Annotated in this window: 54 protein-coding genes, 3 tRNA genes and 1 pseudogene (2 of these 58 only partly in view); 15 read left to right on the plus strand and 43 right to left on the minus strand. The window is 57.6% G+C overall.

Annotated elements, in window-relative coordinates; genetic code table 11:
* From sucC to sdhC, 8 genes are all read right to left on the minus strand, one after another.
* Positions 1–811 carry the 5' portion of an ADP-forming succinate--CoA ligase subunit beta gene (sucC, locus tag INT39_RS12680; RefSeq protein ID WP_193074290.1) on the minus strand. 356 nt of this gene lie to the left of the window's left edge, so only the first 811 of its 1,167 coding nucleotides appear in the window; its start codon is at positions 809–811; its stop codon lies beyond the left edge, outside the window.
* A gap of 207 nt (positions 812–1,018) precedes the next feature.
* Entirely contained in the window at positions 1,019–2,455 is a 1,437-nt protein-coding gene (lpdA, locus tag INT39_RS12685) for a dihydrolipoyl dehydrogenase (RefSeq protein ID WP_193074291.1), read from the minus strand.
* Between the two features lie 102 nt (positions 2,456–2,557).
* Entirely contained in the window at positions 2,558–3,799 is a 1,242-nt protein-coding gene (gene odhB / locus INT39_RS12690) for a 2-oxoglutarate dehydrogenase complex dihydrolipoyllysine-residue succinyltransferase (RefSeq protein WP_193074292.1), read from the minus strand.
* A 35-nt stretch (positions 3,800–3,834) separates the two neighbouring features.
* A complete protein-coding gene (locus INT39_RS12695; protein ID WP_193074293.1) occupies positions 3,835–6,672 on the minus strand; it encodes a 2-oxoglutarate dehydrogenase E1 component in 2,838 nt (945 codons plus the stop codon).
* Between the two features lie 300 nt (positions 6,673–6,972).
* Positions 6,973–7,677, minus strand: a complete 705-nt coding sequence (locus INT39_RS12700) for a succinate dehydrogenase iron-sulfur subunit (protein ID WP_193074294.1) — start codon at positions 7,675–7,677, stop codon at positions 6,973–6,975.
* Positions 7,678–7,688: 11 nt separating this feature from the next.
* On the minus strand, positions 7,689–9,461 hold the full coding sequence (sdhA, locus tag INT39_RS12705; protein WP_193074295.1) for a succinate dehydrogenase flavoprotein subunit: 1,773 nt from the start codon (positions 9,459–9,461) through the stop codon (positions 7,689–7,691).
* A gap of 3 nt (positions 9,462–9,464) precedes the next feature.
* Positions 9,465–9,833, minus strand: coding sequence for a succinate dehydrogenase, hydrophobic membrane anchor protein (gene sdhD, locus INT39_RS12710; RefSeq protein WP_193074296.1), 369 nt, complete (start codon positions 9,831–9,833; stop codon positions 9,465–9,467).
* Complete coding sequence (gene sdhC, locus INT39_RS12715; RefSeq protein ID WP_193074396.1) at positions 9,827–10,213, minus strand: succinate dehydrogenase, cytochrome b556 subunit; 387 nt, start codon at positions 10,211–10,213, stop codon at positions 9,827–9,829. The genes sdhD and sdhC overlap by 7 nt, the downstream gene beginning before the upstream one ends.
* Positions 10,214–10,564: 351 nt before the next feature.
* Here sdhC and gltA point away from each other — a divergent pair, with 351 nt between their 5' ends.
* Positions 10,565–11,839, plus strand: coding sequence for a citrate synthase (gltA, locus tag INT39_RS12720; protein WP_193074297.1), 1,275 nt, complete (start codon positions 10,565–10,567; stop codon positions 11,837–11,839).
* 54 nt (positions 11,840–11,893) lie between these two features.
* On the opposite strand, the gene INT39_RS12725 is transcribed toward gltA, so the two are convergent.
* Together INT39_RS12725 and INT39_RS12730 are read right to left on the minus strand one after the other, a co-directional pair.
* Positions 11,894–12,148, minus strand: coding sequence for a YkgJ family cysteine cluster protein (locus tag INT39_RS12725; RefSeq protein WP_193074298.1), 255 nt, complete (start codon positions 12,146–12,148; stop codon positions 11,894–11,896).
* Positions 12,149–12,208: 60 nt separating this feature from the next.
* A complete protein-coding gene (locus tag INT39_RS12730) occupies positions 12,209–13,081 on the minus strand; it encodes an NAD(P)-dependent oxidoreductase (protein ID WP_193074299.1) in 873 nt (290 codons plus the stop codon).
* A 158-nt stretch (positions 13,082–13,239) separates the two neighbouring features.
* Here INT39_RS12730 and INT39_RS12735 point away from each other — a divergent pair, with 158 nt between their 5' ends.
* Entirely contained in the window at positions 13,240–13,521 is a 282-nt protein-coding gene (locus tag INT39_RS12735) for a pyrimidine/purine nucleoside phosphorylase (RefSeq protein WP_193074300.1), read from the plus strand.
* Here the strand turns inward: INT39_RS12735 and INT39_RS12740 are convergent.
* The gene (locus INT39_RS12740) at positions 13,518–13,952 is read right to left on the minus strand and encodes an acyl-CoA thioesterase (protein WP_193074301.1); all 435 of its coding nucleotides are present in this window, start codon (positions 13,950–13,952) and stop codon (positions 13,518–13,520) included. The genes INT39_RS12735 and INT39_RS12740 overlap by 4 nt on opposite strands.
* Positions 13,953–14,064: 112 nt before the next feature.
* Between INT39_RS12740 and INT39_RS12745 the strand changes: the two genes are divergently transcribed.
* Positions 14,065–16,320: an Orn/Lys/Arg decarboxylase N-terminal domain-containing protein gene (locus tag INT39_RS12745; protein ID WP_193074302.1), complete on the plus strand. Its 2,256-nt coding sequence runs from the start codon at positions 14,065–14,067 to the stop codon at positions 16,318–16,320.
* Between the two features lie 38 nt (positions 16,321–16,358).
* On the opposite strand, the gene INT39_RS12750 is transcribed toward INT39_RS12745, so the two are convergent.
* Complete coding sequence (locus INT39_RS12750) at positions 16,359–17,246, minus strand: LysR family transcriptional regulator (protein WP_193074303.1); 888 nt, start codon at positions 17,244–17,246, stop codon at positions 16,359–16,361.
* A gap of 119 nt (positions 17,247–17,365) precedes the next feature.
* On the opposite strand from INT39_RS12750, the gene INT39_RS12755 reads away from it, so the two are divergent.
* The 4 genes from INT39_RS12755 (at position 17,366) to INT39_RS12770 (ending at position 19,778) form a co-directional block, all read left to right on the plus strand.
* Positions 17,366–17,980 carry a glutathione S-transferase family protein gene (locus tag INT39_RS12755; RefSeq protein ID WP_193074397.1) on the plus strand — a complete coding sequence of 205 codons (615 nt, stop codon included), beginning with the start codon at positions 17,366–17,368 and terminating at the stop codon, positions 17,978–17,980.
* A 29-nt stretch (positions 17,981–18,009) separates the two neighbouring features.
* The gene (locus tag INT39_RS12760; protein WP_193074304.1) at positions 18,010–18,414 is read left to right on the plus strand and encodes a VOC family protein; all 405 of its coding nucleotides are present in this window, start codon (positions 18,010–18,012) and stop codon (positions 18,412–18,414) included.
* A 253-nt stretch (positions 18,415–18,667) separates the two neighbouring features.
* The gene (gene ycaC, locus INT39_RS12765; protein ID WP_193074305.1) at positions 18,668–19,288 is read left to right on the plus strand and encodes an isochorismate family cysteine hydrolase YcaC; all 621 of its coding nucleotides are present in this window, start codon (positions 18,668–18,670) and stop codon (positions 19,286–19,288) included.
* Between the two features lie 82 nt (positions 19,289–19,370).
* Positions 19,371–19,778, plus strand: coding sequence for an OsmC family protein (locus INT39_RS12770; RefSeq protein ID WP_193074306.1), 408 nt, complete (start codon positions 19,371–19,373; stop codon positions 19,776–19,778).
* Here the strand turns inward: INT39_RS12770 and INT39_RS12775 are convergent.
* From INT39_RS12775 to INT39_RS12835, 13 genes are all read right to left on the minus strand, one after another.
* Positions 19,769–20,887, minus strand: a complete 1,119-nt coding sequence (locus INT39_RS12775) for an MFS transporter (protein WP_193074307.1) — start codon at positions 20,885–20,887, stop codon at positions 19,769–19,771. The two genes, INT39_RS12770 and INT39_RS12775, sit on opposite strands and share 10 nt — an antisense overlap.
* A complete protein-coding gene (locus INT39_RS12780) occupies positions 20,884–21,441 on the minus strand; it encodes a helix-turn-helix domain-containing protein (RefSeq protein WP_193074308.1) in 558 nt (185 codons plus the stop codon). Before INT39_RS12780 ends, INT39_RS12775 begins: the two co-directional genes overlap by 4 nt.
* Positions 21,442–21,588: 147 nt before the next feature.
* The gene (locus INT39_RS12785) at positions 21,589–22,227 is read right to left on the minus strand and encodes a response regulator (RefSeq protein WP_036992547.1); all 639 of its coding nucleotides are present in this window, start codon (positions 22,225–22,227) and stop codon (positions 21,589–21,591) included.
* A 4-nt stretch (positions 22,228–22,231) separates the two neighbouring features.
* The gene (locus INT39_RS12790; protein ID WP_193074309.1) at positions 22,232–25,255 is read right to left on the minus strand and encodes a two-component regulator propeller domain-containing protein; all 3,024 of its coding nucleotides are present in this window, start codon (positions 25,253–25,255) and stop codon (positions 22,232–22,234) included.
* A gap of 63 nt (positions 25,256–25,318) precedes the next feature.
* Positions 25,319–26,095 carry an alpha/beta hydrolase gene (locus INT39_RS12795; protein ID WP_193074310.1) on the minus strand — a complete coding sequence of 259 codons (777 nt, stop codon included), beginning with the start codon at positions 26,093–26,095 and terminating at the stop codon, positions 25,319–25,321.
* A 135-nt stretch (positions 26,096–26,230) separates the two neighbouring features.
* The gene (locus INT39_RS12800) at positions 26,231–27,817 is read right to left on the minus strand and encodes an MFS transporter (protein WP_193074311.1); all 1,587 of its coding nucleotides are present in this window, start codon (positions 27,815–27,817) and stop codon (positions 26,231–26,233) included.
* A gap of 50 nt (positions 27,818–27,867) precedes the next feature.
* Complete coding sequence (locus INT39_RS12805) at positions 27,868–28,290, minus strand: DoxX family protein (protein ID WP_193074312.1); 423 nt, start codon at positions 28,288–28,290, stop codon at positions 27,868–27,870.
* 104 nt (positions 28,291–28,394) lie between these two features.
* The gene (locus INT39_RS12810) at positions 28,395–30,233 is read right to left on the minus strand and encodes an amidohydrolase (protein ID WP_193074313.1); all 1,839 of its coding nucleotides are present in this window, start codon (positions 30,231–30,233) and stop codon (positions 28,395–28,397) included.
* 137 nt (positions 30,234–30,370) lie between these two features.
* The gene (locus INT39_RS12815; RefSeq protein WP_193074314.1) at positions 30,371–30,946 is read right to left on the minus strand and encodes an antibiotic biosynthesis monooxygenase; all 576 of its coding nucleotides are present in this window, start codon (positions 30,944–30,946) and stop codon (positions 30,371–30,373) included.
* 46 nt (positions 30,947–30,992) lie between these two features.
* Positions 30,993–31,679: a hydrolase gene (locus INT39_RS12820; protein WP_193074315.1), complete on the minus strand. Its 687-nt coding sequence runs from the start codon at positions 31,677–31,679 to the stop codon at positions 30,993–30,995.
* A 133-nt stretch (positions 31,680–31,812) separates the two neighbouring features.
* Positions 31,813–33,195 carry an alginate export family protein gene (locus INT39_RS12825; protein ID WP_193074316.1) on the minus strand — a complete coding sequence of 461 codons (1,383 nt, stop codon included), beginning with the start codon at positions 33,193–33,195 and terminating at the stop codon, positions 31,813–31,815.
* A gap of 72 nt (positions 33,196–33,267) precedes the next feature.
* Positions 33,268–34,290 (minus strand): NAD(P)-dependent oxidoreductase, encoded by a 1,023-nt coding sequence (locus tag INT39_RS12830; RefSeq protein WP_193074317.1) that lies wholly within the window; start codon positions 34,288–34,290, stop codon positions 33,268–33,270.
* 401 nt (positions 34,291–34,691) lie between these two features.
* On the minus strand, positions 34,692–35,093 hold the full coding sequence (locus INT39_RS12835) for a RidA family protein (RefSeq protein WP_193074318.1): 402 nt from the start codon (positions 35,091–35,093) through the stop codon (positions 34,692–34,694).
* Positions 35,094–35,285: 192 nt separating this feature from the next.
* Between INT39_RS12835 and INT39_RS12840 the strand changes: the two genes are divergently transcribed.
* Positions 35,286–36,230 (plus strand): LysR family transcriptional regulator, encoded by a 945-nt coding sequence (locus INT39_RS12840; protein ID WP_193074319.1) that lies wholly within the window; start codon positions 35,286–35,288, stop codon positions 36,228–36,230.
* A 6-nt stretch (positions 36,231–36,236) separates the two neighbouring features.
* On the opposite strand, the gene INT39_RS12845 is transcribed toward INT39_RS12840, so the two are convergent.
* From INT39_RS12845 to INT39_RS12855, 3 genes are all read right to left on the minus strand, one after another.
* Entirely contained in the window at positions 36,237–37,124 is an 888-nt protein-coding gene (locus INT39_RS12845) for a pirin family protein (RefSeq protein ID WP_193074320.1), read from the minus strand.
* Positions 37,125–37,217: 93 nt separating this feature from the next.
* Positions 37,218–37,871 (minus strand): hydrolase, encoded by a 654-nt coding sequence (locus tag INT39_RS12850; RefSeq protein ID WP_193074321.1) that lies wholly within the window; start codon positions 37,869–37,871, stop codon positions 37,218–37,220.
* Positions 37,872–38,042: 171 nt separating this feature from the next.
* Entirely contained in the window at positions 38,043–38,864 is an 822-nt protein-coding gene (locus INT39_RS12855) for an alpha/beta fold hydrolase (RefSeq protein WP_193074322.1), read from the minus strand.
* A 226-nt stretch (positions 38,865–39,090) separates the two neighbouring features.
* Here INT39_RS12855 and INT39_RS12860 point away from each other — a divergent pair, with 226 nt between their 5' ends.
* Both INT39_RS12860 and INT39_RS12865 read left to right on the plus strand, forming a co-directional pair.
* On the plus strand, positions 39,091–39,324 hold the full coding sequence (locus tag INT39_RS12860) for a transposase (protein WP_193074323.1): 234 nt from the start codon (positions 39,091–39,093) through the stop codon (positions 39,322–39,324).
* A pseudogene (locus INT39_RS12865) lies at positions 39,260–39,418 on the plus strand (transposase domain-containing protein); the annotation flags it as partial. The gene INT39_RS12860 and the pseudogene INT39_RS12865, both read left to right, overlap by 65 nt.
* Before the next feature lie 278 nt (positions 39,419–39,696).
* On the opposite strand, the gene INT39_RS22550 reads toward INT39_RS12865, so the two are convergent.
* The 7 genes from INT39_RS22550 to INT39_RS12895 all read right to left on the minus strand — a co-directional run bounded on the left by INT39_RS22550 (position 39,697) and on the right by INT39_RS12895 (position 46,648).
* Positions 39,697–39,966, minus strand: a complete 270-nt coding sequence (locus INT39_RS22550) for a hypothetical protein (RefSeq protein WP_319021358.1) — start codon at positions 39,964–39,966, stop codon at positions 39,697–39,699.
* Complete coding sequence (locus INT39_RS22555) at positions 39,954–40,157, minus strand: SDR family NAD(P)-dependent oxidoreductase (protein WP_319021359.1); 204 nt, start codon at positions 40,155–40,157, stop codon at positions 39,954–39,956. Before INT39_RS22555 ends, INT39_RS22550 begins: the two co-directional genes overlap by 13 nt.
* Positions 40,158–40,464: 307 nt before the next feature.
* Positions 40,465–40,683, minus strand: a complete 219-nt coding sequence (locus INT39_RS12875) for a hypothetical protein (protein WP_193074324.1) — start codon at positions 40,681–40,683, stop codon at positions 40,465–40,467.
* Positions 40,684–40,870: 187 nt separating this feature from the next.
* A complete protein-coding gene (locus INT39_RS12880) occupies positions 40,871–42,727 on the minus strand; it encodes a DUF3732 domain-containing protein (RefSeq protein ID WP_319021354.1) in 1,857 nt (618 codons plus the stop codon).
* Complete coding sequence (locus tag INT39_RS12885) at positions 42,724–43,176, minus strand: three component ABC system middle component (RefSeq protein ID WP_193074325.1); 453 nt, start codon at positions 43,174–43,176, stop codon at positions 42,724–42,726. The genes INT39_RS12880 and INT39_RS12885 overlap by 4 nt, the downstream gene beginning before the upstream one ends.
* Positions 43,173–44,387: a hypothetical protein gene (locus INT39_RS12890; RefSeq protein ID WP_193074326.1), complete on the minus strand. Its 1,215-nt coding sequence runs from the start codon at positions 44,385–44,387 to the stop codon at positions 43,173–43,175. The genes INT39_RS12885 and INT39_RS12890 overlap by 4 nt, the downstream gene beginning before the upstream one ends.
* Before the next feature lie 839 nt (positions 44,388–45,226).
* The gene (locus INT39_RS12895; protein WP_193074327.1) at positions 45,227–46,648 is read right to left on the minus strand and encodes a carotenoid oxygenase family protein; all 1,422 of its coding nucleotides are present in this window, start codon (positions 46,646–46,648) and stop codon (positions 45,227–45,229) included.
* A gap of 133 nt (positions 46,649–46,781) precedes the next feature.
* Here INT39_RS12895 and INT39_RS12900 point away from each other — a divergent pair, with 133 nt between their 5' ends.
* Entirely contained in the window at positions 46,782–47,402 is a 621-nt protein-coding gene (locus tag INT39_RS12900; protein WP_193074328.1) for a TetR/AcrR family transcriptional regulator, read from the plus strand.
* A gap of 11 nt (positions 47,403–47,413) precedes the next feature.
* Here the strand turns inward: INT39_RS12900 and INT39_RS12905 are convergent, their stop codons facing one another.
* Together INT39_RS12905 and INT39_RS12910 are read right to left on the minus strand one after the other, a co-directional pair.
* Positions 47,414–48,481 (minus strand): SDR family oxidoreductase, encoded by a 1,068-nt coding sequence (locus INT39_RS12905; RefSeq protein WP_193074329.1) that lies wholly within the window; start codon positions 48,479–48,481, stop codon positions 47,414–47,416.
* A 110-nt stretch (positions 48,482–48,591) separates the two neighbouring features.
* Positions 48,592–49,071, minus strand: coding sequence for a VOC family protein (locus tag INT39_RS12910; RefSeq protein ID WP_193074330.1), 480 nt, complete (start codon positions 49,069–49,071; stop codon positions 48,592–48,594).
* Between the two features lie 173 nt (positions 49,072–49,244).
* Between INT39_RS12910 and INT39_RS12915 the strand changes: the two genes are divergently transcribed.
* Positions 49,245–51,224 (plus strand): alkaline phosphatase D family protein, encoded by a 1,980-nt coding sequence (locus INT39_RS12915; protein ID WP_193074331.1) that lies wholly within the window; start codon positions 49,245–49,247, stop codon positions 51,222–51,224.
* A 15-nt stretch (positions 51,225–51,239) separates the two neighbouring features.
* On the opposite strand, the gene INT39_RS12920 is transcribed toward INT39_RS12915, so the two are convergent.
* The 6 genes from INT39_RS12920 to INT39_RS12945 form a co-directional block, all read right to left on the minus strand.
* Positions 51,240–51,608, minus strand: a complete 369-nt coding sequence (locus tag INT39_RS12920; RefSeq protein ID WP_036990424.1) for a GFA family protein — start codon at positions 51,606–51,608, stop codon at positions 51,240–51,242.
* Between the two features lie 231 nt (positions 51,609–51,839).
* Positions 51,840–51,915, minus strand: a tRNA-Ala gene (locus INT39_RS12925).
* A 39-nt stretch (positions 51,916–51,954) separates the two neighbouring features.
* A tRNA-Glu gene (locus tag INT39_RS12930) sits at positions 51,955–52,030 on the minus strand.
* A 105-nt stretch (positions 52,031–52,135) separates the two neighbouring features.
* Positions 52,136–52,211: transfer RNA gene (locus tag INT39_RS12935), tRNA-Ala, on the minus strand.
* A 93-nt stretch (positions 52,212–52,304) separates the two neighbouring features.
* Entirely contained in the window at positions 52,305–53,792 is a 1,488-nt protein-coding gene (gene gltX, locus INT39_RS12940) for a glutamate--tRNA ligase (RefSeq protein WP_193074332.1), read from the minus strand.
* 50 nt (positions 53,793–53,842) lie between these two features.
* Positions 53,843–54,772, minus strand: a complete 930-nt coding sequence (locus INT39_RS12945) for a LysR family transcriptional regulator (protein WP_193074333.1) — start codon at positions 54,770–54,772, stop codon at positions 53,843–53,845.
* Between the two features lie 103 nt (positions 54,773–54,875).
* Here INT39_RS12945 and INT39_RS12950 point away from each other — a divergent pair, with 103 nt between their 5' ends.
* From INT39_RS12950 to INT39_RS12960, 3 genes are all read left to right on the plus strand, one after another.
* A complete protein-coding gene (locus INT39_RS12950; protein ID WP_193074334.1) occupies positions 54,876–55,907 on the plus strand; it encodes an HlyD family secretion protein in 1,032 nt (343 codons plus the stop codon).
* Positions 55,900–57,441, plus strand: a complete 1,542-nt coding sequence (locus tag INT39_RS12955; RefSeq protein WP_319021355.1) for an MDR family MFS transporter — start codon at positions 55,900–55,902, stop codon at positions 57,439–57,441. The genes INT39_RS12950 and INT39_RS12955 overlap by 8 nt, the downstream gene beginning before the upstream one ends.
* A gap of 67 nt (positions 57,442–57,508) precedes the next feature.
* On the plus strand, positions 57,509–57,671 hold the start of the coding sequence (locus INT39_RS12960) for an NAD(P)/FAD-dependent oxidoreductase (RefSeq protein WP_193074335.1). 1,121 nt of this gene lie beyond the right edge of the window; the window shows 163 of its 1,284 coding nt (coding positions 1–163); its start codon is at positions 57,509–57,511; its stop codon lies beyond the right edge, outside the window.

The following is a 57,671-nucleotide window of genomic DNA, read 5'->3' on the forward strand; positions in this document are numbered from 1 at the left end:
CCATGGCCAGACCGGCGCCGTTGACCATGCAGCCGATGTTGCCGTCCAGTGCAACGTAGTTCAGCTCGAACTTGGCAGCGTGGGCTTCACGGGCGTCGTCCTGAGACGGGTCGTGCATGGCACGCAGCTTGGGCTGCCGGTACAGCGCGTTGGCGTCGATGTTGATCTTGGCGTCCAGGCAGTGCAGGTTGCCGTCTGTCTTGATGACCAGCGGGTTCACTTCCAGCAGAGCCAGATCGTAGTCGGCAAAGAGCTTGCCCAGACCGACGAAGATGTTGGTGAACTGCTTGATCTGGTCGCCTTTCAGGCCCAATTTGAAAGCCAGGTCACGACCTTGGTAAGGCTGTGGGCCAACCAGCGGATCGATGGTGGCTTTCAGGATTTTTTCCGGGGTTTCCTCGGCAACCTTCTCGATCTCGACACCACCTTCGGTGGAAGCCATGAAAACGATACGGCGAGTGGAGCGATCCACTACGGCGCCCAGGTACAGTTCCTGGGCGATATCAGTGCAGGATTCAACCAGAATCTTGGCGACAGGCTGACCATCGGCATCAGTCTGATACGTCACCAGACGTTGACCCAGCCACTTTTCGGCGAAGGCCTTGGCATCTTCTTTGCTCTTGACCAGCTTGACGCCACCGGCTTTCCCGCGACCACCAGCGTGAACCTGGGCTTTTACCACCCACTCAGTACCACCAATAGTGTCACAGGCTTCAGCTGCTGCTTCGGGAGTCTCGACAGCGATGCCCTTGGAGACAGGAAGACCGTATTCAGCGAACAGCTGCTTCCCCTGATATTCGTGAAGATTCATTCGTTTGTACCGTTGTTCGTATGAATTCATAACGGTGGTCAAGCGCGAACGCACCACCGTCACCTATCAGGTTGTCGGATCAGAACTCCGACACACCCGGTTCACCCAGCATGGGGTGATGGTCAGTCCGTTGACCTTGCCTTATGAATGGCAACCAGGCTGCCGGCGCTTCTATACAGAGGCACCGGCAGCAACTGGGATGATTCCTCAGCGTTTCTTGCGATTGGCAATGTGAATGGCCTGACCACTCACTGCCAGAGCAGCTTCCTTCATCGCTTCCGACATGGTCGGGTGCGCGAAGACCATCATGCCCAGATCTTCAGCACTGGTGCCGAATTCCATGGCGATAGCGCCCTGCTGTACCAGCTCCGCCGCACTTGGACCAATCACGTGGACACCCAGTACGCGGTCAGACTTGGCGCAGGCAATGACTTTGACGAAGCCGGCGGTGTCGTTGGCCGCCATGGCACGACCGCTGGCAGCGAAGGGGAATACGCCGACGTTCACGTCAACGCCTTCGGCCTTCAATTGCTGCTCATTCTTGCCGACCCAGGCTGCTTCGGGATGAGTGTAGATAACCGAAGGAATCAGATCATAGTTCATCTGGGCCTTGTGTCCGGCGATACGCTCGGCGACTACCACACCCTCTTCCGATGCCTTGTGAGCCAGCATCAGACCACGGACCACGTCACCGATGGCGTAAACGCCCGGTACCGAAGTGGCGCAATGGTCATCGACGTACACATAGCCCCGCTCGTCCAGGGTAACACCGGCGTCCGCAGCCAGCAGATCGGTGGTGACCGGGCGACGGCCCACAGCAACGATCAGCTTGTCGAAGACGATTTCCTGGTCGCCCTTGGCGTCGGTGAACTTGACGGTCACTTCTTCGCCATTGACTTCGCTGGCGGTAACGCGCGCGCCCAGCAGTACCTTCAGGCCCTGTTTGGTGTAGATTTTCAGCGCTTCCTTGGACAGCTGCTCATCAGCTGCTGGCAGGAACTTGTCCAGTGCTTCAATGACAGTCACTTCAGCGCCCAGGCGCGACCATACCGAACCCAGCTCCAGACCGATGACACCGGCACCGATCACACCCAGACGCTTGGGTACAGCCTGGAATTCCAGTGCACCGGTGGAGTCGACGATAATGTTCTGATCGACCGGGGCCGGCGGAATTTCCACAGGACGCGAGCCGGAGGCCAGAATGACGTTCTCGGCGGCCAGCACTTCAGTGCTACCGTCTTCCTTGGTGATTTCTACCTGTTTGCCGGACAGCAGCTTGCCGTGACCCTGGTAAACAGTCACGCCATTGGCCTTGAGCAGCCCGCCTACGCCACCGGTCAGGTTCTTGACGATCTGGTCCTTGCGGCCAATCATCGCTGACACGTCCATGCTCACTTCACCGGTAGTGATACCGTGAACATTGAAGGAATCCTTCGCTTCGTGGTATTTCCAGGAACTGTCCAACAGCGCCTTGGAAGGAATACAACCCACGTTCAGGCAGGTGCCACCCAGGGCCAGCTTGTCGTCCTTGCCCTTGTACTTCTCGATACAGGCGGTTTTGAGACCCAGTTGGGCTGCACGGATAGCGGCTACATAGCCCCCTGGACCGGCGCCGATGACCACTACATCAAATTTTTCGCTCATAAACCAATTCCTCTGTTTGCAGCTATGTGCTTAAAGCTGCCGATGGGGATACCGCCGACAGCATGCCGCTTGAAGCATTGAAACCTGTGACTGCCGCCGGGATCAGATGTCCAGCAACATGCGCGCCGGATCTTCCAGCAGTTCCTTGATCGCAACCAGGAAGCTGACCGCTTCCTTGCCGTCGATCAGACGGTGGTCATAGGACAGCGCCAGATACATCATCGGCAGCACTACCACCTGCCCGTTTACAGCCATCGGACGCTCCTGGATCTTGTGCATGCCCAGAATGGCCGCTTGCGGCGGGTTGACGATCGGTGAAGACAGCAGCGAACCGAATACACCACCATTGGAAATGGTGAAGGTGCCGCCAGTCATTTCTTCCATGGACAATTTGCCGTCACGTGCCTTGCGGCCGTACTCGCCAATAGTGCCTTCAATTTGTGCCAGGCTCATGAACTCGGTGTTACGCAGTACCGGAACCACCAGGCCGCGGTCACTGGAAACGGCAACGCCGATATCCTGATAACCGTGATACACAACGTCCTTGCCGTCGATCGAGGCGTTGACCGCAGGGAAGCGCTTCAACGCCTCGGTAGCAGCCTTGACGAAGAACGACATGAAGCCCAGGCGGACGCCGTTGTGCTTCTTCTCGAACAGGTCCTTATATTTCTTGCGCAGGTCCATGATCGGTTTCATGTCGATTTCATTGTACGTGGTCAACATGGCCATGCTCGACTGCGCATCGACCAGACGCTCGGCGATGCGAGCGCGCAGGCGGGTCATGGGGACGCGCTTCTCGACGCGGTCACCTTCGCTCAGTACCACGCTGGAAGCAACAGCAGCGGCGGGCTTGGCGGCCGGTGCAGCGGCCGCCGCCGGAGCGGATTTCTTCGCTTCGATGGCATTGAGCACGTCTTCCTTGGTGACGCGACCACCCTTGCCGGTGCCCTTGAGCTCAGCCAGGTTCAGACCACTTTCCTCGGCCAGCTTGCGGGCAGCCGGATTCAGCAACTGATCATCGCCTGCGCTTTCACCAGCGGCGGGCGCTGCGGCAGCAGGTGCCCCGGCGGCAGGTGCTGCCGCTTCGGATTTGGGGGCCGCGGTGGCGCCGTCATTCAATGTACCCAGCAACTCAGCGCTGAGCACGGTTTCGCCTTCGCCCTTGACGATGTCACCCAATACGCCATCGGCTTCGGCCAACACTTCGAGAACCACTTTGTCGGTTTCGATATCAACGATCAGCTCATCACGCTTGACTGCGTCGCCGGGTTGTTTGTGCCAAGTTGCAACAGTACCGTCCGCGATGGACTCGGGAAATGTCGGGGCCTTGATTTCAATAGCCATTGTCGATCCTTAAATAAACTGTGTTATGCAGAGGCTCACGCGTAGAGCGCATCCTGCAGGAGTTTCGCCTGTTCTTCCGCATGTACGGAGGGGTAGCCGCCGGCAGGTGCCGCAGAAGCCTCTCGTCCAGCGTAGTCCAGATACAGATTGCTGACGCTGTGTTCCGCCAGAACACGGCGCATATGGTGCTGGCTGCAATACCAGGCCCCTTGGTTCATGGGCTCTTCCTGACACCAAACGACTTTCTTCAATCCGGCGTAAGGTGCCAGCACCTCGGCCAGATCATCTTCAGGGAACGGATACAGCTGTTCGATACGGACAATGGCGACGTTCTCGGTACCATCCGCGCGGCGTTTTTCCAACAAGTCGTAGTACACCTTACCGCTGCACATGACCACCCGATCGACCTTCGCCGGATCGATGGCATCCGCTTCCGGAATCACGGTCTGGAAGGACCCTTCAGCCAGATCTTCCAGTGTCGAGATTGCCAGTTTATGACGCAGCAGTGATTTCGGTGTCAGCACCACCAGCGGCTTGCGCAGCGGGCGGATCACCTGACGGCGCAACAGATGGTAGATCTGTGCCGGCGTCGTCGGTACGCAGACCTGAATATTCTGCTCAGCGCACAACTGCAGGAAACGTTCCAGACGGGCAGATGAATGCTCAGGGCCCTGACCTTCATAACCGTGTGGCAGCAGCATAGTCAGGCCACACAGGCGACCCCACTTATGCTCACCACTGGTGATGAACTGATCGATTACCACCTGGGCACCGTTGGCGAAATCACCGAACTGAGCTTCCCACACGACCAGCGCGTTAGGCATGGTGGTAGCGTAGCCGTACTCGAATGCCAGTACCGCCTCTTCAGACAGCAGCGAATCATAGATATCGAAACGCGGCTGGCTTTCGCTCAGATTCGCCAGCGGGATGTAGGCACCCTGCTCCTTCTGGTTGTGTAGCACCGCATGGCGGTGAGAAAACGTGCCGCGGCCGACATCCTGACCGGTGATACGCACCGGGTGATTTTCGTGCAGCAGCGTGGCGTACGCCATGGTCTCGGCAAAACCCCAGTTGATCGCCAGACCACCGGCAGCCATCTTGCTGCGGTCCTCGACAATCTTGCCGACCTGCCGCTGCACCACCAGGCCATCTGGCAGGGTGTTCATGCGGGCGGCCAATTCCTGCAGGGTTTTCAGATCAAAACGGGTATCGTGGCGTGCTGTCCACTGGTGGCCCAGATAGGGAGTCCAGTCGACGAAGGATCCGGTGTCCGGTTCCTTGACCAGACTTTTCACTACGTGGTCACCGTTATCCAGCGCAGTACGGTATTCCTCGATCCGCTCCTGTACTCCATCAGTATCCAGCACTGCTTCTTCGACCAGGCGCTTGGCGTAGATTTCACGGGTGGTAGGATGCTTGGCGATGACGGCGTACATGCGCGGCTGAGTACCGGAGGGCTCATCCGCTTCGTTGTGTCCGCGACGACGATAGCAGACGAGGTCGATCACCACGTCACGCTTGAACTGCATGCGATAGTCAACGGCCAGCTGGGTCACGAATAGCACAGCTTCCGGATCATCACCATTCACATGGAAGATCGGCGCCTGAATCATCTTGGCGATGTCGGTGCAATATTCGGTGGAACGGGCGTCATCCTGGCGGTTGGTGGTGAAGCCGACCTGGTTGTTGATCACGATATGTACAGTGCCACCGGTCTTGTAAGCACGGGTCTGGGACATCTGGAATGTCTCCATGACCACACCCTGACCGGCGAAAGCCGCATCGCCGTGCATACTGATCGGCAGCACCTTGTCGCCGGTGGCGTCTTTGCGACGATCCTGGCGAGCACGCACCGAACCTTCAACTACCGGAGAGACAATCTCCAGGTGCGAGGGGTTGAATGACAGTGCCAGGTGGACTTCACCGCCGGAGGTCATGACGTTGGACGAGAAGCCCTGGTGGTATTTCACGTCACCGGAGCCGAGGTCAATCATCTTCTTGCCTTCGAACTCGTCGAACAGCTCACGCGGATTCTTGCCCAGGGTATTGACCAGTACGTTGAGACGACCACGGTGAGCCATGCCCAGTACGACTTCACTGACGCCGTAAGAACCGGAGCGCTGGATGATCTCGTCGAGCATGGGAATCAGGCTCTCGCCACCTTCCACGCCAAAGCGCTTGGTGCCGGGATACTTGGTACCAAGGTACTTTTCCAGGCCTTCGGCCGCGGTCAGACGCTCGAGCAGATGACGTTTGCTCTCCACCGAGTGTTGCGGCTTACCACGCACACCTTCCAGGCGCTGCTGGAACCAGCTGCGCTGACTGGAATCAACGATGTGCATGTATTCAGCACCGAAGGTACCGCAGTAGGTCGATTTCAGCGTTTCAAGAATTTCGCGAAGGGGAGCTTCTTCCTTGCCGATGTTCAGCTCACCGGTACGGAACACCGTATCCAGGTCGGCATCGGTCAGGCCATACTCGGCCAATGTCAGATCAGCAATCTCTTCCCGTTCCCACAACCCCAGCGGATCGAGGTTGGACGCTTGGTGGCCGCGCATCCGGTAAGCCTGGATCAGACGCAGAACGCCGACCTGCTTCTTGTCACGTTCGCTGCTGACCTGGCCACCGCTTGCTGCCTGCGGGCGACGGGTGCTCTGAGCGAGCGACAGAAAGTGCTCACGAATAGTGGAATGGGAAATGTCCGATCCAGTGAAACCGTTGATCTGGGGCAGCTTATCGAAGTAGCTGCGCCATTCCTCGGCAACACCGTTGGGATCGTGCAGATAGAGCTCATAAAGCTCTTCAACATAGGAGGCACTCCCACCCGACAGGTGAGAGGTACTCCACAGCTGCTGCATTTCGCTGTCTGGCATGCTAGGTCACCCTCTATAAGGGGACACCACCTGGCGCAAAGACCATTAATAGGCAATGAAATTGCCTTCCGTGCAGAACAGCCAGATGAGCATTCGGCATTGTCCCTGCCAGTCGCTCTGCTCTGTCACATTCCGCGAAACCGGAATATTGCCGGCCCCGACAGATAGTTCGGGTGTTACCCGTTGCCCCTGTTGGTTTAGGTACATCTGACCGCCGCTTTGTGAGCGTCGGTCTGAATTCTTTACTGGCCGGCTCCTACTCAGAAGCCGGCTCAGGCTTACTGTAGTGCAGAGATCGACTCAGGTTCCACTTTGCAGCAGCATGTTGCGGATATGTCCGATCGCCCGGGTCGGGTTGAGACCTTTAGGGCAGACGTTCACGCAGTTCATGATGCCACGGCAGCGGAATACGCTGAACGGATCATCCAGTGCCGCCAGACGGTTCTCGGTCTCGGTGTCACGGCTATCCGCGAGGAAGCGGTAAGCTTGCAATAAACCCGCGGGACCGATGAACTTGTCCGGATTCCACCAGAACGAAGGGCAGGATGTCGAACAGCATGCACAGAGAATACACTCGTACAGGCCGTCCAGTTTTTCCCGCTCCTCGGGCGACTGCAGGCGCTCGATGGCCGGCGCCGGCGTGTCGTTCTGCAAATATGGCTGAACCTTCTCGTACTGCTTGTAGAAGATGCTCATATCGACGACCAAGTCACGGATTACCGGCAAACCCGGCAACGGACGCAGCACCAGCTTGTTTTTCTTCACTACACTGGACAGTGGAGTGATACAAGCGAGGCCGTTCTTGCCATTGATGTTCATGCCGTCCGAACCACAGACACCTTCGCGACAGGCACGACGGTATCCCAGGCCCACGTCCTGCTCCTTGGCCAACTCCAACACATCAAGAACCATCAGGTCCTTGCCGTCGGTGTCGATCTGGAAGTCCTGCATGTAGGGCGCGTTATCGCGCTCAGGGTTGTAACGATAGATACTGACTTGCAACATATCGGATCCCCTTAATATGTGCGGACTTTAGGTTCAAACACCGGAACAGTCTTCGGCGCGAAGTTGACCGCGCGCTTGGTCAGCTGCTTGGTCTGCGGGTGGTACATGCTGTGGCACAGCCAGTTTTCGTCATCACGCTCTTCGTAGTCTTCACGAGCGTGGGCACCACGGCTTTCCTTCCGCGCTTCAGCAGCGATGGCGGTAGCTTCGGCCACTTCCAGCAGGTTCTGCAGTTCCAGCGCTTCGATCCGTGCGGTATTGAACGCCTGGCTCTTGTCACCGATCTTGACGTTGGCAATACGCTCACGCAATGCCGCCAGCTCAGCAATACCCTTCTGCATGTATTCACCAGTACGGAATACACCGAAGTAGTTCTGCATGCAGCTCTGCAGCTCTTTACGCAGCGGCGCAACATCTTCACCGGTAGAGCGCTCATTAAGACCGGACAGGCGAGCCAGAGAGGCCTCGATATCCGACTCGGAAGCGCCACGGTGCTCGATACCTTCCTTCAGTGCGCTTTCCAGGTGCAGACCAGCGGCACGACCGAACACCACCAGGTCGAGCAGTGAGTTGCCGCCCAGACGGTTGGCACCGTGTACGGATACGCAGGCGACTTCGCCAACAGCGAACAGACCGTCGATGATCTTGTCGTTACCTTCAGCGTCCTGGGTAATAGCCTGGCCATGAATATTGGTGGCAACCCCACCCATCATGTAGTGGCAGGTCGGCACAACCGGTACTGGCGCAGTCACCGGATCGACGTGGGCGAAGGTCTTGGATAGCTCGCAGATACCAGGCAAACGACTGTGCAGCACTTCCTCACCAAGGTGATCAAGCTTCAGCAACACGTGGTCGCCGTCGGGACCGCAACCGTTACCGGCCAGGATTTCCTTGACCATGGAACGGGCCACAACGTCACGACCGGCAAGGTCCTTGGCGTTAGGCGCATAGCGCTCCATGAAACGCTCGCCATGCTTGTTGATCAGGTATCCACCTTCACCACGGCAGCCTTCGGTGACCAGTACACCTGCGCCGGCGATACCGGTCGGGTGGAATTGCCACATTTCGATATCCTGCACCGGCACGCCAGCGCGCAGCGCCATGCCGACACCGTCGCCGGTGTTGATCAGTGCGTTAGTCGTGGAGGAGTAGATACGTCCTGCACCACCTGTTGCCAGCACAGTGGCCTTGGCACGGATGTAAGCGGTTTCACCGGTTTCAATGCAGATGGCAATGACACCCGTGAAAGCGCCGTCCTGGTTCTTGACCAGATCAACCGCATACCACTCGTTGAGGAAGGTGGTGTTGTGCTTGAGGTTGGCCTGATACAAGGTGTGCAGCAGAGCGTGACCGGTACGGTCGGCAGCTGCGCAGGTGCGGGCAGCCTGAGTCGGGTTATCCGGCCCTTTGGACTGACCACCGAACGGACGCTGGTAGATGCGGCCCTGCTCGGTACGGGAGAACGGCAGGCCCATGTGCTCGAGCTCGAACACCGCTTCGGGACCTACGGAACACATGTATTCGATCGCGTCCTGGTCACCGATGTAGTCGGAGCCCTTGACGGTGTCATACATGTGCCAGCGCCAGTCATCATTCGGGTCAGCCGAGGCGATGGCACAGGTGATGCCGCCTTGGGCGGATACTGTGTGCGAACGGGTCGGGAACACCTTGGTTACAACGGCAGTCTTATGACCGCCCTGAGCCAGTTGCAGCGCTGCGCGCATACCGGCACCACCACCACCAATGATGATGGCGTCAAAAGTCAAAGTACGCATGTTAGACATTATTTAAAGACCCCAAAGAATCTGTATGCCCCAGACGAACAGGACGAACATCGCCAGACCGCAAACCACCTGGAACAGGAAGCGCAGCACAGTGGCGGCTTTGCCAAAGGCCATGGGCGTGAGGTAATCGGTGGAAATGGTCCACATGCCGACCCAGGAGTGAACGCTCAGCGCAACCAGCGTGAGCAAACTGAAGATGCGCATGGCATTGTTGCTGAACAGCGCACTCCAGTCAGCGTAGGTCAGGCCCGGATTGAGAATCAGGTAACCAAGCAGAAAAATCGTGTAAACCGCCAGCAGAACGGCAGATACGCGCTGCGCCATCCAGTCATACAGGCCGCTACGCGACAGGTTGGTGACGTTGGTTACCATATCCATACTCCCAGCAGAACAATCAGAATGACGGCGATGACAATCAGCAGCTTGGCGCCCAGCTGACCGCTCTCCAGCCCTTCACCTACACCCGCATCCATCACCAGGTGGCGAATACCCGCTACCAGGTGATACAACAGGGCAGACATAACACCCCAGAGCACCAGCTTGGCGAATGGATTTTGCAGGCATGCCTTTACTTGCTCAAAACCGTTTTCGGAACTCAATGATGTGTCCAACATCCAAAGCAGGCCTGCAATGGCGATGAACAGAATGATCCCCGAAATCCGGTGAGCAATAGACGTATAGGCGGTAACAGGAAGCTTGATTGTCCTGAGATCTAGATTGACAGGTCTTTTGCTATTCACGGCTATCTTCACACTCATGGCCCTGTGGTCAGGGCTGGTTATAGGAAGGTGTGGATCACACCCAAATGACGCGCGGCGCAGCCTCAAGGAAGAAGCCGAAATGGGTCACTTTGCCGGTCAAGGAGTATAGTGACTTGGTCGCCTGATTACAATCGGCGAAAGCCCTGCTACCCAGCCCCGGAGCGGCGCTCCAACCTCACCAGTGCGGCAAATGCGCGCATCGCACTTTGTCAATGGAACCTTTGCATAAAGTCGATTCGTAAAGTCTATCGGTAGAATTGACAAACGGGTTTTTGACCTTATAGTGATGCGGGCCCTGCGTGGGGGGTCACACTTTCGATACAGCAAAACAGGAGGCCATCAATGGCTGACAAAAAAGCGCAGTTGATCATCGAGGGCGCTGCCCCCATCGATCTGCCTGTCTATTCGGGCACTTTGGGTCCAGACGTCATAGATGTTCGCGGCCTGACAGCTGAAGGCGTCTTCACATTCGACCCCGGTTTCATGGCGACCTCGTCCTGCGAATCCAAGATCACCTTCATTGATGGCGACAAAGGCGTTCTCTTGCATCGGGGCTACCCGATTGAGCAGCTGGCGGAAAAGTCTGATTTCCTTGAAACCTGTTATCTGCTGCTCAAGGGCGAACTGCCCACCGCAGAAGAGAAGCAGAAGTTCGACAGCACCATCAAGAACCACACCATGGTTCACGACCAACTGAAAACCTTCCTCAATGGTTTCCGTCGTGACGGCCACCCGATGGCAATCATGTGTGGCGTAGTGGGTGCCCTCTCCGCGTTCTACCACGACTCGCTGGACATCAACGATCCTCAGCATCGCGAAATCTCAGCCATCCGCCTGATCGCCAAGATGCCGACCATCGCCGCCATGGTCTACAAGTACTCCATGGGCCAGCCGCTGATGTATCCGCGCAACGAGCTGGGCTATTCGGAAAACTTCCTGCACATGATGTTCAACACGCCGGCGGAGATCAAACCGATCAACCCGGTGCTGTCCCGCGCCATGGACCGGATCTTCGTATTGCACGCTGATCACGAACAGAATGCCTCGACTTCTACCGTTCGTCTGGCCGGTTCGACCGGTGCCAACCCCTTCGCCTGTATCGCTGCGGGTATCGCTGCATTGTGGGGACCCGCCCACGGCGGCGCCAACGAAGCCGTTCTGCGCATGCTGGACGAGATCGGTGATGTATCCAACATCGATAAGTTCATTGCCAAGGCCAAGGACAAGGACGACCCATTCAAGCTGATGGGCTTCGGTCATCGCGTATATAAGAACTTCGATCCCCGCGCCAAGGTCATGAAAGAGACCTGCGACGAGGTGTTGGGCGAGCTGGGGATCAACGATCCGCACCTGGAATTGGCCATGAAGCTGGAAGAAATTGCTCTGACCGACCCCTACTTCATCGAACGCAATCTGTACCCGAACGTCGACTTCTACTCCGGCATCATCCTCAAGGCCATCGGCATTCCCGCCGAGCTGTTCACTGTGATCTTTGCCACCGGCCGTACTCCAGGCTGGATCGCACATTGGAACGAGATGATCAGCGGTCCGTACAAGATCGGTCGTCCGCGCCAGCTGTACACTGGCCACACCAAGCGCGACTACCCCAGCAAGTAAGTCGCAGCTCGAGTCAGAAAAGCCCGCAAATGCGGGCTTTTCTGACTCTGGCCATCAACAGGCTGTCGCCTGCTCCCACCAAGTGAGAATCTGCAAGGCCTCCTCTGCATCGCCGCCACAGACCTGTGCATCCGCCATGAAGCCAGCACACACTGCAGGACGCTCCGGAGAATCAAAAATCCGGCAACGTCGGGCGTCATCAAGGTGAATACAGGCAACCCCCGCCGGCTTACCCTGAGGCATGCCCGGCAGGGGCGACGTTATCGAGGGTGCAATGCAGCAGGCGCCACAACCTTCTCGGCATTTCATGGGCGATCGACATCTCTTGACGGTATGCAGGGACGCCCGGATTGCGGGCGTCCCTGCATTTTATTTCCCCTTTTCGAGCCTGGCAATCAAACTTGACGTATCCCAGCGCCCACCATCCATCTGCTGCACATCGGCATAGAACTGATCAACCAGAGCGGTGACCGGCAGTTGCGCACCATTGCGGCGTGATTCGTCCAGCACTATAGCCAGATCCTTGCGCATCCAGTCCACGGCAAAGCCGAAATCATAATCACCAGCCAGCATACTCTTGTGGCGATTTTCCATCTGCCACGATTGGGCGGCGCCCTTGCTGATCACGGACACCACTGCTTCACCATCCAGACCGGCACATTGAGCGAAATTCAACGCCTCGGCCAGCCCCTGCACCACACCGGCGATGCAGATCTGGTTGACCATCTTGGTCAACTGGCCGCTGCCGACATCACCCATCAGGCGGAGCATCTTTGCGTAACAGCTGATCACCGGACGAGCCAGATCAAATACCGCTTCCTCGCCACCCACCATAACCGTCAGCTGGCCGTTTTCCGCACCTGCCTGGCCACCAGACACCGGCGCATCCAGAAAACCCACGCCGCGCTCTGCTGCCAACTGCGCCAGCTGCCGTGCCACACCTGCCGATGCCGTGGTGTGATCGACAATGACAGTGCCACTGCGGGCCCCGGCCAGTATGCCATCGGGCCCGCTCACCACCTCCAGCAGGTCCTTATCATTGCCGACGCAGATCATTACGAAATCCTGCTCCATGGCCGCTTCCGCTGGCGTTGCACAGGCTTTACCACCGTGCTCAGCTACCCATTTGGCAGCCTTGTCTTCGGTGCGGTTGTATACCGTAACCTCGTGCCCCGCCCTGACGAGATGCCCCGCCATCGGATACCCCATTACTCCCAGACCCACAAAAGCTACGCTGGCCATACACACTCCTGAATTCATGCTGACAGAAATATCGCTGATCGCTGAATCATAGCACCGACCAGCGCACCGACATCTACAAACAGAACCGCCGGTGCTGGCTGGCAGAAGTAACGGCAGGCATAATACGCGCCCTTTTACCCTGCTCACGGAGTCGCCGGATGTTCAATATCAATCAGTATTTTGAAGGCAAAGTAGCTTCCATCGCCTTTCGTCAGCCGGAAGGCCCGGCCACGCTCGGCGTCATGGCACCCGGCGAGTACGAGTTCGGCACCGGAAGCACGGAAATCATGCATGTCATCACTGGCAATCTGACCGTGAAGCTCCCCGGCAGCGACGCCTGGGAAGAGTTCGGCGCAGGCACGCGCTTCATCGTCCCGGCCAACAGCCGCTTCAATCTGCGGGTGGAGCAGGACACAGCCTATCTATGTGAATATCGCTAAGCGCTGACAATCGCACCGCCGTATTTCTCGACAAACTCCACCGGCATGCGCCGCGGGCGTCCGCTGCTGAGTTCGACACAGGCAAAGGTGGTGCGTGCCCGCAACAGCGTGGCGCCATCACGCTGGCGGGATAACTGAAACTGCCGGGTCATACGCAGTTTGCTATCCCAGCTGACGATCCAGGTCCCCATCTGCAGATCGTCATCCAGATAGCCTGCTGCCAGGTAGTCAATCTCATGGCGCATCACCACCATGGCCCGATTCAGCTGCTGATACTCAGGCAGGCCCAGCCCCAATGCACCGGAATGCTCCCATGCGCAGCGCTCCAACCAACGCACATAAACGGCATTGTTGGCGTGGCCCAGCTCATCAATATCCTCCGGCTGCACCCGAATATCGCAGACGAAGGGGTTTTCCAGATCCCATTTCACACTCGCTCTCCCGGCAAGACAAAAATACAGGGCATGCAGCATAGCATTGCCCTGCTTGCCAATCGCGCTTCCCGGCACAACACTGTCATACAGAGCTCAAACTGGAGACCGCATGTTCAAGCACCTGCACTTCCCGATCCTGGTGATCAACCCTGACTGCGGGCGCGGCAATGTCGCCGGCCAACAGCTCAGTGAACTCTTCGATGCATTGAAGCATGAAGGCCTCGACGTTCTTTCCACCACCTCACTCGACGAGGGTCGCCTGGTAGCCGAGGCTCACCGCGGACTGTCCTGCATCCTGTTCAGTGCCGAGAACAACCATGATCATGAGCTGGAGCCGGTGCGCAAGCTGTTTGCTGCAGCCCATTCACGCTCGCCTGAACTGCCGATCATGGCACTGAGCACCACGCAAGCGCTGGACAACCAGTTGCTGAGCAGCCTGCGCGACCTGCACCAGCTGCGCGGCATCATCTATCTGTTTGAAGACACCATGCCTTTCATCGCCGGTCAAATCGCCCGCACCGCACGCGCCTATCTGTCGCAACTACTGCCGCCGTTCTTCAAGGCGCTGCTCGACTATACCGGCCGCGCCAGCTATTCATGGCACTCACCCGGTCATGGCGGCGGCGTGGCTTTTCGCAAAAGCCCGGTGGGCCGTGCCTTTCATGACTTCTTTGGCGAAAACACCCTGCGCTCCGACCTCTCGGTATCCGTGCCTGGACTCGGCTCGCTACTGGATCACAACGGCCCGATTGCCGAAGCCGAAGCCAATACCGCCCGTGTTTTCGGCGCTGATCACAGCTTCTATGTCATCAACGGCACCTCCACCTCGAACAAGATCATCTGGCATGCCTTCGTCACCCGCGACGATGTCGTTCTGGTCGATCGCAACTGCCACAAATCCATTCTTCACGCGATCACCATGACCGGTGCCATCCCGCTCTACCTGACCGGCTCGCGCAACGACTACGGCATCATCGGCCCCATCAGCCTGGATTCGTTCTCACCCCAGAATCTGCGCCAGCGGCTGGCCGAGCATCCGCTGCTGCAGGGCCGGGAGCCCCGCATTCGCCTGGCGGTGCTAACCAACTCCACCTATGACGGACTCTGCTACAACGCCGAGCTGATCAAGGATGAGCTGGAAGACGCGGTCGAAGTGCTGCATTTCGACGAAGCCTGGTACGGCTACGCTGCCTTTCATGAATTCTACGCTGGCCGCCACGGCATGGGCAGCAAGCGCGGCTTCGACCGCGCCAAACATCCATTGGTGTTCGCCACTCAATCACCGCACAAGGTGCTGGCGGCGCTATCCCAGGCGTCGATCATTCTGGCAGAGAACAGCGTGGAGCAGCAGCTGGACGTGGAGCGCTTCAACGAAGCCTTCATGATGCACACCTCCACTTCGCCGCATTACGGCATCATCGCCTCGATCGACGTAGCCACCGGCATGATGGCCGGCGAACCGGGCCGCTCGCTGGTGCAGGAAACACTCGATGAAGCCCTGTCCTTCCGCCGCGCCATGCAGCAAACCGCCGAACGGCTGGACGAAGATCAGTGGTGGTTCGATGTCTGGGAGCCGGAACAGGCACTGGACAGCGAAGAGCTGGTTGCCAGCGACTGGACCCTGGATAATCAGGCCGAGTGGCACGGTTTTGGCGATATGGCCGACGACTACGCCCTGCTCGACCCCATCAAGGTGACCCTGCTTACACCCGGCGTAGAAGAACAGGGCCGCCTGGCCAAAAGCGGCATCCCCGCTGCCGTGGTCACACGCTTTCTCGCCGAGCGCGGGCTGGTGGTGGAAAAGACCGGTCTATATTCCTTTCTGATCCTGTTTTCACTGGGTATCACCAAAGGCAAATGGAGCAGCCTGGTCTCGGAATTGCAGGAGTTCAAACGCCTTTACGACAGCAACGCCCCACTGGAACTGACCCTGCCGGCCATCGCCCGCAGCGGCCACTACCTCGGGCTCGGCCTGCGCGACCTCTGTCAGGATTTGCATCGTTTCTACAAGGAACAGCGCATGGTACGCGTCCTCCGGCAGATCTACACCGAACTGCCCGAGATCGTCGTCCGCCCCGCCGACGCCTGGCAACAGATGGTCCGCGGCCAGGTGGAAATGGTTCCGATCGACACCCTCGCCGGCCGCATCAGCGCCGTCATGCTCGTCCCCTACCCGCCCGGCATTCCGGTGATCATGCCCGGCGAACGCTTCCCTGATGACAGCAGCGCGATCACCGATTACCTGCGCATCGCCCTCGCCCAGGATCAGCAGTTTCCCGGATTTGAAAGCGATATACATGGGTTGCGACCGATGCTGCAGGAGGATGGGAGCATGCGGCACTTCGTGGATTGCCTGGTGGAGTGATCAGCCTCGACCGAGCAACCGGAGCAAGGAGGCCCCGCTTATAGCGAAGCCTCCCGCAGATGATGTTTGGCGGCGTCGATGAAAGCCCGCACATTGGGGTGATTCTTGCGCCCGCTTTGAAAGAGCAGTGAAATCGGCAGCGTCGGCGCGACATCGTCGGTCAACAGGAGCTCGAGCCGGCCTGCGGCGAGCTCATCGGCGACTTGATACGACATTGTCCTAATTACACCCAAACCCGAGACCGCCGCCGAAATGGCTGCTTCCATATTGTTGACCGAGAATCTTGCCGAGCGACCAAAACGGCGGATTTCGTCCAATCCCCATCCGCGATGGGGTCCCGCCTCGTCCTCGACCCTGATCACTTCATGCTGCCGAAGGTCGGAAAAAGAGATCGGTCGGCCATGTTGTGCAAGATAACCGGGGCTGGCCGTGAACACACGTCTGACCTCCCCGACTCGTAGCATATGAAGTGAGCTGTCAGGCAGGTCAGCAATGCGGACAGCAACATCAATGCCCTCCTCCACCAGGTTCACCACCCGATCGAGCAATAGAAACCGGATCTGCAGTTCGGGATATTGCTTTAACAGTTCGACGATAACCGGCTGAATATGCAAGCGACCGAACATGACCGGCGCCGTCACCGTCAGAACTCCGCTCGGCGTCGAGCGGAGTCCTTGGACAATATCGAACGCCTGGTCGATCTCGGCAATACCGGCGCGGCAGTGTGCCAGGAACAATGCCCCTTCGTCGGTCAGCCGCACGCTGCGGGTGGTACGCCGCAACAGCTGCACTCCGATGTTTGATTCAAGCACAGCGATCGTGCGCGAGACGGTAGTGGGCGACAAGTTGAGCCGGCGCCCCGCTTCGGCAAAGCTTTGATGCTCGGCCACGCTGATAAAGGTTCTCAGCGCCCGCAGTCTGTCCATGCCCTGACTCCAATGGATTGATATCAGTTTTCGCAATAGTGAAGTGCGAACCTGAGAGATTCTCTCACTTCTTATCAACAGACAGAATGACTGCATCGTTAATACGGAGGTCCTTCATGATGAAACTCTACCATTACCCACTATCCGGACATGCACACCGGGCTGCTCTTTTTCTCTCGCTCACTGGCGTACCCCACGAGCTGATCGAGATTGACTTGTCTGCCGGCGAGCATAAGCAACCGGCATTTCTTGCACTCAATACCTTCGGCGAAGTGCCAGTGCTTGATGATGATGGCGTCGTCATTGCCGATTCGCTGGCGATCCTCGTCTATATAGCGCGCAAAGTCGGACCTTCGCATTGGTTACCGACCGAGCCAGCGGCAGAGGCACAGGTGCAGCGGTGGCTCTCGGTAGCGGCTGGAAAAACCGCCTATGGTGCCTGCGCTGCGCGTCTCATCACCGTATTCGGCGCGCCCTTCAACGCAGAGGAAGTCATCGGGCGCGCCTACGCGACATTGGCCGTCATGGAGCAGACTCTGAGAGATCAGCGTTGGCTCGCAAGCACGGCACAACCCACTCTCGCCGACATCGCGCTGTACAGCTATACCGCACGGGCTCCCGAGGGAAATGTGGATCTGGCCAGCTATCCGCGAGTCCAGGCCTGGTTGCGCCAGGTCGAAGAGCTGCCCGGCTTCATTCCCTTTCAACGTACGCGGGCCGGGTTGGACGCCTGATCTGCCCTTCTATATCAGGAGCGAGCAACATGAACTTTGACCATTTACGTCTCGACCATATCGGCATCCGCGTCACCGATCTGGCGATAGCTGAAGCCTTCTACGCCAGGCTCGGCTTCGTGCGCGATCCCGAGGAATATGCCCCAGCGGTTAAAGCCTGCGGACTCGTGCACCCTACCGGATTACGTATCCATTTGATTTACAACGGCGAACCGGCAAGTGAAGGCAATGTTCTGCTGGACGCCGCGATCAAGCGGCCAGGCTATACGCACGCCGCCTTTATCGTCGACAGCATGGATGAGCTGGTGGCATGGCTTGCGCGCGAAAATATCAGGATCAGCGAAGGTCCGGTCATGATGGGCCATGGTCGCCGCAACGTCTGCTTCATCCGCGACCCCGATCTGAATGTACTGGAGTTCAACGAGATACTCTGAACTGAACCATAAGACCCGTGCTGGTCGACTCTCACAAGCCGACGGACAGATCGATAGAGAAAATCGCAGAAATGTGGGCATTTTCTGCGCATTGGACCAGACTGAGTGTCGGCGACCACACAATTATCCCAGTCCAATACGGTCATCCAATAAAACGTGGCGGCGCTTTGTAACAGTCGAAGGCAGAGCTCTAACAGTCGTAAAAGCGCGGTTGTGCAGGGCACTGACATTTAACTGAAATGGAGAAGAAAAAATGGCTCTTGAATATAAGCGTTTGGATAAAGACGATGTCGCCCTGCTGATGGTTGACCATCAGGCTGGGCTGCTCTCTCTGGTACGGGACTTCTCCCCTGATGAGTTCAAGAACAACGTACTGGCCCTGGCCGATATCGCCAAGTTCTTCAATATCCCGACTATATTGACCACCAGCTTCGAAGAAGGCCCGAATGGTCCCATGGTCCCGGAGATCAAAGCGGCGTTTCCAGATGCTCCCTACTTTGCCCGTCCCGGACAGATAAACGCCTGGGACAACGACGACTTCGTGAATGCAGTGAAAGCAACAGGTAAGAAACAGCTGCTGATCGCTGGGGTTGTCACTGAGGTTTGCGTGGCGTTTCCTGCGCTATCGGCAATCGAAGAAGGTTTTGACGTGTTCGTCGTGACCGACGCATCGGGTACCTTCAACTCCGTAACGCGCGACGGCGCGTGGATGAGGATGCAAGCTGCCGGCGTTCAACTGCTCAACTGGTTCGCCGTGGCGGGTGAGCTGCATCGCGACTGGCGCAACGATATCGAGGGCTTTGGCGGGATCCTGGCCAATCACCTTCCCCACTACTCCAACTTGATGCAGAGTTTCACCGCTCAGCAAAAGTGACTTCAGGAGCACGCCCTCACACATTGGGGCGTGCTTGTCCTGGGCAGTCTTCCCCTACACTTCTAAAATTGTGAGCCTATCCATGTCCATAAAACTCTCCAAAAGCGATTTAGGTAAGTTCCGTCAACTGCTCCAGGTCGGCCAGCACGAACTGATTGCGGACGCACGGCTTGATGCGGATTCTGATGGCGGACCCAATCCCCATGACCTCTATGACGCGGCTCTTGCTGCATGCAAGGCAATCACTTTATTGATGTACGCTGAGAAAGCCGATATCCCTTTGGAAGATGTGCAAATAACCATCGAGCGGGACAGCAGTGAAGAGCGATCTGGTAAATACCATTTACAGGTTGGTCTGGGCCTCAAGGGTAAATTGGATTCCAACCAGCTCGATCGGCTCGAAAAAGTGGCCGCCAAATGCCCCGTTCATAAGTTGATGACAACCGTCGAAACCATGATCACGACCACTTGTGAAGTCATTCATGGATAGATCACAATCGCAACAAAAGCTGCGGAGGCAAAGACCACAAGCGCATTGATAACACCAACTGTAGCCAGCGTGGCACCGAACAGTGGGTTGCCCGCTGTCTGGCCAAGTGCAAGAACAAGAAAAGGAATACCTAAACCCAGATCCGGACGATCTGGAAGAAGATCGATGCCTTGAATGAGGTAAGCGCCGGTAGAGACGATATAGGCGGCGCCGAAAACGCCCATGGCGACGAAGCCATACAGGCTGGAAACTGACGCCATAGCCAGTCCCAGGGTTCCTATCGCCATTCCCAAAAGCGCGAACCTGTGGACTCGCCGTTTGCCGTATCGGTTGGTGAAAATGCCGGTAAGGCCCCCGCTGATGCCAGCAGCGCCAAGCGCAATCCAGGCCCAGGCAACATGGCTATCAGTAAAGCCAGATTCGTTACGCAGAATATCGGCGCCAAACGTCCATATCGCCGTACTCGACAGGCCCATAAGAAAGGCACTGCAGCACAGTGCAAATAGACCCGACCTCTTCAGGATGGCCCACTGGAAACCTTTTATTCCTTCGCCGATCCTGCCCGGAGGAACAGCGAACCAGAGCCAAACGGTTACCCCACCACCAATCAATGCAAACAGGGTATAGAGTTCGCGCCAGGCTCCAGCAGCAATCAGGGCCGCCATGCCGGATAGGATAATGCCGACTGCCGTTCCGGCGTTGATCATCGCGTTGGCTTTAGGCCGATTCTGCTCACTGAACTGCATGGATACAGCAGCGGCGAGTGGGGGCGATGTCAAGCCTGTACTCAACCCCGCCAGCGCTATGCCCAAGCCCAACGACAGTCCCGACGTCGCCAAGACAACACACCCCATCCCAAGCGTCGCGGCCAGCCCTGCCAGCAGCATGATCGTGCGAGGCCCGAGTCCGCCGTTGCAAGAAAAAGAGAAGACGATACCAGCACAATAAGCCGCAAATGCGCTGCCTCCGATCCATCCTGCTTCCGTTACATCCAGCGCAAGATCAGCGCGGATCTGCGGCAGCAGCAAGCCATAGGCAAAACGAGCCAATCCGTAGGAAAGAGCCGTCAGGGCAAAGGCGACGGCAACAAGATTAAGGTTTCGCCTCACAGCTCGGAATTCGTCGTATGCAACTTTCGCCAGGTCTGCGGCGACAGCCCCGTTTCCCGCCTGAATACCCGGCAAAAGTGGGACTGATCGCAAAAACCGTGAACCAGTGCGATATCGCTCAAGGAGTGCCCCGAACAGAGCATATATTGCCCTGCCGCTTCCACTCGCCTCGCAGCGACATAGGTCAGCGGCGTCGTCCCTGTCGTCTGTTTGAATGCATGGGAAAAATGACTGACGCTCAGCCCCAATAACGAAGCGAGTTCGGACGTTCGAATGCATTGGTCGAGGTGTTGTTTTATGAACTCGTCGATACGCGCGAGTTGCCACCGGGCTAGCCCGCCTCTGGCTCTGCGCTGCGAAGGTTCGCTGTTACTGGCGGGTGCCAGCAAGGCGATTGCTTGGTCAAGATAAGCCGCCGCTACGTCGGGATCACGATGAATGGCCCTTTCCGTCTCCGTTAGCAGTGCCAGCATTTGCCGGCTCTGTTTCAACCACTCGGGATGTTGAGGCGGGGTATTGTTTGATGGGAAATGTACGCTCGCACTCTGGTTCATGACTCATGCTCCTCGGCCAGGGTCTGATCCAGGCGACGCGTTTGACTCGCCACCCTCGGTTGAACAGGATGATCCTGTGGCCGAACCGCTCACAGAGCCGAAAGGGGTGGCCTGAATCAACACTAAAGTGGGGGAACGCCAGTTACCTTATTGTGAGAGTTCGATAATCCCTCGCTGAATGCCAATAGTCACCGCATGCGTCCGATTATTGGCGCCCAGCTTGTCCATGATGTTTCGAAGATGCCCTTTTACGGTATCTTCGCCGATCGCCAAGGCAACAGCCGTCTCCTTGTTTGACAGGCCATGAGCGACATGGCGCAATACATCAAGCTCCCTGTTGGTCAGACCATCCTGATCGATGTGAGCCGCCAATTCCGCAGCGATCTCCGGAGGAAAGCGTCGCTGTCCCGCTGCCAGGGCGCGAATGGTGTCAATGAGCTCATGGCGCAGGGTACTTTTCAAAAGATAGCCGCGCGCCCCCGCCTTGATCGCTTGCAGCGCCCTGACATCGCCTCGGTACGTCGTCAGTACCGCGATGCGAGCCTGCGGAAACTCCGACATGATGGAGCTGATGGCGCCGATGCCATTGAGCTCCGGCATCTGCACATCCATGAGGGTGACATCGGGTTGCATCGCTCGGTATAGCCGGATTGCCTCCAGGCCATTGGAGGCTTCCCCGACCACGCTGATGTCCTCAAAACCTCCCACAACCGCGGTAATACCCTCGCGTATCAGCGGATGGTCGTCCACGATCAATACCCTGATGGGTTTTCTGTAATCAACCATAGCGCTACCCTACCCTGCTGAAGCGGGTTCTACTGCCGACGGTACCTTCATAGGCAACGGAGGCAGGCAGTGACAGGCTGATCCGCGTACCGTTTCCAGTATTGCTTTTGATCGACAGCCTTGCGTCAATTCTCTCGGCACGTTCATACATGCCCCTCAAGCCGCCGTGCTCAGGTCGCCCGCGCATTCGCTGGTAAAGCGGATCAATGCCAACCCCATCATCGGCAACAAGCATCTCGAACCTGTCCGGAGTGTATGTAAAGGTTACGGAAATCTGCGTCGCCTGCGCATGGCGAAGCGAATTGAAAACCGCTTCCCTGCCCACCTGATAGACAGCATCGCGAACCGCGTTCCTCAGCGCCAACGGCTCACCCATATTGCTGACATGGTAGGCAGTAGAATCCGGACCGCCGGCCTCCAGCTGCAGCGTCTGGAATGCGGCGGCCAGATCTTCCACCGGAGCCATCTGGCCGCGCAAACCCATGATCCGGTCGCGGCCTTCAGCAATCACCTGCTCGGCACGGTCCAGCGAGCGCTCCATCGCATGACGAGCATGGGACTCCGTGGGCAGACGGTCAGCGACCGCCTGAAAGCTGAGCATCATCCCCTGCACGCTTTGCAGCAAGGTGTCATGCAACTCGCGCGCGATGCGTTCGCGCTCCTGAAAGCGCTCTTCCAGGCGGGTCCTGAGAGCTGCCTTTTCCCGTCGCGTATACACGCGGGACACCCAGAACACGAGTGCCAGCAACGTTAGTGAAAAGATCAACAGAAATCTTGGGCGCAGATAGAAAACCTGGGGAATGCTGATAGTCAAAGCCGCGTCAGGGAGATTGAAATGTCCATTCCCGCCAAGCGCACGGACCTGGAACTCGTAATCACCCGGGCGCAGGCGTGAAAAAGCCGCTTGCCTGGAGCGCCCAGCGTCGACCCATGCAGAATCATGGCCTTCAAGCCGGTATTGAAAGCGCATGGTCTCTGGTGCGGCGAGATTCAAGGCTGAATAGGTAATAATCAGCTTTTCCGGCGCAGCTGATAACCGAGCGGGCGCGGCGGAAATATCAACATCCACTCCATCGGCTGTCAGCGACTTGATCGTGACGGCGGATGGGTGTGCCAACCCCCTTGGTTGGTATGGGTCAACATGGATAATCCCGTTTCCGGTAGCGAACCATAGCAAGCCTTCAGGCGTGTAGACCGCAGTGGGTACCGGCAATACCTTGTATGGATCCATGGGGAGCCGGCCGATATGATCATGCGAGCTGTACAAAAGTGTGTCGCCACCGGCTATTACCCGCTCGATCTCCGCTGCAGGCAGTTTGAAAATGCCACCGCGACTGTGTACCCAGATATCCATCCCGGATTCACCTGTGTCTTGCTCAGCCGGGACGGCGACCAGCCCGTAGATATTCTGAAAGGGTCCGGTAGCCGGCAGTTTCAGAGGATGAAAGCGTCCATCCTTGAGATACGCCAAGCCGTGCTGGCCACCTACCCAGGTGCGCCCGGGCAAATGCAGCATCGCCGTGACATGGCCGATGTTCAGCCCTTCCTGCTCGCTCCAGCGTGAGACCGTCTGCCCATCAACGGACACCAGCAGATTGTCCCGGTAGCCGAACCACAGCCTGCCCGCCAGGTCCCGGGAGGCGCTGACAGGCATCTCCTGCCGCTCGGAATCACTGACCGGCTCAGTGCGCCGCCATTGCTGATCAGCCCAGACAAACAGCCCTGCTCGGTTGACCGAGACCCATATGTCACCATTCTTTCCTACAGCCATCGCCCTTACGGCAGCCTCGCGGGCGGATTCGACAGGCAAGGTTGCGATACGCACCGGTCCATCGTCTGAAAGCGAAAAAACCCCCTGATACCCGCCAATCAACAAGCCGTGTTGCTGGCTGTTTACCAATGTGGTGATCGGCATATCCAGCTCAAACATGGAGCGGCTGTCGCCCCTCAGGCCCATCAGCTGACCATTGTCGGAGCCGATCCACAAGGAACCATCACCGCTTACTGCCAATGCATGATTGCCCGCGCCGACCGGCAGAGCGAGGGGAGACAGTGTTTCACGCTTGAGTCGATCCAGGCCCGCATCCGTGCCCACCCACAGGGTGCCATCGCGATCGATGAGCTGGGCCAACACATTATCGGAGCTGAGTCCGTCGCGAACGGTGTACGAACTGACTGCATCCTTATCCTTGGCAGACTTGGGCCGCTTCCCGGCCGCCAGGTGATGCACGCCGGAGCCCAGCGTGCCCAGCCAGGCGTCTCCCTGCTCGTCAAGAACGATACTAACCGTACGTGGAGTCGGTATCTCTTCAGATTCAATGCCGGCATAACCTGTTTTTTTCAGGCGCAGCAGATGGTCCCTGGAACGATCAGTTATCCAGATATCGCCTGCAGGGGACGATACTATTTTGCTGACCGATTGACTCTTGATGCCGATCTGTATGAACGCAGATGCCCCTGGGGGGAGCGTATATAACTCCTCTTCGCTCGCCGCCCAGACATAGCCATCTGTATCCACGTGCACCGCTCGGGCATGGCCGTCGGCAAAGCCCGCCTCCTTGCCAACCAGGTGCCAACCCGTGCCCTCATGCCGGGCAAGCCCATCATCCGTCGCGGCCCATACATGCCCTTGCTGATCCTCGGCCATGTCGTATACCACCCCGCCCGGAAGGCCCGGATCAACCGGTTGCAACACGCCATTTGCGCTGATCAGGCGGGCTCCACCGGCACGAAACCCCACCCACAGACCTTTGCTGGTGCTGAGAAGCGTCGAGACCACGCCCAGCGACTCACCGTCAGCAGGCACGAATTTCTCGAACTCAAAGCCATCGAAGCGATACAAGGAATCATGCGTTCCCAGCCACAAGTACCCATCAGCAGTTTGCGCAAGCGCTCCTACTGAGCGGGGCCCCTGGTCGCTGGTGGTCCAGCGGCGATGGTCCAAGTCATCAGAGATGCGCGCCGATACATTCGTACACGCGATGCAACCAAGCACGAGGCTCAGCAGCAAAGTGACATATGTTCGCAAGGAAAGTACCTGCTGCCTGCGCCACAGCGCTTAGTTGTATTGGGCATTCAGTTGGAGGCGCAATCAAAACCGGCCCAGTTGCTGCTGGAGCCATTCAAGGATGCGGTCCGCGACCTGCTCCCAACCCGGCTGCGTAATAATCAGATGACCGTAGCCGGGAAAGCAGATGTAGTCTGTCGGCGCCAACGACTGCCTCTGATAAAAATAGTTGGCCAAAACCACAGAACTGGCAATCATATGATCGTCACTACCGGAAACCAGCAATAACGCCCCGCGCTCGTGCTTGAAGAGTAATCTGCTGCCCACGCCTAATGCTACCGTTGTCATCAGTTTTTGCGGGACTCGACCAACAAACCGTTCATAGAGCGGGTCGGTTGTCTCACTGGATGCCGGATGCCCCAGGCGGCGGGAAAACTGCGCAGGCGTCAGGCGTAGAAAGCGCATGCCGTCCAGTCGTTCAGTTCTCGCTGTGAAGATATACAGCAGCGAAAGAATGCCAGGGAAGACGCGCTGCGGCGGCCGGGGAGCAATGGCGATGCCAGCCACGCCCAAGCCTCGATCCAATAGCAACTGAACGATCAACCCGCCCATTGCATGCCCGATAAGTATAGGCGGCGCCGGAAAGGCTGCAATCCGCTCCGCATAGAAGTCGACGAGACGTCCAAGGGGCGACGATCGATTATCTTCGCCATGCAGGATTTGATACCAGCCCAGCTCGCCAGGGGCTGGCAGCGACAGCACACAACAGGCGTAGCCGCAGGCCTTGAAGTGGCGCTCGAACTTGTCCCATACCGTCGGGACCAGCCAATCACCCTGAATAAAACAGACCTGATAACCCACGGCCGGCAATCAGCGACGCGCTACGTACATAAGATGGTGTTTCAGGCCGCAACGCCGCTGCTCGATGACCATTTCAATCATGTTGTGTCTCCTGCTTGCTTTCCCGGACCATCCGCTCGACCCCGGTGTCCAGAGTCAAAGGGGTCTCAACAGGTGGCGGACGACGGGCGGTTGATCGCCGATGTGAAACGCGTTCAACAGTCCCTGATCCAGTGCATCGCTATGGGTCACCCTCGCATGCTGGCGCTGATGCTCGACCCAGCTTTCGACGATGAATTCCTCCACCACCCGGCCGGGCTCTGCGGCGTCCTCCCAGACATCCCAGCGGATCGCGCCGTCGCGATAGCGCGTCGCACGAAAATTGCGCAAGGCAGCGGTGAACGCGGCCTGTTGTTCCGGGGCGATCCGGTATTCGACTTCGATCAGGACGGGGCCGCGGTCATTGGCAAGCGGGACAGCGAGGACCGGCTCGGCCCAATGGTTCGAGGGCGCCAGATCGATGGTGGAATCCTTCGGCAGCCGCCAACGCAGGGCCAGCAGGATCGCCAGCGTCTGGCCGATGGCCGCGATGATCAGGGCACCGGCGACGCCCGTGTTGCTGGCAAGAGTACCCCACAGGATACTGCCACCGGTCATGGCTCCCTGAAGCACCAGCAGATAGACTGCGAGCGCCCGGGCCTTGACCCAACCGGGCGAGGCCATCTGCGCCGCGACGTTGAGCGAGGTCAGCATGCCGATCCAGGCGACGCCGGCAGCGAACATCACTGCCCCGGCCAGCCAGGCATTGGGCGCCAGCGCCAGTGCGAGGGTCGCGGCCGCGAACAGCAGTGTCGCCCAGATCGAGACCCTGTTGGACGCTACCTTCTTGCGCAGTTTTTTCAGCAGCAATGCACCAACAATGGCACCGGTGCCCATGCAGCCGAGAAGCGCGCCGTAGCCCGCCGCATCCAGCCCCAATTCGCGACGGCCCACCAGCGGCAGCATCGCCCAGAGCGCGCTGCTGAACAGGAAGAATCCCAGCGTGCGGATCAGTACCAGCCGCATCGCCGGAGAATGCCGTGCATAGCGATAGCCGGCCCGAAGCGCGCCGAAGAAATGTTCGGGCGGCAAGCTGTGTACGGTCGTGGCGCGCTTCCATGTGACAAGCACGATCAGTACCGCCGAAACCGACACGGCATTCAGCGCGAAGACCGCTGGAACGCCGGCTATCGCCACGATCACCCCGCCAAGCGCCGGACCTATGGCGCGAGAGATGTTGACGCCGAGACTGTTGAGCGCCACCGCATCAGGCAAGGTGGCCTTGTCGACCAGTTCTGGGACGATGGCCTGAAATACCGGCGCGCTGAGCGCCGCCGCCACGCCGAGAACAAAGGTGGCGGCGAGCAGCACCCATGGGGTGGTCAGCCCTTGAAAGGTCAGGAAGGCCAGAACGGCGGCGGCAGCCAGGCCGAGGACCTGTGCGGACAGCAGCATCTTCCGGCGATCGACTATGTCGGCCAGCGCCCCGGCCGGCAGGGCCAGCAAGAACATCGGCAAGGTCGTGGCGGCCTGCACCAGAGCCACCAGCAGCGGGCTGGGCGACAGCGACGTCATCAGCCATCCCGCACCGACATCATGCATCCAGGTGCCTATGTTGGAAATGATTGTGGCGATCCACAGCGCCCGGAAGACCGGTAAGCTCAGCGGGCCCTTCGCCGGGGTGGGCATGTCAATGGCGGTCATCCGATTCTCCTTGACGGGTGAGGTGGTTTAGAAATGTCAGGCTACTTTCGTCACAGATCGAGGGACGGGTTCCGGGCAAGATCCACCCAGGCGACAAGTAGCAATCCCCCGATGAGACCGAGATGTTCGAAAAAGGCATTCGCGTCTGCGCGCCTGCCCTCGCCTGCCGGCTGCGCCCAGAACCGCAGCGCGATCAGGGTGGACAAAAGCGTGAATCCGGCCAGTGCCAGCGCACCCAGCCAGCGCAGGAAGCCCGTCAACACCATCACGGAGGCACCCAGTTCCAGTGCTATCACCAGAACGGCGAACAAGGCGGGCGGGGTCAGGCGGAAGTCGGTCATCTCAACGACGGCGCCGGGGAAATCGGTCAGCTTGACCAGCCCGCCCTGGATATAAGCCGCACAAAGTCCCAGATGCGCAAGGAACAGCATCACGGTCGAGAGTGCGCCACCCGCCTCAATACTGAATGACATCAGCCCTCTCCATCGATACGGGTGACAAAGCGACCCTTTTGGCGTTTATCCTATGATGGCGCGGCGGGCTCCAGGCCGAGGCAGCGGGGGCCGATGTCACGCTATCAGAACGCAAAACAGGAACATCCGAAAGCGCCCCAGAAACCCTGGTAATCGCTGACCGGTACTGAAGATGTCCTGACCTGGTCATGCTGATGTGCATGTACCCCACAAGGCCCCGAGCAATGATGAACGCTTGCCTGCAGCGGAGCGTTGGGCTTCCAGTGTCCGGGTACAAGCGCTACGGGCGACCAGTCCGGCATCACCGGTATTTCACCAGGAGACAACGGCCCGAACTCTCCGGTGGCATATACAACCTTGCCGCCGACTACGGTCAGCACCGACTCCATCAACTTTATTTGTTCTTCCTCGACATTGAAAAAGTCCGCGTTGAGGGCGATCAGGTCGGCCAACTGGCCAACTTTCAACTGCCCCTTTTTGCCTTGCTCTGAGGAAAACCAGGCGCTGCCATGGGTAAAGAGCTCCAGCGCGACTGCACGGGATAAGCCTTCGGGATACAGCGCCATACCTCCCACCGTCTTGCCGCTGACCATCCAGTAAAGCGAGGTCCAGGGGTTGTAACTGGATACCCGCGTGGCATCAGTGCCCGCGCCTACCGGTACGCCCTCGGCGAGCATCCGTTGAATCGGCGGCGTCTGCTCCGCGGCCTTGCTGCCATAGCGGTCAACAAAGTACTCGCCCTGGAATGCCATGCGATCCTGGATCGCGATGCCGCCGCCTAACGCTCGCACACGCTCGATATTGCGTGGGGTAATGGTTTCAGCGTGATCGAAGAACCACGGCAAACCGTTGAAGGGGATGTCCTGATTGACCTTTTCAAACACATCCAGCATGCGCGAGATGGATTCGTCATAGGTAGCATGCAGGCGGAACGGCCAGCGGTGTTCTACCAGGTGCCGCACCACGGGTTCAAGCTCCTGCTCCATCTGCGGCGCAAGGTCCGGACGCGGCTCAAGAAAATCTTCAAAATCGGCCGCAGAAAACACCAGCATTTCACCCGCACCGTTGTGACGGAAGAAATCGTCGCCATCACCGGGTTTTACTTGCCCGGTCCAGTTTTTGAAGTCAGTCAGCTCTTCCTTGGGCTTCTGGGTAAAGAGGTTGTAGGCAATACGCACGGTCAACTGATCGTTCTCTGCCAGCTCGCGCACCACCTCGTAATCATCCGGGTAATTCTGGAAGCCGCCACCGGCATCAATGGCACTGGTCACACCCAGCCGGTTCAACTCCCGCATGAACTGACGTGTGGAATTGACTTGATACTCGAGAGGCAGCGTCGGCCCCTTCGCCAGCGTTGAATAGAGAATCATCGCATTCGGACGCGCGATCAGCATCCCGGTGGGGTTGCCGTTGGCGTCGCGCTGAATTTCACCGCCGGGGGGATTGGGCGTATCGCGGGTATAACCAACCACCCGTAACGCGGCGCGATTCAACAGCGCTCGGTCGTATAGATGCAGCACAAACACCGGCGTATCCGGTGCAGCCTGGTTAAGCTCCTCAAGCGTCGGCATCCTCCGTTCGGCAAACTGGAATTCATTCCATCCGCCTACCACCCTCACCCACTGCGGCGTCGGTGTACGGTCCGCCTGCACCTTGAGCATACGCAACGCATCAGCCAGCGAAGGAACGCCCTCCCAGCGCAACTCAAGATTGTAATTGAGGCCGCCACGGATCAGATGGAGGTGCGAGTCGTTCAACCCTGGAATTACCGTGCGCCCCTGCAGATCAACCATCTGAGTTGCGTCGCTGCGGAACGCCATCGCCTCGGCATCACTGCCAACGGCAACGAACTTGCCATCCTTGATCGCCACGGCTGTGGCTCGCGGTTTTTCTCGATCCACTGTGTGCAGATCGCCATTGAAGAAAATAATGTCAGCAGTCATGTTGCCTCCGGTGATAGTTGAGGACGTTGAGCCTGCAGCCGCTGCAAACGGAAACGTCGACCACAGAGCGCCTGCAGCGCCGATCAGTGATCCAGCGGCGATAAACCCTCGCCTGCCCTGGTCTGTTGGTTTGCCTTTCATGACGCCGCTCCGTCATCATCAGTTAACCAGTCAGCGAACCAGCCGGTGACCATGGGCATAAAGAGGTAAACCACCAGCACAACGATGCTGGCAGTGATAACAAGGTTGCTTGCAACGTACCCACCCAGCCAGGGGATGCCCGCAAATAACGGGCGCCAGACCAGGGGCACCAACAGACTGAGCGGCAGGATCACCAGAAAGGTCACGCAGGCCTGTTTCCAGAGTGGCGGCTGGGCATTTGAGTCAGCGGGGATGAACCAGAAGTCCTTCACCGCAGTCACTTCGGTCTGGTCCCCTTCAACCAATAACGGCAACGCCTCGTTGATCAATTGTTTGCGTTCATGGGATTCCAGCCATGCCTGCAATCGCTGGGGACCACGAAAACGCAAGACGATGGTGAAGCTGGTCAAACCCGCGTCTCGGCTACGCGCCACATTCACACCCAGGTGACCTTCGAACTGATCGGCTACACCTATGGTGCGGCGTAGCCAGGCTTCATAAGCGGTAAGCTGCGCGGGCCGCACGCGGTGGCGGACGACCAGCGTCACTATCTCGGGCAACTGTTGGACCATGATGGGCACTCCAGAATCAGGGCGGCACGTGCCGCCCCGTAACGGTCTAGATCTCAGCGTGAACCGGCGCCAGCATGGGCCCGTGCTTCACCCGCTCTTCCGCCTTATGCACCATGGTGTAGGCATAATCGACACCCATGCCGTAGGCGCCGGAATGCTCTCTAGCCACCGCCATCACCTCGTCGTAGGTATCGCGGTTTTTCCAATCGCGCTGCCACTCCAGCAACACCTGTTGCCAGGTGACCGGCACCACACCGGCCTGGATCATCCGCTGCATGGAGTAATCGTGGGCCGCCAGGCTGGTGCCGCCAGAGGCGTCAGCGACCATGTAGATTTCGTAGCCGGCATCGTGCATCGCCGAGAGTGCGAAGGTGTTATTGCAGACTTCTGTCCACAGCCCGGAGACAATCACTTTATTGCGCCCGTTACGCTTGAGCGCATCGCGCACTTTCTGATCATCCCAGGAGTTCATCGAGGTGCGCTCAAGGATAGGCGAGTCAGGAAATACCTCCAGCAGCTCAGGGTAGGTATGTCCCGAAAAGCTTTCGGTTTCGACCGTGGTGATCACAGTTGGCACGCCAAAGATGCGCGCCGCCTTCGCCAGGCCTACGACATTGTTCTTCAGGGTCTGCCGATCAATGCTCTGCACACCGAAAGCCATTTGTGGCTGTTGGTCGATGAAGATCAGCTGGGAGTTGCTGGGGGTCAGGACTTCAAGCTTCGGGTTCTGCATTATGCTCACCTTTATAAGTAAGGGGGTTTGTGAAGCGTCCGTTCAATGTCGCAAAGTACTGCCGCGTACTATTGGATGACTGTCTGACGTTGGGATGATTGTGTGATCGGTAAAGGCATTAACCCATGACGGATCAGAACTTCCATTCAATCTGGGTCTTGAAAAAGTTCACGTCACCTCCGCCTGCCTGCTTGATCACCTCCTCGGCGAAAAAGTGGCTGACACTCAGATCCATCTTCAGGTGCCGGCCCCATTGGTAATCCAGGCTGATCGATGGCGTGTGTGCCACAAAATTTCCGGACGCCGCCGTGCCTGGCAAAGGGGCCAACCCACGAACATAGACAGCGTCCTGTTTCTCAAGACGCCAGAAAAAGTTCCAGTCCAGCGCCAGCGAGAGTTGAGGAGTCAGGCGCCAACTGATCTCTGGTTCAATGTTGTAAAAATTCTGAGGCGCAAAGACCGCTGCCTCCTCGAAATAAGCCAGGTTGGGAAACAGCGGATTAAAGGTTTGGAGCCGTCCATCGTCAGGATCACTGTCTCCACTAGCAACGTTGGCACTCAGGGCTATTCTCGGCTGCCAACGCGCATCGGCAAATCGGTAGCCAACGAGGCTGGCCACGGTCCAGGCATGAATGTCGGAATCGCCAAAATCACCAAACTGATACAGGGCTTCAAAGTCCCAATCCCAGCCATTTTGCATACCGTAGAGACGCATCCCCACCGAATGCCGAGTTTCATCCTCCACACCTTGAGCATACACAGCGTCTTTTCGATCCAGGCCAAGGTAATAAAGATCAGCGCTGCCGCGGCCAAGCCCCCAGGTACTGTACAGCCCCCAAATGGAGTCATCATCGTGACTGGTGTTGTTGAATGCCCCTTCCTCCACATCGACTGCCTGGAGGTAAAACACCTTCCACAGCGCTCCACCATAAGAGCCATCCCAACGCAACCCGTCATAAGAGCGCCGGATATTGGATCCGTCCCGGGTACCCATAAGCCGCGCCGACCCCAGTCCCATTTCCTGCCGACCGATCCGCCACCGGGAATCCCCGGTTTGCCAGTCGAAGAATGCCTGACCCACGGCAGCCCTATCCTTGTCAAAGGGACCGGGTGCAAGGTCACCACCCGCATCCGCATAGTTTGCACTCAACTCGACAAAGGCTCGAAACCCGTCACCGAGATGGATATCCGCATGCCCATAGAAGCGCTGCAACCAAACCGTGCCATCCGCCCCACCCTGCAATCCAAACCGATCATTGTCATAGGCGTTGATACGACTGCGCACTGATCCCCCGAACGAAACGAGCCCTTCGTGACCAACCATCTCAAACGGCTGATACTTCAGGCTTTCGTAAGTGTTCCGCGGCGCCTTTTCAGCTAAATAGCGATAATCTTCGTTCCAGCGGAACGTTTCAAATGCGGGATCAGCGGCCTCAGCTGTGGACGCTACAACTATCATTACCAGTGGCGTTAGTAACCTCGCCGTATAGGTACCCGCTCGCGGATTCATCATCATGGTTTCTCACTTTGGTGATCCATAGGAGACTTTTAAGGTGCTGCCACACATTCTTTTTGGTCATTCCAACGCTCAGTTCGGTCCAGCCCTCTCAGCGTCCAGCGGAACGATGCTGCCGCCTTCCGCCTGCAACCGGGAAAGATAAGTGGCGTGATCGATAACCTGGAAAGGAAAATACAACCCCGCCGGGGTCGGCGCATTGCCATCCAGCCCGGCCAGTCGCTCGAGGATCATGCTGACGCCCAGTGCGGTCAACTGGGCTGCGCCGCCCGGGTGAAAGACCGCATGGCGAGTGCGCAGCGGATGACCATCATGGTCCTCACCTGCCAGCTCGATGATGATCTCCGTCGATTTAGGCTCACCGCGACGCCGGGATGAACTGATACCCGTTGCGATGTTGAACTGCACATTCGACGCCCCAGTCGCTGCCGCCAGGCCCGCGACATCGATAGACGAGAAGCCAGCAGCTTCTATCCTGGTGCCATCGATCGCATGGAATTCGGCTCTGGCATCGTCGTTACTGCGCCAGACATAACTGCCGTCGCGACGAGTGAGGGCCGCCGGCATCATCTGGTTCAGCCGCTCAAAATCCTCGGCAACGGCCGGCCCGCCGCCATCCTGCTCATCAACAAGCGCCCCGATCGTGATCTCATGAATCTTTGCATACGCTTTGGCGCACACGAGCGCGCCGATGGTGGTAGCGCCAACCAGCCATTCATAGCCCAGCACCATCGCCGCAGCGCTGGGCGAGTGCATATAGGTCGCGACTTCGGGGGCGATTTCATAAATTCCAGAAGAGATGCTCAGGTGCGGCAACCTACGATCCTGCGCGAAGCGCAGGCCGGCCAATCGTTCGTCGGCGTAAAAGACCGCGACAGCCCTGACCTTACGGTCACCGAGACCAAGGTCTTCAGCCCGCGGGTCGATCACCACGCCCTCTGCCTGGCCGATCTCGTCAGCCACTTCACAACTCTTGAGTAGATCACGCCCACCAATCAGCAATGGGACGTCGGGGTAAACAGCGCGAAGTGCGTGGGCGCTCAAGCGTCCGATCGCGCCTGTGCCACCCATCAGGAGAATAGGTTCTGAAATCATTGCTAAGTGCCCTCGCAAAGGTAACAGCGCGGCTGAACGGGTGTGCCCAGTCCAGCCCCGCTGTGTCGTTGTTCACTGGATGATTGCGGTGATGCGAGTCTCGAAACGCATCGTCGGAAGTCCCAGTGCTTCAACCCCCGACTGCGTCCAGACCGGTACATGGTTGAGCATGTACTGCCAGTGCAGGCCAATGTCACTATCGCAAAGCGCCCCCCGTTCATTATTGGATGATTGTCGGAGGTTGGGATGAGTGTGTGATTAGCGACAGCGCGAAACCTTATCCAGGCTCGCCACAGCCATGGCGGCTGTGATCGGACGGTGTCGTACACCCCGTCCTGAACAAGCAACCGGGAACCCGTCATGCAGAACAAGTGTGCCCAGTCCGGCCCCCGTGTCGTTGCTTACTGAATGATTGCGGTGACGCGAATCTCGAAACGCATCGCCGGAAGTCCCAGTGCTTCAACCCCCAGCTGCGTCCAGACCGGTGCATGGTTGGGCATGTACTGGCGGTACAGCTTGACGATGGTGTCGTTGACGATCGGCGGAAAGCCACCGACATGGTATGTATTGACGTGAATAACGTGATCCCAGCTCGCCCCGGCCTTCGCCAGAACGAGCTCAATATTGCGGAAGGCGGCGGTAATCTCCTCCTCGATGGCCTCCGGGATTTGCAGGGCATCGTTCCAACCACCCTGACCGGATGTCTCCACCCGGTTTCCGATCTTGACAGCGGTCGAGAAATGCAGCGTTTGGCGGAACGTCTCGCCGAACCCGGGCGTGACGGTGAATTCGGGCTTTTCCATTATGTTTCTCCGAAGAAATTAAGCGTTTCAACTAGATTGAGCATTGCGACTCGCCAATGGCACTGTCGCAATGCAGTGCCACTTATTATTGGATGTGAGAAATCTTAATGACGGGCGTCTGGCTGATAAACTGGCAAACACAGACAACACTGTTTATAAAACCCAAACAATGCGAGAGCCAGGGGAGCGTAGATGGACCGTTTCGATGCCATGCAGGCCTTTGCCCGCGTCGTGGAAACCGGCAGTTTCACCAAGGCGGCGGAAACCCTGCACCTGAGCAAGACGACCGTGACGCAACTGGTGCAACAACTGGAGGCGCGCCTGCGCGTCAGGTTGCTGAATCGCACGACACGCAAGGTCAACGTAACCCCTGACGGCGCGGTTTATTATGAACGTGTGTTGCGCTTGTTGGCCGATATGGACGATGCCGAAACCAGTCTGTCTAGCGCACTGGCGTCGCCCCGGGGCAGGCTGCGAGTGGATGTGCCCAGCCCGTTTGCCAGCATGATCCTGGTGCCGGCGTTGCCGGCCTTTCACGCCAGGCACCCTGACATTCAGCTGCACCTTGGTGTCAGTGATCGTGTCGTGGACTTGATTGACGAGAACGTGGATTGCGTCGTACGCGGAGGGGAGATCACCAACCAGTCGCTGGTGGCGCGGCATGCAGCGGATTTGCCGCTGGCGGTGTACGCAGCACCGAGCTACCTCGCGCGGGCGGGTCGTCCCGACCACCCCAGCGAGTTGGAATTGCCGCATCACCGTATCGTGGGCTTATCATGGTCGGGCACCCGGCGCGTATTCCCGAGCACCATCCGTCGTGACGGCGAAAGCATTGACGTGCAGGGTCGGCCCGCTCTGGTGGTTGACGATGGCAATGCCTATCTGGCGGCAGGCCTGGCAGGAATCGGCGCCCTCTGGCTGCCGTGCTACATGGCCCAGGCGCATGTGGTGCGGGGTGAGTTGATCCCTTTGTTTACTGATTGGCAGCTTGATCCGATGCCGATGTACGTCGCATTTCCCCAGAACCGGCATGTCAGCGCGAAACTGCGTGTGTTCATCGACTGGATCGTTGAGTTGATGGCGCAGCACGCGCCGGTTGTATCCCGACCTCCCTTACGCGGCGGTGCGGGCTCCTAGCGTAATCTACTTGAATCTAAATGACGCCGGCTCGTCCGGTAACGGGATGAACTCCGCATCGTCGGCATCCGGCAGCTTCATCCTTCCCGCCTGCCAATCCGCTGCTGCCTGCGCGAGCCTGTCCTTGGAGGAGGAGACGAAGTTCCAGTAAATGAACCGCTCGCCGATGGCGTCGCCGCCAAGGACCATCACTCGAGAGGGCTCCAGCGCACGTACATGCGAAGCGGCTGCGCCGAGCACCAGCATCCTGCCGCTCTCGTAGCGCGCGCCCTCAAACTCCACCGCCCCGGTCGCGATATAGAATGCGCGCTCTTCATATCCGCCCGGTATCTCAGCGGTGGCGCCTGCTGCCATGTCGAGATGCGCGTAGAACAGCGGTGAGTGCGTTTCGGTGCCTGCAGTCAAACCATAGGCACTGCCGGCGATAAGCTGTCCGGCCACGCCAGCATCATTCCATTGCGGCAAATCGAGCCCTGCATGATGGGAGAACGACGGGGCGATCTCCTCCTGTTCGGTAGGCAGTGCCACCCAGGCCTGAATGCCATGCAGGTGATCGCCATGCACCCGGGCGTGCTCGAACCGCTCGCTATGAGTGATGCCCCGTCCGGCGGTCATCCAGTTGACTTCCTGCGGCCTGATCGCCTGTTCGTAGCCAAGGCTGTCGCGATGCATCACATTTCCAGAAAACAAATAAGTCACGGTTGACAGGCCTATGTGCGGATGCGGGCGAATGTCGACACTCGCATCCATACCAGACGGGAGATCAAGCGGCCCCATATGATCGAAGAAGATGAACGGCCCCACCATGCGCTGCTTTGCAAACGGCAGTACGCGGCCCACTTCCAGGCCGCCACCAAGGCTGCGACGTCGCTGCTCAATGATCTTTTTTATCATTTTGTTTCTCCTGATCGAACTTTGCCATCAACAGTCCCGACCCGGACAAAAGGGCCCTCCCTGGCCTCAAACCTTATCGGGGCCGCTGACAGATTATCGTGTCTTGTCAGGCACCGGCGTATTAAGCAGCTGTGTCTCCCACAGGAAGGCGATACCGCTACCGCCGCTGTGCTGCTTCATAACATCGACCATCCCTTCTAGGGTGTCGGTTCGGGCCCAATCACGCTGCCACTCGGCCGCCACAGCCAACCAGGTCATCATGTTCACTCCGGCCCCAATCATGCGCTGAACGGCAACCTCGTGGGCCTCGACAGAGACGGCGCCAGACGCATCGGTCACCACCGTCACGTCCCAACCTTCTCCAGCAGCCTGGATAGCTGGCATGGCGACGCAGATCTCGGTCCACAGCCCGGCGATGATCAGCTGCTTTCGGCCTGTCGCCTTGACCACGTCCACCACCTTCGGGTCCTCCCAGGTATTGATGAGCGTCCGGTCGATCACCTCCTGGTCAGGGAACACGTCGGTGATCTGCGGGAAGATCACGCCGCCCTGAGCAGCCAGCACGCTCGTCAGAATGGTGGGTACATTGAACGCCTTGGCTGCCTTCGCCAGGCCTGCCGAGTTGTTGATCACCATCATTGGCTCGTGGCTGTTCAAGTTCGCCAGCTGGAACGGCTGGTGATCGATAAGTACGAGTACCGAGTCTTCGGGACGAAGAAGCGAAGCAAGGCCGTTACGGAAAGTCATGGGGCTATCCTCTAATGTCGTTGTGAGCGAACCTGGTTTCCGATGGCTGCGCGCCAGTGGCGACGCTGCCTCATCTTCGACCAGTCTGGATCTCTTGAAATGCCCCCACACTCTCGCAAAGCGCCGCCGCTGGTTATTGGATGGTTGCCTGAGGTTTGGATGAGTGTGTGATCAGCCGCGAATGAACGCCAGCACGTCCGTGTTGAACTCATCAGCGTTCACTTGCGCCAGCCCATGGGAACCGCCCGGATAGATTTTCAGGATAGCGTCTTTAACGATCCTTACAGCCAGCTCAGCAGAAGCAGCCAGCGGGACGATCTGATCATCGTCGCCATGAATGAACAGTACAGGCTTGTCGATGGCTTGCAGGTCAGTGGTGTAATCGACTGCGGAGAACTCATGGATACAATCAAAGTGTGCCTTGATACCGCCCTGCATACCCTGCAGCCAGAAGGCCTCCTTTAGACCTTCATTGACTGCCGCCCCTTCCCGATTGAACCCAAAAAACGGCACGGTCAGATCCCGGAAGAACTGCGAGCGGTTCGATGCAACACCCATACGAATGTCGTCAAAGGCTTCTATCGGGGTGCCTTCAGGATTGCTCTCGGTTTTCAGCATCAAAGGCGGCACCGCGCCGACCAGTACTGCCTTAGCCACCCGCGCAGACCCATGGCGGCCGATGTAATGCACCACCTCCCCGCCCCCGGTTGAATGGCCGATCATGATGACGTTACGAAGATCCAGATGCTCAAACAGCTCCGCAAGATCATCAGCATAGCGATCCATGTTATTACCATCCCAGTTCTGCTCCGACCGGCCATGGCCCCGGCGATCATGGGCAATGACCCGATAGCCCTGCTGACCGAAGAACAACATCTGGTTATCCCAGGCATCAGATGACAGCGGCCAACCGTGGGAGAAAAAGATCGGCTGGCCTGAGCCCCAATCCTTGTAGAAAAGAGTGATGTTATCGCTGGTGGTGAAGGTAGTCATGATATGGCTCCTGCAGGTGGATGCCTCAAGGACGGTATAGCGGGTAACCAGAGTGATGATAGAACAAGGATGTCGCGTTGGGATGAATATGGGGTTGGTTAGCTGAATTGGTAAGGCTGCTCACCGTAAGCGTCCAGCCAAGTCACCTTCCGAACTCCAGCATTAAGGGCGATGGTGTCCGCGTACTTTTCAGCGAATGCTGATCGTCCTTAACATCAGGATTTCCATGCGCCAACGAAGCTCTTACCCCAAACCGTTCAAGGCCCAAGTCGTTCAGGAGCACCTTCAACCCAGCGCGACCGCCTCCAGCGTTGCCATCAGCCATGGCATCAACGCCAACGTCATTCGCAAGTGGTTACCGCTTCACCGAGATCAGCCACCTGCGGCGTTGCCGGCGCAGCGGCAAACGGGCGGCGGCGATCGTGAGCCTGATCCAATCGGCGCGGATGAATGGGCATGATCCGTACGCCTACTTGAAGGATGTGCTTACGAGGCTGCCGACGCAGCGGGCGAGTGAGATAGGCCAACTGCCGCATCAATGGGTACCCACCTGAATCACGCAAGGTGAGTTCGGCGTGCGCTTATTAGAAACAATCATTTGAACTGGGCAAAGCAACAATCAGACAGGGCAATTGGTTAGGTGCGGTGCCCCGATTCGGGGCCTAGGCCATTGGGCTCTATCTTCAACCCTCAGTTTTCATACTTTCGCGGCCCCCCGTCTACCTTCTCGGTACCGGTCATAGGAGCATAGATTGCACCAGTCTTTGCAGGAGTAGGCTGTGCTTTATGTACTTCATGGGCAGCAATATCGCCTGAAAGACGCTCAGTCAGGTCAGGAAAGATTATGGCGCGACAGGTTTGACGCGTTGGCATTCCAGCCAACCGGCGTCTCTTCCTTAGGATTGACACAAGCATGAACGATAGCTTGAACGACCAACTCCGGATCATCCATGGCGGTCATGCGTGGTACGTGACCACTGTAATTCGCTGCGTGCAACCACCAAGGAGTGTCTACAGCCCAGGGCATAATGGCCGCGACCTTGATTTGTTCACTACCGCTCAAACGCAACTCCTCGTTGAGACTACGACTTAGGCTGAGCACAGCAGCCTTTGACGCGGCATAGGACGCTTGATATGCCAAGGGGACGCCATTGCGCAGCCACCCGCAGTTTCGATTTGCGCCACGAGCCCATTGAGCGCAGCCTCGCGACGTGCGGCGAGGACGACATTAACCCCGAGTTCGCCCAGTTTAAGCGCCGAGCCTCGGCCAAACCCGCTTGATGCTCCAACAATAACAACGTTTTGCTTTCAGCATAGAGAGGTGCTCCGCCACATTCGTAAGCCTCAAAAATGGACTGTCTTCGGGATTACCGTTGAGCCAAGCGCTTATGCCTTGGTTCAAATTTAGCGATGGGCGGCATCGCAGCACGGCTTGGATGACGGGAGACATTTAACGAATGTCCGCTCTATCTATCTATTGAGGCAAAGCACGGTATAGCGTGGCTCGATGCACCCCAAAAGATGTGCGATCTCGGTATCCGTCCAGGCATCCCGTCTTGCGCAACTAAACCAATCGCCGCCAACGCCGTTGCCGGACTGCTCAGATTTCGTGTAGCAGCGCGTCGATCGGTTGTTTTCTCGCATCTGTGCAGGCGAACCGAGACGGCACCGTTTTTTTCAACAGAATCGGCCAAAAACGGCTATTGGAAGATAACTGGAGATGAAGACAGCCAAGGCTTTCGGTGGTTTTAGGAATGCTGCTTGCATCGTTACTTCGCGCTGCTACTCGGCAGGTCACCCCGCCAACAACGAAGTCCATAACTTTCATCCTGACGAATCGCTAATACGATGATTGGAGGTAATTTAGCATTCATCCAAAAACCCAGTGCTTTTTCAACACAATCTAGCTATCCAACTCAGCACGCTCCCTTCAGTACGCCAAGCACGAACCTCGAAGAGCCGGCAAGGACACAAGATATCGAAACGCCTTGTGAGGACTATTGCCTTCACTCCGCAGGGGCTTCATCGCCTGGAGTCTCAAGAATAAGACCATAGCCGTCGCGTAACTCTTTGTCTACAAGATGGAACCGGTCCAGCTTCAGCGAGGTCCAGTGTTCCTTGTCGATGTGTTCTAGCAAGATGATCTGGAATCCGCCGTGTTCGTCCATGTCGATGACGAACTGGTTTAACTCCGTCAAAACTTTGTCTAGGCTGCGGATATCATCGTTGGGCTTACCGTCGCTCGAGAAGTAGGGGGTACTGACTTGGTCGAGCACCAGGAAAGAGGGAACCCACGGGATTAGCCTTGTCTTGGCGATCTCGTGTATTGCAAGGAAATAAGAAGCATGGAGATAGAGATAGTTCGACGCACTTCCCACGTCCGGCATCTTTTCTACTGTTGCTAAATCGGGAGAATGCAGGTGGATCAATTTCTCTTTTTCACTAAAGAAAGCAGAAAAATTGTTGTACCCTTTCAGAGGTAGTTTCACCAATCGCTTGTTGACCAAGCGATTCAGTTCCTGCTTCGCTAAAACGCTTTTCTCCTCGTTTTGATCCACGATTCGTTGCAAGTCGGCAATGGAATCTTCAAGGCCGTCTTGCACCGCCTGAACTAGTCGGCCCTCATCTTGACGGTAAATGTCGAGTTTCGCTTCCAGACGGCCGAGATAGCGATAGTAATCGTTGGGGTTGTATCGAATCGACTTCTGTATCTCAATAGTGGACAAGTCCTTTCTGAGTGCCTGGATTTTATTTTCGTTCTGTGCATGAGTACTTCTGACTTCGTCCAGAAACGGAAAGCTTTTACGGCTACGTAATGAAGATTTGATGTCCAAGAGCTCTTGCTGTAGGCGGGCGATGACTTCGTTGGCGAGTTGGGAAGGGAATATGTCTTTAGCCTGCGAGTTGAATACGTTGACAGGCTTGAGCGAGGCCTCGGCTTCTTTCAACGCGCTGACGTAAACAGGTTTGCTGTCGATGAACGCAAGCAACTGGCGATTTTTTGCGGTCAGACTAAAAATTTCACTCTCGATCCGCTCGATTTCCCGTTTGTGATCGTTTGGAGCTGTTGGCGCGTGGACCAATTCGTAAAGTACTGCGATCCTGTCTTCAGACGATTCGGGAATACGTTCGATCACGCCGAGGGAATGGGCCTCCCTGGACAGCGCCTCTACCTCCTCGGCAAAAGCATTTGCAGACCTGGCATATGAATCATTTTTCCTTGCCTGAATGGCTTGTTTGCGTTCCAGCTCGGCGAGGCGATTTCGTGACAGTGCGGTGTCTACATTCTCGGCCCCGATAGCCATTCGGAACGTGCGCTCTATGGCTTCTTGATAACGACCCTCGGTCGGACGAACGTAAAGGTGGTCCGACGCAACGATGGTGTTCTGGTCTTGGTAGCTATACGCGAGGAAATTCCGAAAGGAGACCTTTGAACCAGCCTTTATGTATCTGCCACCGTATGGAACCCTCAATTCGGTGTCGATACCAAATGCGCTGCTCAGAACTCTCTTGATATTGTCGATCCGCATATTTAGTACGGGCACAGGCGGGATAATGCCGTTCTCGCTGAAATACGCCCGATCCGTCGGCCCGTTACTCTCAGAAGGACGTGCGATGACAAGCTCCTTGCCGTTGACGGAAATTTTAACCCCGTACCAGTCTACCTTGGAGTCGATATTCGTTTTCGATATGCCAGTGGTCTCGCTTGCCAACAGACAGTAGTCGATAATGTACAGAATCGATGACTTTCCTTTCCCGGAGTCGCCCGTGATGACATTCACGCGATTGTGCAAAAAGTCAAGAGTCCGCGTGATGCCATTCTTCTGCCAAAGGACAACACTTGAAATCTGAATTTGGCTCACAATTCAATCCTGAATGTTTGATAGAGATCCGCGGTGGCTTCGCTGAGGATCAGGCCAAGCTTGGGGCCGGATGCCAAGATATCTGATGCGATTTTACCAATCTCGAAGTTATCCTGAAGGAATATCTGCTTCTTGAGCACCAAGCAATCATCTTCCAGTGCCGCCATACCCAACTCCTGCGCGAGAAGTATGGTGTTCAAGGAAGTGATGGTTAGGTCCTCGTATCTTGCGCGCACTGTGATAAATACAGCTGGGTTGGAAATCAGGAGATCTTTGCTGCTCAACACGACGCTGTTTTTTCTTTTCAGAACCAAACGCACGGCCCTGTCAAAAAGTAAGGGCAGAACCAACATCGCCTTGGCTAGGGATAAGCGGCGTCCTGTTGAGTTTTCCAGTGCGCTTTGAATGGCGACCGTGCCGATCAATTCATTTTGGGACAAGCGATTCATTTTTCAAACCTGCTCTGCCAGTTCTTGCGCCACCCGATGCGAGGAAGGTTGGAGAGTTTAATGTATTTACCGCAGCTCAAATTGCTAGGTAGCTCTATATCACCGGTCTTCAAAGAATTGCGCATTGTTTGATCGTAGCAGGCCTGTGATGTCTGCTGATGCGCCGCCTCATCATCTTCTTTTGTACTTCTGTGCGATTGGTTGTGTAGCAGCTTCCAGTCGGATACAGCCTTGTTTTCTAATCTTGAATTTTCGCTCGCACTGAACGAACCAGCCTCCCGGAGCGATTCTATAAACTGCTCCGCCAGCATCATTTCCACTCCGCGATCAACAATTTCTTCATCGCTGATGCCAATATCTTTGAGTTGATCATGAAACTTACTATTATTAAAGGACAGTGTATCGGGACGTTGATAGCTGTAGTAGATATCCACAAACCGATCGAAATCGGCGGGTTCGGCTCGGGCGGATCTGATGATCCTGTCAAAGCCCATCTCGTTGCGGAAATCGTTGAACGTGATGACGACTTTTTCGCTCTTGATGATTCTTGAGAATTTCGACTCCTTGAATGCGCCGATCACGTGTTTTCTAGTGTCCTCTAAGCGTGATGTCGGGATCGAAAGCTGCCTCAGTGCGGAAGATATTCTTGTGATGATGGAGGAGTTATCAGAGTGAAACTCAAATCGTTTGAATATAAACTCTAGCTCTTTGTCGCTTGCTTGCGAAACTGATTTCACATATTTTGCAAGCGGGTTGGGCGACTCATCAGGTTTCTTTTTTGATTCCGCTACGGAAATTGCTTGATCGGTCTTTCTTATGTAATCGAGGATCGCTTGAATGTTCTGGCGTGCGGCCTTCAGCAAGCTCACAAACGTTTGGTTGTTGAGATTCTTGTTGGTATACAACTGGAATGTAACTGTTCGGTAATGCGGCAGGCCTGGGACGAGCTTGAGCCAGTTGTGGATGGTCTTCCAAAGGTCAATGTCTCGGTCCGTGATGTTCCCTAGGTCGACAGAATGCTTGACTTGGATGAGCAGAAGATCTTTGATGGATGCGTCGTCTGCGGCAGTTTCTACATGGATGTCGTCGTGGAGTTCAAGTCCCAATGTTTGTCCAGGTTTGAGCTCGATAAGCTTTTCGATGTAAACGAAATCTTGAAATTCAAAACCAAGCGAAGTTTTGTCCGCTGCTATCTTGTCTGAATGATTCATGTCATTTTCGTTCCACGCTGAAATCCAGTCCCCATACCACTCTGCCGTGCGGAACAGTCGTTCGCGGCAGATCCACTCGCATGAGACCATAGCATATAGCCATGATATCGACACCAGTCTAAAGATAACTCGCAAAATCCCCGCTGTCACACAGAGTTAGCACGTCCCCTTAACCCCGACGCACGCGGGAGCTCTCCCTTCCTAGCAGTTTCAGCCGGAGGTACTATCATCCCCAAAACGCCAAGAAGTCGGTGCAATGCCCATTCTGAACTCGCTATCGTTGGGCTCAATGCAGAGCGCAAGGACATCCTTCCCGGCGCAGACCCAGCATGCTACGACAGTCCGTCGCTCGCCTGCCGCTGAAATGTAAGCATCCTGCGGATAAAAGGTATCGCTGGCGAAGCCGTAAGGTGCCATCTCACTAAGGTACATTTCCGCCGATAGGGTACTCTAGGCAGTGCGAAAACAGCTGTGACTATGCAATGTCATCAGCACTCCTGGCATTAAAACAAGCGCCTATTCCGCCGACGCCAAACGTCTTCTTTTGGCCGATTCTGTCGAAAAAGTCGGTGCCGTCTCGGTTCGCCTGCACAGATGCGAGAAACGACCGATCGACGCGCTGCCACACGAAATATTGACCAGTTCGGCATCGGCATTGGCTCAGATTTCAATGTCAGTCGCCCACTTTCGCCGGCAGAGATTACAGAGGGAGTTTTTACACAGCCTGGGCCGAAAACAGCCGGGCATCAATGACCAAGACCGCCCGAAAATATATCCGGGTATCGCCGGGTGGTGAATGAACAGCCATTGATCACCGGAAATACATCTGTCCTCTGTTTTCAGCAGTTCCTGGCTACAAAAAAGTTACCATGAAAACCAAACGGCACAGGGTGTGGCAGCTCAAACCTTGCCTGCTCAGTCCAACTCGCTGCGTCCAGAACGATAAGAAAGGATCGACCAGCCCTGGCATCCAGCACCACGGCGAGGACCACGCCGTCGTCTTCGTCCTCGCCTTCAGGCCTGGGTACGAATACCGGCTCGCCTGGGTAGCAGTCCGCCTCACTCCAGGCTGTCTCCTTTCCTGCCTCCAGGTCAATGCGGATCAACTTATCGATGAATGCCGCATTGGGGCTGGTCCCCGCTGCGTACACGTAGCGGTAATGCTGTCCTGCGCGGCGTCGGTAATCAAAGCGGGGTAGTTCCACTACCGCATTCGCCAATGTTCGTGACATCACCGCAGCGTCGCTATCCAGGTCGATGGTGAAACGGATTAATTTTCCTGCGGCCTTGGTGGGTGCCTCGGACCTGAGGTGCTTCAGATACAGCTCGTCGATCACCGAAGCGTCGGGGAAGGCGATGATGTCTACGCAGAGCTTGCCGTCCTGCTCGAAGGCATTGACGTGGTGAAATGCAAAGAAAGGTTCTGCCCGGGCGGTTTTCAGGATCTGGCCGGTGTCCTTGTCGATCACGTGAAACAGGGTGCCCCGCTCTGGCTCCCAGCGGTAATTCTGGATAAATGGCCGGTTCCTGAGCAGAAAGCGCAGGGGGTTGGTGACCAGCGGGAACTCGGTCAGCACCAGGTAACGCTCACTCATGCCAAACGAGTGCATGTAGGCCGGGCGTTGCGTGATGACCGTGGCCACATGTTGGGCTTCTGTTGACCCGGTATCTATCCGGTAAAGACGGTATTTGCTTACCCGCCCGAACTCCAGCAGGTAGTTGTACTGGCATTGGCGCCGTGCATCAAAGTGCGGATGGGCTGTGGTGATCTGCCCCGGTAGTGATGGTGGCAGCGTGTGGCTGTCGAGGGTTGCCAGGCTGACCGGGTCGAAGGCCACTGGATGGGGCGTTTCCGTTAATGCCACTGTCTGGGTGCCGATCCGGCTGGTATTGACGTTGGCGTTGGCGCCTGTACCCGCTCGCGCGACGAGCCGCAATCGCTGCAGCAAGGTCGGCCGCGGGTTAGTGGCGAACTCGGAACTGTGGGGTGCACCGGTGGCCTTTGCCTGCAAGTAGGCATCGCTTTGCAGATAGCGATTGGAATAGACCACGCGGCCTCCCTGAAAGTGGAACCGGTACAGCATCGCAAGGCCGTCAAACCAGTGCCGATAAGGCACTTTGCCCACCTCAAACTGTGCCGGTCCGGTGCGCAGCAAGTCACCCTCAAGCCACTCGGGTATCTGACCGTGCCTGTGCAGTTCGATTTCCGTCAATTCCTGATCTAGGGTAGTGAATCCAAGTGCACTTCCGGTATTAGCCATGATGGTGGCTCCTATGCAAGGGTGTCAGGCGCGGGATGTCAGTGAGAACGAGTAACGAGAGGAAGAAAATCATGGCCGTCTCCGCTAATGTAGACACCATAAACATTGGACCCGAAAGTAGGCACTGTCAACATTGAAAACCAAAGTATCCGATTACCATCATGGCGACCTGCGCGGGGCGCTATTGGACGCAGCCCGGGAAGCCCTTGAACAGAACGGCGCAAGTGCCGTGAGTTTGCGCGAGTTGGCGCGTCGCGTCGGCGTTTCCCATGCCGCGCCCTACCGGCATTTCGCCAACCGGGAGGAGTTGTTGATGGCAGTGGCGGCGGAAGGCTTTAACGAGCTGGCCAGGCGCCTGCGCGCCGAAGAGGGTCAGGATGGCACTCTCATGGGGATGGGCCAGGCCTATGTCGGCTTTGCCACTAGCAACCCATCACTTTACAAGCTGATGTTCAGTCCCGAGCTGGACCGGAAAAAGCCCGAGCTCCTGGCTGATGCAGCCAGCGCCGCTTTCGGACTGCTGCAGAGCCAGACAGCGGCTACCGATGAGGAGCAAAGCGGCACACTCGCTGCCTGGGCCCTGGTCCATGGGTTGTCCCAACTGCTGATCGACCGGTTGCTGCCACAGGAGTTGCTAAAGCAGGACCAGCTTGTAGCGCTGATTGAATCCGTGCTTGGGCATCTGCAGGTTGAAGAGCGAAGTAAGCCTGACAGGCTGGGCCACTCTCGACTCAAGAGCGGCCCAGGGAGGTAATCAACCTCAGCTCAGGGCATCAGCCGCTCAGCGCGCAGACGCTCGAACAGGTCGAAGAACGATGCGTCCGTTGCCTGATAGGCGCAGAAACCGAGTCGGCGGCTGTTGGCCATGTCGGTCATCACTTCGAGTGGTCGGCCCAGATCGAGGTCTGTGTGCCAAGCTGAGGCCAGGCGATCGAGGTCTGGTTCGATGAGGTCATGACGCAGGGCAATCTCGCGCCACTGCGCATGGTCTTTCGCCATGGCGGCTTCCAGGGGCTGGATGGTGCCGCTAAACCCGGCGGGCTCTACGCCAAACCATGAGGCCAGCTTGGGCCACAGCCAGCTCCAACGGAAGACGTCGCCATTGGCGATGTTGAAGGCTTCGTTGCGCGCGGCGTCGGTGTCGGCAGCCCACACCAGCTGCCTGGCCAGCATGCGCGCATCGGTGACATCGGACAGTCCATTCCACTGCGCCTCGGAGCCAGGGAATTGGAAGGCGCGGCCCGCTTCCTTGCAGATGGTCGCGTAGACGGCCAGGGTGGTGCCCAGGTTCATGGCGTTGCCGACGGCTAAGCCAATGATGGTATGCGGCCGGTGTATGGACCAGGTGAAGCGGTCGCGTTCTGCCGCAGCATAGACCTCGTCTTCCTGGGCGTAGTAGAAGTTTTCCAGGGGCAAACGCGGCTGGCTTTCCCGCAGCGGTGTGTCGGGCAGCGTGCCGGAGCTGGCATAGGCTTCGAACGGGCCGAGATAATGCTTCAGGCCGGTGACGAGGGCGACGTGGCGCACGGTCTGCTTCGATGACAGCGCGTCGAGCAGGTTGCGCACCAATGCGGCGTTGACGCGGATATTGTCAGCTTCGGTGTCCTGACGCATCCAGGTCGTGAGAAAGACGTGTGTCGGAGCGACGTCCGCCAGTGCGATGGCGAGTGCGGCCGGGTCGAGCAGGTCGACGGCAATGTGGGCGGCACCAGGTAAATCCTGCGGAGCCGTGCGCGACAGGCCAATAACATCCCATCCGTTCGCCAGCAATTCTCGGGCGACGTGGTTACCGCCGATTCCGGTAATACCTGCAATGAGTGCGGTACGTTTCATGCCCTTCTCCCAATATCAGTTGACCTCCATTCTACGCGGTGCCAGAGGAGATTGTGCACACAGTTCAGAGATGCAGAGGTTTCTGTCTGCCCCCCCAACCCAAGTGCGGCCTATCCTTCCACCGCAGCCTCAATCGCTGCAATATCAATCTTCCCCATCGTCATCATCGCCTCAAACGCCCGCTTGGCCACTGCCGGGTCCGGATTCGCAATGGCTTCGGTCAATATGCGGGGGGTGATCTGCCATGACAGCCCCCACTTGTCCTTGCACCAGCCACACTCGCTTTCCTGACCGCCGTTGTTGACGATGGCGCTCCATAGTCGATCCGTCTCGGCCTGATCGTCGGTGGCGACCTGAAAGGAGAAAGCCTCGCTGTGGGGGAAGACTGGTCCTCCGTTGAGCCCGAGGCATGGGATGCCCATTACGGTGAATTCGACTGTCAGTACGTCCCCCTGTTTGCCTGAAGGGTAGTCTGCCGGGGCACGATAGATTGTGCCCACCGCGCTGTCCGGGAAGGTTTCAGCATAGAAGGTGGCAGCATCCAGCGCGGTGCCGTCGTACCAGAGACAGACTGTATTTTTGCTAACCATCACAAGTGCTCCACAAGTGGAAATGACTCCTGAATTCTAGTCATGGAGTGTGTTACTAGCACGCTGATGGTGGTCTCCGTCCGTCGGATCTGAACTAAATATGGTCACTAAAGTCCCTGATAAGGCTCTGTCACGCTGTTCCGGCCTCCACCCAATCGACTATCCTAATCCCAATGACCCCACTCCCAATATCCGCGACCCTCCCTCCCGTACTCGCCGGCCCCATCCTGCGCCGCCTTGAGCCGGACCGTTTGGTGCTATGGCTGGTCGGTAGCGCACCGCTGCATCTGACGCTGCTGCTTGAGCCCGCCGGTGGGACGGCCAGGCGGGTGAATCTTGACGCCAGTTGCTGCCGCGTTCTTCCCATCGGTCGTCATGCCTATTTACACTTGATCGATGTGAACCTGCCCGAGCCGTTACCGCAGGACACGCTGATTCATTACGACCTGATCGTGACGCCGGAAGACGGTGTCGGAGCCAATATCGCGCAATGGGCGCCGCACCTGTTGCATGAGGGCGCGACTCGGCCGAGCCTGGTCCTGCGCAGCCGTGCAGATGACATTCTTTATGGTTCCTGCCGCAAACCGCATCACCCCGCGCGCGATGGGCTCGCGCGTGCCGATAGCCTGTTAGCCGAGCACATAGGGCAAGCCAATGCGCGCCCTGCCCTGCTCATGCTGTGCGGCGACCAGGTGTATGCCGACGATGTGGCTGGCCCCATGCTCGCGGCGATCCATGCGTTGATCCGCCGTCTTGGTCTTTATGGCGAAAGCCTGGAAGGCGCCGTGGTCACCGACAGTGAGGCGCTGTATACCCACCCCGCCAGTTATTACCGTCGCGAGGAGCTGTTGCCCGCCTTCAAGTCCAACGAAGCGCTGCGTGAGCGGTTCTTTGGCGGTGTGGAAAAGCCGATCTTCACAACCGCCAATGCGCACAACCATCTGGTGACGCTGGCCGAGGTGATGGCCATGTACCTGTTAGTGTGGTCGCCCGTGCCCTGGCAGCTCGTATCAGAGCCACAGATGCCCACGCTGGATGCAGAGCACATGGCCCGCTGGCAAGACGAGGCCGGCGCGATACGGGGGTTCTGCCACGATCTGCCACAGGCCGCCCGCCTGTTCGCTCACATCCAGACGCTGATGATCTTCGATGACCATGACATCACCGACGACTGGAACCTCTCGGCCAAGTGGGAAAGCACCGCCTATGGTCATCCTTTCTCGCGGCGCATCATGGGCAATGCCCTGCTGGCCTATATGCTGTGCCAGGGCTGGGGCAACCGTCCCGATGTCTTTGCCGGGCTGCTCGACGAGACGCAGGCGTTGACCGCTGCGCTCGACAGTCAGGCCCGGCTTGATACTGCCGCCCAGGACGCGCTCATCGGTCAGTTGCTGGCGTTTAATCAATGGGATTATGTGCTGCGCACGCAACCTACCGTCATCGTGCTCGATACCCGTACGCGGCGCTGGCGTAGCCGGCGCTTACCCAGCCGCCCCTCGGGCTTGATGAACTGGGAGTCGCTGGTCGAGCTGCAGCATGAATTGCTGGATGAAGCCGCGGCGGTGATCGTGTCGCCAACGCCGATGTTCGGGGTCAAGCTGATCGAGGTAATCCAACGAATCTGTGCCTTTGCCGGCCATGCCCTGACTGTCGATGCCGAGAACTGGATGGCTCATCGTGGCGCGGCCAATGTCATGCTCAATATATTTCGGCATTCCCGCACCCCGGGCAATTACGTCGTCCTGTCGGGCGATGTGCATTATTCCTTCGCCTACGATGTGCAGGTGCGTGATCGAGAGCGCGCACCACACATCTGGCAGATCACCAGCAGTGGCATCAAGAATGAGTTTCCGCGGCGCCTGCTCGATTGGCTGGACCGGCTCAACCGCTGGCTCTACTCGCCGCGCTCGCCACTGAACTGGTTCACCCAGCGCCGCGACCTGAAGATACGCCCTCGCCTGCCTGATCAGCGCAACCGTGGCGAACGGGTCTGGAACGGTGCCGGGATCGGACAGGTACTCCTTGATGCACAGGGCCGGCCTACCCGCATCCTCCAGCACAACGCCGATGGTCGGCCTTCCACTCAATTTCTGACGCCGGGCGCTTCCACCGCCGCTGACGTGACTGTTGAACAGCGGGGCTCCGGTGCGTAGCTGCTCCTGCAGCGACTATCGGTCACGCTCATAGCGCTCGGTCAGCGGAAACGCCGGCAACCAGGCCTCGCGCCGGATGGTCCACAGCTCGTAGGTTGGCTTGAGCTGATCAATGGCGTCCAGCGAGCCCAGGTTCACTTCTATTTCATCTGCGGTGTGCCCAAAGACCGACGATCCGCAGCGGGGGCAAAAATGGCGCCCCTGATACTCGTGCGTCTCGCCGGTCACGGTGACGGCGTCCTGGGGAAAGATGGCTGAGCTATGGAAGAGCGCGCCGTGATGCTTGCGGCAGTCCAGGCAGTGACAGATGCCGACGCGGTCTGGTTGCCCGGTTGCGGTGAGTCGAACGTTGCCACAGAGGCAACTGCCGGTGAAGTGGGTCATGTTGCGTTCTCAGGAAGCGTTATCAACTTAACTAATCAAACGCCTTTTTGTACGGCAGCGGCAATAGTCTTTCAGGCCTCACCGACCGACGGCCCGTCGTCGGGTACGATCGCGGCCTGAGGCGCTCGACAACCGAAAAAAACGGCAGCCGTTTCTGCGGCTCGGAGCAAAGCAACAAAGGGAAAAAGGGCAAAAAAAAGGACCGACAACAAGTGTCGGCCCTTTAAAAAATGGTGGAGCTATGCGGGATCGAACCGCAGACCTCCTGCATGCCATGCAGGCGCTCTCCCAGCTGAGCTATAGCCCCGTGGTCTTTCGACCCCGACACCGGAGTGTCGGTAAATAATGGCGTCCCCTAGGGGACTCGAACCCCTGTTACCGCCGTGAAAGGGCGGTGTCCTAGGCCACTAGACGAAGGGGACGCAAACCCTTCTCGAAACGATACTGCTACCGCTTCATTACCTGATATGCACGGGTGCATACCGGCTAGTGTAAAACAGGCCATCGCAAAGCAATGACCAAAAAATTGGTGGAGCTATGCGGGATCGAACCGCAGACCTCCTGCATGCCATGCAGGCGCTCTCCCAGCTGAGCTATAGCCCCGTCGTTCTGGACGGGGCGCATATTATGTCTCTCACCAAAAACTGTCAACAGAAAATTACGCAAAACAGCAACTTATAACCAATCAGCCCAAAATTACTGGGCGTTGGCAAAGTCCGCCAACAGCTTTTCCCAGGCCTTTACTTCCTTCTTCGACGCGCCGCCGAGCAACTCCAGCGCCTGACGCAGGCGGAAGCGAGTCAGATCCGGCCCCAGGTGGGCCATGGCATCGAGTACCGAGACCGAGCTGGCCTGGCCGGTGATGGCCACGAACAGCAGCGGCATCAGGTCACGCAGCTTGAGTTGCAAGCCTTCGGCAACCTGCTGGATATTGGCGGTGATGCCGTCCTTGTCCCACTGACGCAGCGCTTCGAGCTTCCACAACAGCAGTTGCAGGGTCTGACGCACTTCATCCTGGGAGAGTTTCTTGTGCGCGAACTGGGCCAGGTCCAGTTCCAGTTTGCCGGTCATGAAGAAACCAGCCAGCGGGATCAGGTCGCTGAAGGTTTCCACACGGCTCTGCACCAGCGGCACCATGGGCCGCAGGTAATCGCTGTTAAGTGCCCAGTTTTGGACCGCATCGACAAATTCCTGCTCCGGCAGATCACGAATCCACTGCCCGTTCAGCCAGGAGAGTTTTTCCACGTCGAAAATCGGGCCGCCCAGGGACACCCGCTGAATATCGAAATCCTCGACCATCTCTTCCAGGGAGAACTTCTCGCGTTCGTCCGGCATGGACCAGCCCATGCGGCCCAGATAGTTGAGCAGCGCCTGGGGCAGATAGCCCATGCGCTGATAGAAGATGATGCTGGTCGGATTCTTGCGCTTGGACAGCTTGCTCTTGTCCGGGTTGCGCAGCAGCGGCATGTGGCACAGCTGCGGCATATCCCAGCCGAAATACTGGTACAGCAGGATGTGTTTGGGCGCCGAGTTGATCCACTCCTCGCCCCGAAGCACATGGGTAATCTGCATCAGGTGGTCATCCACCACGTTGGCCAGATGATAGGTGGGCAGGCCGTCGGCTTTCATCAGAACCTGCATGTCGACCTGCTCCCACGGGATCTCGATTTCGCCGCGCAGCATGTCCTGTACCGTGCAAATCCCGTTCGCGGGCACTTTCATGCGCACCACATGGGGCTCGCCAGCGGCAACGCGCTGAGTCACTTCCTGTTCAGACAGGTGCAGACAATGACCGTCGTAGCCGGGAGTCTGCTTGTTGGCCATCTGCTCAGCCCGCAGCACATCAAGACGCTCGGAACTGCAGAAACAGCGAAACGCATGTCCCTTGCTGATCAGTTTTTCGCTGTGTTCGTGATAAATGGCGCTGCGCTCGCTCTGACGATACGGGCCGTGGGGGCCACCGACATCCGGACCTTCATCCCACTCCAGACCCAACCAGCGCAGCGAGTCGAGGATCTGTTGTTCCGACTCGGCACTGGAGCGCACCTGATCGGTATCTTCGATACGTAGCACGAACTGCCCTCCATGCTGGCGGGCAAAGCACTGGTTGAACAGGGCGATGTAGGCGGTGCCTACGTGGGGGTCTCCGGTGGGTGACGGAGCAATACGGGTACGCACGGTCATGGAATATCTCAGTTACTGCGGCCACGACGGGCCGGGTGAATCGTGATGACTCAGGTTGACGGCAATTTTACCAGCGGATCGTCCTCCTCCTCCAGCCCGACATCCAGACGAACGCGCAGTTGCTCGATCAGGTAGTCGATGAACGCCTTGACCTTCATCGCCTGAAAACGTCTGGAGGGGTATAGCGCATACAGCTCGGTGGACGGCAGCACGCAATGTTCCAGCACCCGGCACAAGACACCCTGCTCAACCAGGGGCTCGGCAATGAAGGCCGGTACATTGATGATGCCCGCACCGGACACCGCAGCTTCACGGGCGAAGGTGATGTTGTTGACGGTCAATACCGGATTGACCGGCACACTCACCGACGGCTGTAGAAAATGCCATTTGCGTCCATCATCCATCAGCGTGTGGATGCAGCGATGCTGAATCAGATCCTCCGGCTTTTGCGGGATGCCGTGTTCAGCCAGATATGCCGGGCTGGCAAACAATTGTCGTGGACTGGACATCATGGGACGCGCCACCAGACTCGAATCCTGCGGCCGCCCTCGATGTATGACGATATCCACACCCTCTTCCACCGGATCGACCATCCTCGTGGTCAGCTCCACCTCGACCTGAATCGCCGGGTACCGGCACATGAAGTCACCAATCACACCGCCGAGAAACAGCTGTCCGAATTCGATCGGAGAACTGACGCGCAGCAGACCGGTAGGCTCGCTCTGCAACTGCATGATGGCTTCTTCAGCTTCGGCGAACTCCTGCATGATCTGCCGGCAGCGCTCGTAATAGGCCTGGCCCACCTCGGTGAGACGCAGCTTGCGCGTGGTGCGATTGAGCAAACGTACGCCCAGGCGCTCTTCCAGCTGAGCGATTCGGCGACTGACGGTGGATTTCTGCATGCTCAATGTCAGTGCAGCACTGGTAAAACTGTGGCATTCCACAACCCGGGTAAAAATAAGAGCGTCGTCCAATCCCATTGGCACTGTTCCTGTGATGCAACAAAGTTTCCAGATTCTAGCGCCATAAGGCAGGCACGGAACAGTGGTAGAGTGATGAGCATAATAATCAAGGGGTTCCTGCATGCCGACCCGGGTCCGTAATCGCCTGTTCATCTTCTTTTTTCTGGTAGTTGTGATTGCTGCCGCCTTCGGTGCCAACTGGTGGTTTATCAGTCGCCATTATGAGCAAACCGATAACGCCTACGTGCATGGCGATATCACCCGTGTCAGCAGCCAACTGGCAGCGCAAGTGATCGAGGTATTGGCGAGTGATAACCAGACCGTCGAGACTGGCGACCTGTTGGTACGCCTGGACGACCGGGACTTCACCACCGCACTGGCGCAGGCTCGCGCCAATCTGGCTACCCGAGAAGCCGAACGCCTTCAGGCCCGCGCCCAACTGGTGCGACAGGACAGCCTGATAGAGGCAGCCCGTGCTGCGGTCGAAGCGCGCAAGGCCGAGCAGCGCCGAATCGAACTCGATATCAAGCGGATTCTGCCCCTTCGCCAGTCCGGCTATGCCTCGGAAGAACAGCTGAGTAATTTCCGCGCCCAGCTGGATGTCGCCAAAGCCCAAGTGCGCGGTGCCGACGCCGACTTGCAGACTCAGATCCTCACCAAGGACACCCTCAGCGCTGATATCGAGCGCCTGGCGGCCTTGGTTCAAGTGGCGAAAAGCGAGGTGAGCAAAGCCAATCTGGATCTGTCCCGCACAGAAATCCGCGCCCCAGTCCCTGGTCGCGTCGGTCAGCGCAGCGTACGTATCGGGCTCAATGTGCAGCCGGGCAATCATCTGCTGGCCATAGTCCCGGACAAGGATTTGTGGGTGCAGGCCAACTTCAAGGAAACCCAGATCCGCCGCATGCGCAAAGGTCAGCCTGCCACGCTGATTTTCGATGCGTTCGGCGATCAGGATGTACCAGGCCGTATCGACAGTCTGTTCCCCGCATCAGGGGCACAGTTCAGCCTGTTGCCACCCGACAACGCTACCGGCAATTTCACCAAAGTGGTGCAGCGGATCCCGGTCAAGATCACTATTGACGCTGATCACCCGCTGAGCCGTGTGGTGCGCCCAGGCATGTCGGTCAGCGTCAAGGTCGATCTGCGTGACTGAACCGGTGCAATCGCAGCTCATTCCACCACCGAGCCGCCGCGACTGGATCGCCATTTTCAGTGCCATTCTCGGCGCTTTCATGGCGATTCTGGATATCCAGATCATCAATTCGTCGTTGAAGGACATTCAGGGCGCACTCGGCGCCACTATCGAGGAAGGTTCGTGGATCTCCACCTCTTATCTCGTCGCGGAGATCATCATCATTCCGCTGGCCGCCTGGTTGGCCATGATCATGTCGCCACGGCGCTTCGCGGTAACCATATCAGGCTTGTTCGTGGTCGCCTCGCTGCTCTGCTCGATGGCCTGGAGCCTGGAGAGCATGGTGTTCTTTCGGGTGTTGCAAGGCCTTGCCGGCGGCGCGCTGATCCCCTTTGCCTTCTCTCTGATACTGACCAAGTTGCCTCTGGAGAGCCGCCCCAAGGGGATGGCGATGTTCGCCATTTGCGCCACCTTTGCTCCCTCCATCGGCCCGACCATCGGCGGCTGGCTGACTGAAAACTTTGGCTGGGAGTACATCTTCTATATCAACATCATTCCCGGCATCTTCATGATCATGGGACTGCTGTACGGACTGAACAAGAGCGAGCCGCGCTGGGAGCTGCTGAAAAAAGGCGATTATGCCGGCATTCTGACCATGGCGATCGGGCTCGGCTGCCTGCAGATATTCCTCGAGGAAGGGCACCGGGAAGACTGGTTCGAATCGGGTTACATGACACTGCTCGCCGCCATCGCCTTTGTCAGCCTGGTCACCTTCATCATTCTGCAGCTATCCCGTGACAATCACCTGCTCAACCTACGCCTGCTGACCCAACGCAACTTCCTGCTCGGCAGCCTGGCCAATATCGGGTTGGGTGTGGGGCTATATGGCACAGTATTCGTTCTTCCAGTTTACCTGGCACAGGTCCAGGGATATAACGCGCTGCAGATTGGTCAGGTGATCATGTGGATGGGGTTGCCGCAGTTGCTGCTGATCCCACTGGTGCCGATACTGATGCGCTTTGTCGATCCACGACTGATTTGCGCTGCCGGCTTTCTGTTGTTTGGTCTTGGCAGTTTTCTCAGCGGATCACTGAATCCGGATTTCGCCGGGGATCAGTTCATTTTCATTCAGATCATCCGTGCCTGCGGACAACCGATGATCCTGGTGCCCCTGTCGATCCTTGCCACCGCGATGATCCCGCCCTCCGAAGCCGGCTCGGCATCCAGCCTGTACAACATCCTGCGCAATCTCGGCGGCGCCATCGGTATTGCTGTGCTGGCCACGGTGCTGGATAGCCGAGCGGCGTATTACTTCGACATACTCCGCGGCTATGTCACTGTCGACCGTTACGCCGCAACAGACCGACTCGCCCTGCTCGGTGAGCAGCTCGGCACGCCGGAGGCGGCTCTGCGTCTGCTGGACCAGCAGGTGCGCGAACAGGCCCAGATCATGGCCTATAACGATGCATTCCATTTCATCGGTATCATGCTGGCGTGTTCAATGATCTGCATCCTGCTGACCAAAGCACTGCCCAAGGCACCAACAAAGTCCTGACTGGCGTTCTCCAATACGGCCCGGTAGCATGCAAAAACCGTAATAAATATCAAACAAGGTGCGCAGAATGAAGCACACGCCCTATCCCGACTCCTACTACGTCGCCTCCGCCAATCCCGCGCCCGAGCGTCCCGCTTTGGTCGGCGCCCATGAAACCGACGTCTGTGTGATCGGTGCCGGCTATACCGGTATCTCCACGGCCCTGTTTCTGCTGGAACACGGATTCCGGG

This window comes from Pseudomonas sp. FME51, from assembly GCF_014897305.1.

What these genes read in the sequence shown, in the direction of transcription:
- INT39_RS12755 (WP_193074397.1), top strand. Translation starts at nt 17,366, where the DNA reads ATGAAACTCTACCATTACCCACTATCCGGACATGCACACCGGGCTGCT.
- gltA (WP_193074297.1), top strand. Translation starts at nt 10,565, where the DNA reads ATGGCTGACAAAAAAGCGCAGTTGATCATCGAGGGCGCTGCCCCCATC.
- INT39_RS12800 (WP_193074311.1), bottom strand. Translation starts at nt 27,817, where the DNA reads ATGACCGCCATTGACATGCCCACCCCGGCGAAGGGCCCGCTGAGCTTA.
- INT39_RS12885 (WP_193074325.1), bottom strand. Translation starts at nt 43,176, where the DNA reads ATGAATCGCTTGTCCCAAAATGAATTGATCGGCACGGTCGCCATTCAA.
- INT39_RS12890 (WP_193074326.1), bottom strand. Translation starts at nt 44,387, where the DNA reads ATGAATCATTCAGACAAGATAGCAGCGGACAAAACTTCGCTTGGTTTT.
- INT39_RS12860 (WP_193074323.1), top strand. Translation starts at nt 39,091, where the DNA reads ATGCGCCAACGAAGCTCTTACCCCAAACCGTTCAAGGCCCAAGTCGTT.
- INT39_RS12785 (WP_036992547.1), bottom strand. Translation starts at nt 22,227, where the DNA reads ATGGTTGATTACAGAAAACCCATCAGGGTATTGATCGTGGACGACCAT.
- INT39_RS12750 (WP_193074303.1), bottom strand. Translation starts at nt 17,246, where the DNA reads ATGGACAGACTGCGGGCGCTGAGAACCTTTATCAGCGTGGCCGAGCAT.
- INT39_RS12950 (WP_193074334.1), top strand. Translation starts at nt 54,876, where the DNA reads ATGCCGACCCGGGTCCGTAATCGCCTGTTCATCTTCTTTTTTCTGGTA.
- INT39_RS12820 (WP_193074315.1), bottom strand. Translation starts at nt 31,679, where the DNA reads ATGCAGAACCCGAAGCTTGAAGTCCTGACCCCCAGCAACTCCCAGCTG.
- INT39_RS12875 (WP_193074324.1), bottom strand. Translation starts at nt 40,683, where the DNA reads ATGGACTTCGTTGTTGGCGGGGTGACCTGCCGAGTAGCAGCGCGAAGT.
- INT39_RS12760 (WP_193074304.1), top strand. Translation starts at nt 18,010, where the DNA reads ATGAACTTTGACCATTTACGTCTCGACCATATCGGCATCCGCGTCACC.
- INT39_RS12810 (WP_193074313.1), bottom strand. Translation starts at nt 30,233, where the DNA reads ATGACTGCTGACATTATTTTCTTCAATGGCGATCTGCACACAGTGGAT.
- sdhD (WP_193074296.1), bottom strand. Translation starts at nt 9,833, where the DNA reads ATGGTAACCAACGTCACCAACCTGTCGCGTAGCGGCCTGTATGACTGG.
- INT39_RS12835 (WP_193074318.1), bottom strand. Translation starts at nt 35,093, where the DNA reads ATGGAAAAGCCCGAATTCACCGTCACGCCCGGGTTCGGCGAGACGTTC.
- INT39_RS12910 (WP_193074330.1), bottom strand. Translation starts at nt 49,071, where the DNA reads ATGGTTAGCAAAAATACAGTCTGTCTCTGGTACGACGGCACCGCGCTG.
- INT39_RS12780 (WP_193074308.1), bottom strand. Translation starts at nt 21,441, where the DNA reads ATGAACCAGAGTGCGAGCGTACATTTCCCATCAAACAATACCCCGCCT.
- ycaC (WP_193074305.1), top strand. Translation starts at nt 18,668, where the DNA reads ATGGCTCTTGAATATAAGCGTTTGGATAAAGACGATGTCGCCCTGCTG.
- INT39_RS12770 (WP_193074306.1), top strand. Translation starts at nt 19,371, where the DNA reads ATGTCCATAAAACTCTCCAAAAGCGATTTAGGTAAGTTCCGTCAACTG.
- sdhA (WP_193074295.1), bottom strand. Translation starts at nt 9,461, where the DNA reads ATGTCTAACATGCGTACTTTGACTTTTGACGCCATCATCATTGGTGGT.
- INT39_RS12825 (WP_193074316.1), bottom strand. Translation starts at nt 33,195, where the DNA reads ATGATGATGAATCCGCGAGCGGGTACCTATACGGCGAGGTTACTAACG.
- lpdA (WP_193074291.1), bottom strand. Translation starts at nt 2,455, where the DNA reads ATGAGCGAAAAATTTGATGTAGTGGTCATCGGCGCCGGTCCAGGGGGC.
- INT39_RS12735 (WP_193074300.1), top strand. Translation starts at nt 13,240, where the DNA reads ATGTTCAATATCAATCAGTATTTTGAAGGCAAAGTAGCTTCCATCGCC.
- INT39_RS12845 (WP_193074320.1), bottom strand. Translation starts at nt 37,124, where the DNA reads ATGATAAAAAAGATCATTGAGCAGCGACGTCGCAGCCTTGGTGGCGGC.
- INT39_RS12850 (WP_193074321.1), bottom strand. Translation starts at nt 37,871, where the DNA reads ATGACTTTCCGTAACGGCCTTGCTTCGCTTCTTCGTCCCGAAGACTCG.
- INT39_RS12815 (WP_193074314.1), bottom strand. Translation starts at nt 30,946, where the DNA reads ATGGTCCAACAGTTGCCCGAGATAGTGACGCTGGTCGTCCGCCACCGC.
- INT39_RS12830 (WP_193074317.1), bottom strand. Translation starts at nt 34,290, where the DNA reads ATGATTTCAGAACCTATTCTCCTGATGGGTGGCACAGGCGCGATCGGA.
- INT39_RS12895 (WP_193074327.1), bottom strand. Translation starts at nt 46,648, where the DNA reads ATGGCTAATACCGGAAGTGCACTTGGATTCACTACCCTAGATCAGGAA.
- INT39_RS12805 (WP_193074312.1), bottom strand. Translation starts at nt 28,290, where the DNA reads ATGTCATTCAGTATTGAGGCGGGTGGCGCACTCTCGACCGTGATGCTG.
- INT39_RS12725 (WP_193074298.1), bottom strand. Translation starts at nt 12,148, where the DNA reads ATGAAATGCCGAGAAGGTTGTGGCGCCTGCTGCATTGCACCCTCGATA.
- INT39_RS12700 (WP_193074294.1), bottom strand. Translation starts at nt 7,677, where the DNA reads ATGTTGCAAGTCAGTATCTATCGTTACAACCCTGAGCGCGATAACGCG.
- INT39_RS12915 (WP_193074331.1), top strand. Translation starts at nt 49,245, where the DNA reads ATGACCCCACTCCCAATATCCGCGACCCTCCCTCCCGTACTCGCCGGC.
- INT39_RS12695 (WP_193074293.1), bottom strand. Translation starts at nt 6,672, where the DNA reads ATGCCAGACAGCGAAATGCAGCAGCTGTGGAGTACCTCTCACCTGTCG.
- INT39_RS12905 (WP_193074329.1), bottom strand. Translation starts at nt 48,481, where the DNA reads ATGAAACGTACCGCACTCATTGCAGGTATTACCGGAATCGGCGGTAAC.
- INT39_RS12840 (WP_193074319.1), top strand. Translation starts at nt 35,286, where the DNA reads ATGGACCGTTTCGATGCCATGCAGGCCTTTGCCCGCGTCGTGGAAACC.
- INT39_RS12855 (WP_193074322.1), bottom strand. Translation starts at nt 38,864, where the DNA reads ATGACTACCTTCACCACCAGCGATAACATCACTCTTTTCTACAAGGAT.
- INT39_RS12945 (WP_193074333.1), bottom strand. Translation starts at nt 54,772, where the DNA reads ATGGGATTGGACGACGCTCTTATTTTTACCCGGGTTGTGGAATGCCAC.
- INT39_RS12920 (WP_036990424.1), bottom strand. Translation starts at nt 51,608, where the DNA reads ATGACCCACTTCACCGGCAGTTGCCTCTGTGGCAACGTTCGACTCACC.
- INT39_RS12730 (WP_193074299.1), bottom strand. Translation starts at nt 13,081, where the DNA reads ATGGCCAGCGTAGCTTTTGTGGGTCTGGGAGTAATGGGGTATCCGATG.
- odhB (WP_193074292.1), bottom strand. Translation starts at nt 3,799, where the DNA reads ATGGCTATTGAAATCAAGGCCCCGACATTTCCCGAGTCCATCGCGGAC.
- INT39_RS12745 (WP_193074302.1), top strand. Translation starts at nt 14,065, where the DNA reads ATGTTCAAGCACCTGCACTTCCCGATCCTGGTGATCAACCCTGACTGC.
- gltX (WP_193074332.1), bottom strand. Translation starts at nt 53,792, where the DNA reads ATGACCGTGCGTACCCGTATTGCTCCGTCACCCACCGGAGACCCCCAC.